Source organism: Nonomuraea sp. NPDC003727, assembly GCF_053586935.1.
Window position 1 is genome coordinate 591,838 of record NZ_JBSFNE010000002.1, and the last position, 56,298, is coordinate 648,135.

Sequence of the window (56,298 nt, forward strand, 5' to 3'; positions counted from 1 at the left end):
GTGCTCATTCCCTGAACCGGTGAGCTGGAACGCTCGGCGGTCTTCGCGGCCCTCCACTCTGATCCGTGCGACGAGGCCCAAAGTAGCTGTGGGTAACCAAAGTCACCTTTGGTGGCGAGGGCCGTTGGTGTTCCACGTCTTCGCCGCGCCGGCCGAGTTCATCCGCGAGCTCATCGTCGCCGGCACCCTGTACAGCCACATCCCCGAACTGCAGGAGCCGCAGGCCCCGCCGAGCGGCGCCGCGGTGATCTTCTCACTCCACCGCGCCAAGAATGGCGCCCCGCTGCCCGGCGCGAGCGCGCCGGGCCAGCTCGGGCCCTTCGGCCCGTACGGAGACGATGCCGAGCACGATGTCGAGTCCGACTTTGCAACGTCACTCACAGCTACTCGGTGGGCTGGAGCGGGGCGGGGCTGGACGGGGTGGTGGGTGGTTCGTCGTTCTCCAGCGCTCGATACCGGGTGGAGCGGCCGACGCCGAGGTGCTTGGCGATGGCGGTGATGGATTCGCCACGGGCCTGCCGGGCGCGGGCGGCGGCCAGCTTGTCCTCATCCAGCGCCGGGGGCGGCCTCCGGCGCGGGCGGCGGCCAGGCCGTCCAGGGTGCGCTCGCTGATCAGCTCGCGTTCCATCTCGGCGGCCAGGCCGGCGAGCATGAACAGCATCCGGTCGCCGATCGTCTGCCCGCTGGGCCGGTGCAGGCTGGCGCAGATGCCGGACAGGATCTGAAGGTTGATGCCGCGCGGGGCGAGGGTGTCTTCGAGGAAGATCAGCAGTTCCTTGACCGAGCGGGCGATGCGGTCGGGCTTGTAGATGACCAGGGTGTCGCCGGGGTGCATCCGTTCGACGGTGGCGGGCGGGCGAATATTACGCTCCGTTGCGATTCTCGACTCTGGGTGCCGGAGATATTACGATGCGTGATCGCCGCTGCGCCCCGCCTGTCCCCTGGGGCAAGGGCATGGCTGTGGGTGCTCATCGCCGCACTCGCCTGGACCATGCAGGTCCTCGGCACCAGCACCTACACCGAGGCGCTCACCGCCGACCGCGAGGTGGTCGCCACCGATCGAGGTGCACCCGCCGAGGAGGTCTCCCGGAGGGCCGAACCGCTCCTCCGCCGCTCCGCCCACCACCCCGTGCCGAGCCGTCGCGCCCGGACCACCCTCCCGCCCGCCCCGCGCCCGTGCGCGCGAGCGGCCGGGCTCCAGACGCTCCTCTGCGTGTGGCGTACGTGACAGGGCCCTGTGCCCGCCGTACTTCCACCCTGATCGGAGCCCGACATGAAGGATTTGTACGTCGTTCTGGAGACATGGACCCATCACTGCCCGCAATGCCGTAAGGAGTGGCGCTACACCTACGAGGCGTGGCACGGCGACAACGGGTGCGGGAGATGCGCCGTCACGTGGCGCCACCGCGGCCAACTCGTGCCCACGCCGTGGTCGGGGCCCGCGTGCCCCGACTGCTCGACACCGGCGAGAGCGACCGTGCCTCACTGAGCCCGCGTGCCGCCGTCGTTCTCCCCGAACGGCGGCGGCACCCCGCCCCCGACCCGCGCACGAGCACCTGACCGTCCCTTCCGATCGACGCCGCGACCCGCGCACGAGCGCCTGACCGTCCCTTCCAACTGCCGCCGCGACCCGCGCATGAGCACCTGACCGTCCCTCCGATCACCACCGTGACGCGCGCACGAGCACCTCACCATCCCCTCCGATCACCACCATGACCCCGCGCACGAGCTTCCCCCTTCCCCTCCGATCACCACCGCGCGCGACCCCCAGATCTCCCCCCAACCACCACTGCGCGCATGACCGCCTGCCCTCTCCTCGAACCGGCGCGGCGCGTCCCACCGTCGGCGGCCGGGCGAGCGGAAAATGTCGGTGCGGGGGTCTAGGGTTTCGGGTTCAGGCTCGCCGTGACGGCGGGGACCGAAGTCCTGCTGGGCGCGCGCCCTCGGCGGACGGGACCATGCGGGGACGGAGGTGCCAGGCCGGCTTGCCGTACGGGAGAAACCCCTCCTGAGCGGGAAAGACGCAGCCGGCGAGCGCACCCGCCCCGCGGGTCCGGCACAATTGGGCGGCGGACCATCGAAAGGCGAATCAGTGCTCTCTATTCACCAGCGCATCGCGGAAGAGCTGGGCGTACGCGAGGGGCAGGTGCAAGCGGCGGTCGACTTGCTCGACGGCGGCGCCACCGTGCCGTTCATCGCGCGTTACCGCAAGGAGGTCACCGGCGCGCTCGACGACGCGCAGCTGCGCACGCTGGAGGAGCGGCTGCGCTACCTGCGTGAGCTCGAGGAGCGGCGCGCGGCGATCCTGGAGTCGATCGAGACGCAGGGCAAGCTCACCGACGAGCTGAGGGAGCAGATCCTCGCGGCCGACACCAAGGCCCGTCTCGAGGACATCTACCTCCCCTACAAGCCGAAGCGCCGCACCAAGGCCATGATCGCCCGAGAGCTCGGGCTGGAGCCGCTGGCCGACGCGCTGCTGGGCGACCCGACGCTCGACCCGCTCGCCACCGCCGAGCCGTACGTCGTGGAGGGGCTGGCCGACTCGGCCGCCGCCCTGGAGGGCGCCCGCGCCATCCTGATCGAGCGTTTCGCCGAGGACGCCGACCTGATCGGCACGCTGCGCGAGCGCATGTGGTCGCACGGCAGGGCGGTCTCGACCGTGCGCGAGGGCAAGGAGGAGGCGGGGGCCAAGTTCTCCGACTACTTCGGCTTCAGCGAGCCGTTCACCAAGCTGCCCTCTCACCGGATCCTCGCGATGTTCCGCGGCGAGAAGGAGGAGATCCTCTCGGTGACGCTCGAGCCCGAGGAGGGGCCCGAGTACGAGATGCGCATCGCCGCCCGCTTCGGTGTCTCCGACCAGGGCAGGCCGGCCGACAAGTGGCTCGCCGACACGGTTCGCTGGGCGTGGCGCACGCGCATCCTCGTCCATCTCGGCCTCGACCTGCGCATGCGGTTGTGGCAGGCGGCCGAGGACGAGGCGGTGCGGGTGTTCGCCGCCAACCTGCGCGACCTGCTGCTGGCCGCGCCCGCCGGCACGCGCGCCACGATGGGTCTCGACCCTGGCCTGCGCACCGGCGTCAAGGTCGCCGTGGTCGACGCCACGGGCAAGGTCGTCGAAACCGCGACCATCTACCCGCACGAGCCCAAGCGCCAGTGGGACCAGTCGCTCGCCGTGCTCGGAGCGCTCGCCCAGAAGCACGGCGTCGAGCTGATCGCGATCGGCAACGGCACCGCCTCCCGCGAGACCGACAAGCTCGCCGGCGAGCTGGTCAAGCACATGCCGGGGCTGACCAAGATCGTGGTGTCGGAGGCCGGAGCGTCGGTCTACTCCGCCTCCGCCTACGCCTCGCAGGAGCTTCCCGGCCTCGATGTCTCGCTGCGCGGCGCCGTCTCCATCGCCCGCCGCCTGCAGGACCCGCTGGCCGAGCTGGTCAAGATCGACCCGAAGTCCATCGGCGTCGGCCAGTACCAGCACGACCTGGCCGAGACCAAGCTGTCGCGCTCGCTCGACGCGGTGGTCGAAGACTGCGTCAACGCGGTCGGCGTCGACGTCAACACCGCCTCCGCGCCGCTGCTGACCCGCGTGTCCGGCATCGGGGCGACGCTGGCCGACAACATCGTCCAGCACCGCGACACCCACGGGCCGTTCAGGTCGCGCAGCGCGCTGAAGGAGGTGGCGCGCCTCGGGCCCAAGGCGTTCGAGCAGTGCGCGGGCTTCCTGCGCATCCCCGGCGGCGACGACCCGCTCGACGCCTCCAGCGTGCACCCCGAGGCCTACCCCGTGGTGCGGCGCATCCTGAGCGCGGTCGGCGCCGACCTCAAGTCGCTCATCGGCAACACCGCGACGCTGCGCTCCCTCAAGCCCGCCGAGTTCGTCGACGACACCTTCGGCCTGCCGACGGTCACCGACATCCTGGGCGAGCTGGAGAAGCCGGGTCGTGACCCGCGTCCGGCGTTCAAGACGGCGACGTTCAAGGAGGGCGTGGAGAAGCTCTCCGACCTCGCGTCCGGGATGATCCTCGAAGGGGTCGTCACGAACGTCGCGGCGTTCGGGGCGTTCGTCGACATCGGCGTGCACCAGGACGGGCTGGTCCACGTGTCGGCGATGTCGCGCACGTTCGTCAAGGATCCGCGCGACGTGGTGAAGCCCGGCGACATCGTCAAGGTGAAGGTGCTCGAGGTCGACATCCCGCGCAAGCGCATCTCGCTCACGCTCCGGTTGGAGGACGAGACCGCGGCGGGCGCCAGGCAGGGGCGTGGACGCTCGGCCGAGGGCCGCGGCGCAGACGGCCAGCCGGGCGGCGGACGCTCCGGAGAAGGGCGCGGCGGCGGCCGTTCGGGTGGCCGCGGGGAAGGCCGCGCCGACGGCGGCCGCGGTGGCAACACGCGTGACGGCGGCCGAGGGAATGGCGGCGGCAACGGGCGTGACGGTGGCCGTGGCCGTGACGGCGGCAACGGGCGTGAGGGTGGCAACGGGCGTGAGGGTGGCCGCCAGGGCGGGCAGCGCCGTCCCGCGCCGACCGGGGCCCTCGCCGAGGCCCTGCGCAAGGCCGGCCTGGCGGGCGACGACTACTGATCGCTCGCGGGGTGCGGGGTCCCGGTGGCCCCGCACCCCGCGCGGTTCAGCGCCGAGCGGACGGGCGCCTGCCGCACCCCTCAGACTGGGTACGGTCATGGGGTGGGTGCCATGGACGAGACCAGTGACCTCTACCGCGACGCCGTACGGCAGGCTCGCGACCTGCTCCGGTGGCGGTCGCCGTTGCGAGCCGAACTGTGGGCGAGCAGGCTGGCCGCCAGCTGGCGGGACGACGAGCAGGCGGCCCGATCGTTCCTGGCGCGCGTCGCCCGGGACGACACCCCCGAGGCGCGCCTCATCCTGACCGCCCTCGCCTCCCTCTCCCAACTCCCGGAGGCCGACGAGCCGCCCACCGCCCACGGCGCGGACACCGGCGAGCCCACCGTCCCCGGAGAGGACGCCGGCCAGCCCACCACCCACCGTGGAGACGCCGGTGTAACTCCCACCGCCCACGGCGAACCCACCGTCCCCGGAGAGGACGCCGGCCAGCCCACCACCCACCGTGGAGATGCCGGTGTAACTCCCACCGCCCACGGCGCGGACACCGGCGAACCCGCTGTCCACCGTGGGGACACCGATGCGACGCCCGGCGCCTACGCGTCGACGCGCGATGTCGCCGCGGCCGGGGTTCCGCGCTGGATGGAGCTCATGGGGCGGGCCCGACCCGAATCCGCGTGGTACGGCACCGCCGACCCCTACGGCGAGCAGGCCCTGGCGGTCATCTCCTTCGTCTATCCCAACGAGAAGGAGCCCCACCTGGCCGTCGTCGCCATCGACCAGGCCAACGGCGGCTTCGCGGTCGACGCGGTCATCGAGGAGCCGAAGTTCCTGGAGGACCTCGACGTCCGCCCCGCCGATCCGGTGCGGGTGGCGGGCCGGATCATCGACGCGTTCGACCTCACCGACGCGGTGCTGGGCGCCCCGGTCGCCGAGACGCTCCCGCCGGCCCGCGCGATCGTCCTGGCCCGCGCCCACGCCACCGAGAACCCCGTCCTCGGCACGAAGAGCCCCGCGGACAGCGTGGAGAGCCCAGCACCCGCCCACGCCGCCGAGGTCCCTGCAGTCAGCGCGGAGCGCGCCTCGGAGGGTGTCAGGGGTGGGCGGCGGTCGCCGGATGACACCGTGGACCGCTTCGACGATCTCCCGGACGTGCCGGGCGCGAATGAGGCGTTCGCCACTCTTGTGGAGTTCTTGGGTGATCGTCCGTCGTGGTGGAGCCCGGCGCGCGTCACTCAGTTCCTGACCTCGTGGCTGCCGAGGGAAGCGATCATGAGCGAGGCCGCCGTCGCCGCGATGCCCCAGGTTCTACTGGCTTGGACACGTCACCTGGGAGATCATCCCGAGGTGGTCGAGCGGGTCGAGACCGACTCTCGCGACCTGCCGTTGCTCATGGCCGACGGGTTGCGCTTCAGTCTCGGCAAGCGGTTGAGGCTCGCCGAGAGGGAGCACCGGGGGACGGACCGCTGACCACTGCGGCTATGCTGCGCAGTGACCTTTTCTGCGGCCCATTGAGGGAGAGCAACAGCATGTACAAGGAGTTCGCGGCCGAGGCTGTCGTCTGGGTGGTCCCGATCGTGGTCCTCATCGGCCTCGCCCTCATGATCACCGCCTGATCTCCGGGCGTTCATGATCTCAGCCCGCGAGACGGCCCTTCCCGCAGGAGCCGTCCGTGGGCTTTCGCGCGTTCCCCCACTGCCGAGCACGCGGGGGTTCCTGGCCGGTCAGCGGCAGGAGAAGTGACGGACGGAGGTGCGCGCGAGACGTACCAGCGCCCGACCGCGCCATGAGATCAGCACACCGCGGCCGCCGCTGTCGATACCTGATCAGGAAGCCCAGGCCGGCAACGGGCCGCCCTCGCGCAGCCTCCGCAACGCCTGCCGCTCCAGCTGCCTGATCCGTTCCCTGGTAAGTCCGAGCCGGTCGGCGATCTCCTGGTAGGTGAGCACCTTGCCGCCCGCCAGGCCGTACCGGCGTCTGATGATGAACGCCTCGCGCACCGGCAGTTCCCGCACCTGCCCGCGGATCTCGGCCGCCAGCGCACGCAGTTCCATCAGCTCGGCCACCTGCGGGGCGTCGTCGTCGGCGATCAGGTCGCCGAGGCTGGCCTCGCCGTTCTCGCCGACGGGCGTGTCGAGGCTGATCGTCTCCCGCGCGATCCTGCGCAGGCCCTTGATCTGCTCGACGGTACGGCCGGCCGCCGTGGCCAGTTCGGCCTCGCCGGGTTCCCTGCCCAGGTCGGCGGCCAGCCGCAGGGTGATGCGTGACAGGCGGGTGACCTCCTCGGCCATGTGGGCGGGCAGCCGCACGGTTCTGCTCTTGTCGTTGATGCCGCGCTCGATCGCCTGCCTGATCCACCACATGCCGTAGGTGGAGAACTTGTATCCGCGCTTGTAGTCGAACTTCTCCACCGCTCGGATCAACCCCAGGTTGCCTTCCTGGATGACGTCGAGCAGGGGGAGCCCGCGATGGGCGTAGCGTCTGGCGGCGGCGACGACCAGGCGCAGGTTGGCCCTGATCAGCCGGTCTCTGGCCTGTCCGCCGTCCCGCACGAGCGCCGGCAGTTCGGGCCGGTCGTCGCCGTGGGCCAGGAGGTGCGCGGCGTAGAGTCCCGCCTCCACCCGACGGGCGAGGTCGACCTCGTCCTCGGCGGTGAGCAGCGGGATCCCGCCGATCTCCTTGAGGTAGTCGCCTAACAGGTCCGCCATGCCGCCCGACTACCCGGCGAACGGCGGAGAATGCCCAGATTCGGAGAGTTCGGCGATGGCGAGTTCGGCGGTGGGCCTGATGTCGAAGAACTTGTCGAGCGCGGTGATCGCGAACAGGTGCTTGCAGCGCCCGTTGAGCCCGGACAGGAGCAGCCGCCCGCCGGAGGCGGTGACCGCCTTGTGGAGGTAGACCAGCACGGACAGCCCCGAGGAGTCGCAGACCTCGACGGCCTGCATGTCGATGACGATCATCGGAGGCTGGCTGAGATCGAGTGCCTTGGTGACCCGATCACGGACCTCCGCCGCCGATCCGAAGTCGAAGTCGCCTGTCAGCCTCGCGATGACACACGGACCTTGTAGTCCGAGGCTGATTGACAAGGCCTGCTCCGCAGTCACCCAGCTCCACCTACCCGTGTAGCACGCTTCGATCCCGCTACCATACCGAAGATCGTGGGCAACGCCTCGCCCACCCGGCGGGGGCGAGTGGGGCGAGCCGCGGAGAGCGGGTCAGGAGAAGTAGCGCGCGGGGGTGCCGACCAGCATCTGGTCGATCTGCTCCTGGGTCACGCCGCGCGAGCGCAGCGCGGGCAGCACGTCGTCGTGGATGTGGTCGTAGCGCCAGTTCGGCGCCACCAGCGGCACGCCTTCGTCCCAGTCGCCGGCGAAGTAGTCCATGAAGCAGGCGGCGTCGTGACTGAGCACCATGCGGTCGGCGTAACCCTGCTCGCACAGCGCGGCGATGGTGGCCACGCGCTGCTCGGTCGGGTTGTAGATGTCGAGCCCGAACCTGTCCATGCCCAGGATGGCCCCCGTGTCGGCGAGCCTGCGCAGGTAGTCGAGGTCGTTGCTGTCCCCCGCGTGCCCGACGACCACCTTGCGAAGGTCGACGCCCTCCTTGGCGAACAGGTCGAGCGCGAGCAGTCCCGACCGGGTGGCCGCGTCGGTGTGGACGGTGATGGGCGCGCCGGTGCGCACGTGTGCCTGGGCGGCGGCGCGGCACATGCGCTCGACCCCCTCGGTCAGGCCCCGCCTGTCGACCACGCACTTGACGAACGCGGCCCTGACCCCGGTGTCGGCGATGCCCTCGGTGAGGTCGCGGACCATGTCGTCGATCATCGGGTCCGGCATGTCCATGAGCAGCCCCGGCCCGCGGTGCTCGTAGGGGTGCGGCGGCAGGTCGTGGAAGTAGAGGCCGGTGGCGACGATGATGGTGAGTTCGGGCACCTCCGCGGCGATGCGCTGGATGCGCGGGATGTAGCGGCCGAGCCCCCACACGGTCGGGTCGGCGATCGTCCGGACGCCCTTGGCCGCCACCGCCTTCAGCTTGCCGATCGCGTCGGCCACCCTGAACTCCTCGTCCCACCAGCCGCCCGCACCGTAGTTGTCCTTGTGCTCGGTCGACAGGGCGAAGATGTGCTCGTGCATCAGGGTCTGGCCGAGCTCGGCGACGTCGACCTGGCCGCGGACGGTGGGAACGGTGGGCATGCGGAGCCTCCCATACCGACTGGTGCGTCCGCGCCAACGTACGTCAAAGGATCCGGGGGAACAACGCCGTCATCATGTCAGCCCGGCCAGCTTGTACAGCACCAGCGAACCGGCCACGGCCACGTTGAGGCTGGTGCCCCTGCCGACCATGGGGATCTCGACCACGGCGTCCATGAGGTCGAGCGCCTCCTCGGGGACTCCGTCCGACTCGTGGCCGAGGACCACCACCGTAGGCCGCCGCGCGGCCGGCAGGTCGGCCAGGCGGATCGCCCGGTCCGCCAACTCGACGGCGATCACGTCGTCTCCGTCGCTCTTCCTTTCCGTCAGCCAGCGCATCGGCCGTACCCAGTGGACGCAGGTACGGCTGCGCAGCGTGTTGCCTTTGGCGAGGGCGTCGGGCACCCACGGCAGCCGCGGTACGGCCATGCACGCGCCGACGGCGTCGCAGGTGCGCAGGAGGGTTCCGAGGTTGACACCGTGCAGGGGCCACAGCGGCGCGACGGTGAGATGGCCGAAACAGCGGGGACGCTTGTTCATGCGAAGGCGCTTCAGCGGTGCGCCCGGACCATCGACGGGGATTCCACCCCTATCGTGCCCTGCGGGCCCGGCAGCGCGCCAGGTGACCCCGGCAGCGCACCAGATCGTCCCGGCAGCGCGCCAGGTGGCCCCGGCAGCGCACCAGATCGTCCCGGCAGCGCGCCAGGTGGCCCCGGCAGCGCGCCAGGAGGTGCCGGCTCACGGGCGGCGGCGCAGCACCCACCACAGGCCGCCCGCCGCGAACACCGCCAGCCCGGCCGCCACCGACGCGGCCGGCAGGGTGACCGCCAGCACCACGCACAGCGCCAGCCCCACCACCGGCACCGCCCGCGGCGGCGCGCCCTCGTCGCGGGTCAGGGTGAGCGCCGCCGCGTTGGCCACCGCGTAGTAGACGAGCACCCCGAACGACGAGAACCCGATGGCTCCCCGCAGGTCGACCGCCAGCACCAGCACGATCACCGCCGCGGCCACCGCGAGCTCCGCCCGGTACGGCACCTGCCGCACGGGATGCACGGCGTCGAGGAATCCGGGCAGGTCACGCTCCCTCGCCATCGCGAAGGTGGTCCGCGACACCCCGAGGATCAGCGCGAGCAGCGCGCCGAGGGCCGCCACCGCCGCGCCGGCCCTGACCACCGGCGCGAGCCATCCGGCGCCCGCCCCGATCACGGTGTCGACCAGCGGGGCGTGGGACGTACCGAGCCTGGCAGGACCGAGCACGCGCAACGTGGCCAGCGCGACAAGCGTGTAGACGACGAGGGTGATGCCGAGGGCGATCGGGACGGCCCTGGGAATGGTCCGCTCGGGATCGCGCACCTCCTCGCCCAGCGTGGCGATGCGGGCGTAGCCGGCGAAGGCGAAGAACAGCAGCCCGGCGGCCTGCAGCACCTCCCAGGGGGCCACGGGGGCCTCCGGGACGGCATGCCACGGGGTCGACGGCGCTTTGCCGCCGGTCAGGCCGGCGACCACCACGGCCGCCAGCACGGCGAGGACCAGCGCCACCATGATCCGTGCCGCCATGGCCGAGCGCTGGACGCCGAGGAGGTTGAGCACCGTCAACGCCACCACCGCGCCGACCGCCAGCGGGACGGCCAGGCCGGGGGCGACGTACGCGCCGAAGGTCAGCGCCATCGCCGCGCACGACGCCGTCTTGCCGACCACGAAGCCCCACCCGGCCAGGTATCCCCAGAACGGGCCGAGCCGCCGCCTGCCGTACACGTAGGTGCCGCCGGACTCGGGGTGGCGGGCGGCGAGCCTGGCCGAGGAGGTCGCGTTGCAGTAGGCGACGACGGCGGCGAGCGCGAGCGCGAGCAGCAGCAGGGGGCCCGCGGCGGAGGCGGCGGGCGCGAAGGCGGCGAAGACCCCCGCGCCGATCATGGCGCTGAGCCCCACGACGACCGCGTCGCCGGTGCCCAGCCGCCGCGCCAGTCCTGACGTCATCCGCCGTCCCTTCCGCAGAGCCCGCGACAGCACCCGAGATCCGGGCGGGAACCACTGTGCCTCATCGCGTCTCACCGCCCCGGAGGCGGGACGGGGTCAGGCCGTGGTCCCCGGCGGCTCCGCCGACGGCACGCCGGACTTCGGGGACTCCTTCGACGGCACACCGCTCTCCTGGGACTCCGCCGACGGCACGCCGCTCTCCGCGCCCTCCGGGGACGGCACGATCAGCACGGGCCGTCCGGCGTGGTGCAGCACCCGGTCGGAGGTGCTGCCCAGCAGCAGCGACCGCACCCCGCCCAGCCCCCTGGTCCCGGTCACGATCAACGTGGCGTCCAGTTCCTGCGCCACGTCCACGATCGTCGACCACACCGCCGGCGAGTCGGGCTCGCAGCGCGCGGTGGCCTCCAGCCCCGCCTGTCTGGCCAGCTGCGCCCCCTGCTCGGCCAGTTCCCTGGTGGCCTCCTGGATCGCCGCGTCCTCGGCCGTGGTGTCGATCGGCACCATCATCCCCGCCGAACCCCTCATCGAGGCGAGCGCCAGCCGTTCCCACACGCTGAGCACGACGGCCCGCTGCCCCTTCAGCAGGCTGCCCGCGTAGGCGATGGCCGCCTTGGCGTCGTCCGAACCGTCATAGGCCACCAGAATGGTCATGTCCGTCTCCTCCCCATGTGGATCTCCACTCCTCCTATCCCGCGCTCCCCCTTTCACGCGCACGGCGGGCGTTCGTTTCAGGCGTGGTCGGGGGGTAGGCGACCTCCATGACCGTGACACAGTTCCGCGACCTCCCCCTCGCCGACCGCGACAGAGAATGGGACGCCGACGAGGCCGACAAGCGCGTCCGCGCCTGGGCGAAGGCCGAGGACGAGCCGAACGCGCAGTACCGCCAGGCCTTCGTCTGGTACGACGGGGACAACGCCGACGAGTTCGGCGCCTACAAGCTGCCCGTCGCGGACGTCATCGGTGGCTCGCTGAAGGCCGTCCCCAGGGCGGTCATGGCGGCCGGCGCCGTCGTCCAGGGTGCCAGGGGCGGGGTGAAGATACCGAAGGGCGAGGTGGACCGGGTCAAGTCACACCTCGCCAAGTACTACGCCTCGATGGGGGAGACGCCCCCGTGGGAGCGCTGACCACCTACGCGGCCAGCGACCGCGACGTCTGGACGGGAGCCGGCGCCGCCGGAGCGGCGTGCTGGACGGACACCAGCCGGTGAGCGCGGTGGCCGGTCGCGTGCGGCAGCCGTACCAGGTGGAGGCTCAGGAGCAGCAGCAGGCCGACCTCGGAGACCACCACGAGCCGCTGGGTGAGCCCGGCGGGGATCTCGGCGTTGCTCAGCGGGATCCCGAGCGTCCTGACCACGTAGGGGATGACGACCAGCACCAGCGCGGCCAGCGCGACGCCGCTGAGCGCCTTCATCGCCCGCGGGTAGCACACCTTGGCCCTGGCCAGCAGCAGGCCCGCCGCCGGCATCACGAGGAAGGCGACGAATCCCGCGTAGCGGTGGATCCCGCCGGACAGGGACAGCGGCAGTCCCGGCCGGTCGGTCGGGAAGACACCGATGAGGAACATGCACACGCCCCATGCCGCCACCAGGGCCACGACCCTGCGGTCGGCGCCCGACCTGCGCAGCGCGGCGGCGACGAAGGCCGCCCCCACGGCGAACAGCGTCAGCGACGCGGGGAGCAGCCACCCGATCGGGTGGAAGGCGTACTCGCTGATCAAGGTGTGCATCGGGTCGAGCCCGGCCTCGGTCTGCAGCGTGAGCATCGCGCCGGCGCCCGTGCCGAGCGCCGCGAATCCACCGATGAGCAATCCCTTCATGCCCTTTACGCTCGCGGAACACGGCTCCGCCGAGTATCGGAGATCGGCCCCACGCGGCCCCTGAACCGACCCTTACGACCGAGGGAGGATCATCCCCCGCATCACCCCGATGACCTGGTGCGAGGCGACCCTGGGTAGGGTCCGCCCCCTCAGGGTGGGTACAGCCGGCCACCGGCGGTTTGACTTCGAGCGCACTCGAAGGGCGACCCTGGAGTCATGACGGCGCCGCCTCCCGGATCGCCGAGCTGACCCAGGACCTCGAGGTCCTGGACTACAAGATCAACCTCTACCAGGAGATGACATGACCTCCAGGATCGGGCTCGGCTGCATGGGCATGTCCGAGTTCTACGGCACGGCCGACGACGACGAGTCGATCGCCGTCATCCACCGCGCCCTCGACCTTGACGTGAACTTTCTCGACACCGCCGACATGTACGGCATGGGGCACAACGAGGAGCTCGTCGGCCGAGCCATCAAGGGCCGCCGCGACGAGGTGTTCCTCGGCACCAAGTTCGGCGTCAGGCGCGAGGGCGGCACGCGCAGCATCGACAACACCCCCGCCTACATCCGCCAGGCCTGCGACGCGTCGCTGCGGCGTCTCGGAGTCGACCACATCGACCTCTACTACATGCACCGCCGTCACCCGGACGTCCCGATCGAGGAGTCGGTCGGCGCCATGGCGGAGCTGGTCGAGCAGGGCAAGGTGCGCCGTCTGGGCCTGTCGGAGGTGACGGCCGACACCCTGCGCAGGGCGCACGCCACGCACCCGATCCACGCCCTGCAGAGCGAGTACTCCCTGTTCACCAGGGGCATCGAGGCGGAGATCCTGCCCACCGCGCGCGAGCTGGGCGTCAAGCTGGTGGCCTACTCCCCCATCAGCCGCGGCCTGCTGAGCGGCGCGCTGCCGCCCGCCGACCAGCTCGCCGCCGACGACTTCCGCAGGGTCAACCCCCGGACCTCGGGCGAGGCCGCCGCGCACAACGCGCGGCTGGTCGAGCGCGTCGCCGCGGTCGCCGCCGAGGTGGGCTGCACGCCCGCGCAGCTCTCGCTCGCCTGGCTGCTGGCCCAGGGCGAGGACGTCATCCCCATCCCCGGCACCAAGCGGCTGAGGTATCTGGAGGAGAACGCCGCGGCGGCGGCCGTCACGCTCACCGCCGGCCAGATCGACGCGCTGTCCGGTCTGGCGGAGGCCGTCGAGGGCGCCCGTTATGCCGATATGTCATCGGTAGAGAACTAATGTCCGTCTAGCGGGTGATGTCGGCCCCTGGAGCAGCGCCTTACAGTCGGGACCCATGAGGCTCGACTGGGCGATCGCCGCCATTGTGGCCGTGTTCTCGCTGGCCGAGGAGATCGGCGGCCGTACCGGCGAGCCCGACCGCACCCACCCGGCGCTGTGGATCGGGCTCGCCCTCGCGAGCGCGGTCCTGGTGGCCGTACGGCGCCGCATCCCGTTCACCGCGCTGGCCGTCTACAGCGTGGCCGGCGGCCTGGCCATCCCGCTGTCACAGGAGATGCTCGGCGCCTGGCAGTTCTACGTGGAGCTGGTGCTGCTCTTCACCGTGATGGCGGAGGTCCCGCGCGCGAACTGGCGCGCGCCCGCGGCGCTCGCGCTGGCGCTCGGCTTCCTCAGCCTCATGGTCTTCGCCGACACCGCGCCCGTCGGTCCAGGCGATGTGGCCATCGCCCTGGTGATGACCGGCGTGGCGGCGGGGGCGGGCGTGGCGGTCCAGCGTTACCGGGAGGTCGCCGCCCAGGCACAGGAGCGCGGGGCCCTGCTGGCCAGGGAGGCGGTCAACGAGGAGCGCAACAGGATCGCCCGCGAGCTGCACGACATCGTCGCCCACAGCGTCAGCGTCATGGTGATGCAGTCGGGTGCGGTACGCCGTCGCCTGCTCGAGGAGCAGGCGCGCGAGCGGGAGGCGCTGACGGCCGTCGAGGAGGCCGGTCGCGAGGCCGTCCACGAGCTGCGACGCATGCTGGACGTGCTGCGGTCGGGCCCCGAGAGCGCGGTCAACGTCCCGCAGCCCAGCCTCGCCCGGCTGGAGGAGCTGGTGGAGCAGGTTCGCGTGGCGGGCCTCGACGTGAAGCTCGACGTGCGCGGCGCGCCGGTGCCGCTGTCGGCGGGGCTCGAGCTGTCGGCCTACCGGATCATCCAGGAGGCGCTGACCAACACGCTCAAGCACGCCGGACCGACCAGGGTGCTGGTCGCGGTCGCGCACCGGCGCGGGGAGCTGGCCCTCGAGGTCACCGACGAGGGGCCGGCGCCGGGCCACGAGCCGCCCGAGCGGCGCGGGCTCGGTCAGGGGCTCATCGGCATGCGGGAGCGGGTGGCGCTGTTCGACGGGCGGCTGGAGGCTCGTCCGGTGCCCGGCGGCGGGTTCACCGTCCGGGCCACGCTGCCCGCCTGATCAGGCTCGTCGCCGCCACTAGCCCGGCTGTGACGGCCGCGATCAGCGGCACGGCGACGGGGGTGGCCGCGGCCAGGAGCACCAGGACCGCGGCCAGGAGGAAGGCGGCGCTGTCGGCGCGGCCGTAGCGGTGCGGGCGGATGTGCAGCGCCCACACCGCGATCAGGAAGATCGCGACGGGGACGGCCATCGCCAGGCCGGCCTGCGTACGGGTCAGCGCGCTCTCGCCGGTGACGAAGGCGACCATCACCTCGATGCCCCCGCCGACGGCCCCCACCGAGGCGAAGATCACGTAGTGGCCGTAGCCCCAGCGGAGCGCCGCCTTGCTGGAGGTGAGGATCTCGTGGGTCTCGGGCTCGAAGTAGATCCACCACAGCGAGAAGACGATCACCAGCGCGGCGGCGGCCACCACGATCAGCGACGGCTTGGCGCCCTCGTGGGACAGCGCGTTCTGCACCGAGACGGTGGCACCCAGGACGTTCTCGCCCATCATGATGATCGTGAACAGGCCGTAGCGCTCGGCGATGTGGTGCGGGTGCCAGGAGGTGCGGGTCCCCCGCTCGCCCCACACCGGTACGGCCAGCTCGATCACCACACCGAGCGCGAACACCGGCAGCACCAGCGTCGCGGGCGTCACGAACAGGACGGCCCAGTAGACCATCGCCAGGCTGATGCCGAGCGCGTAGCGCCGCGCCGCCCGCCGGTGCGGAAGGTCGCCGGCGGCCGCGCGCAGCCACTGGCAGGCCATGGCCGCCCGCATGATCAGATAGCCGAACCAGACGATCCGGTAGTCGTGCCGCTCGAAGGCCGCCGGTACACCGGCCGCCAGCACCAGCACGCCCGACATCTGCACCAGCGTCATGACGCGGTAGACCCAGTCGTCGGTGTCGTAGGCGGAGGCGAACCAGGTGAAGTTCATCCACGCCCACCAGATGGCGAAGAACGCCGTCAGGTAGCCGGTGAGCGCCTCGCCCAGGTGCCCGGCCGACAGCGCGTGCGCCAGCTCGCTGACCGCGAAGGAGACCGCGACGACGAAGAACAGGTCGAAGAACAGCTCCAGCGGGGTGGCGACGCGGTGCGGCTCGTCGGTCGCGCGTCCTCGCATGGAGCGCAGCAGGATCATGCCGCCGCCCTACCAGGTCACCCCGGCCGGTCGAAATAGGCGCGTACCACGGTCGCGCCCTCGCGCGTGTGGATGCGGACCAGGTCGCTGAGCAGGTTGACGATCAGCAGGCCGCGCGAGCCGGGGGTGCTGGGATCCACGGGCCGCCGGCCGGCGAGCGGGTCGGTGATGTGCCCCGCGTCGCTGACCTCGCAGACCATGCGGCCCTCTTCGTGCCACAGCCGCAGCACGCCCGCGCCGCCCCCGTGGTCGAGACTGTTGGCGCCCAGCTCGGAGACCGTCAGCTGGACGTCGTCGAGGCGGGTGCCGGTCAGGCCGGCCGCCGTCGCCCACTCGTTGGCCAGGTGCCGTACCTGGCCCAGGTTGGTGCTGTCGAAGCTGAGCGCGACGGCGGCGGGCGGCTCGTAGAGCGGCACGTTGTAGCCCTCGATCACGCGCATGGGGGCGTAGGCGGTGCTCGCCCGCTCCCCTTCGGCGTCCTGGAGCAGGGGGTGGGTGAGCGCGGCGTCGTCGAGGATCTCGGGCTCGAGCCGCTTGGCGTCGTAGGGGCAGACGATGGTGGCGCGGCGCCCCTGGAAGGCCAGATTGATCAGCGCCTCGTGCTGGGCGCAGGCGGGGTACTCGGTGCCGGTGCGGCCCGCCCAGATGGGCTCGCCGACGATCCGTACGTGCCGGTCCGGATAGTGGTCGGCGAACTCGCGCAGCACCCCGGGAATGATCCGGCCCGGATTGCGCCCCACGACGGTCATGTCCAGCATGCGCACCCGCTGCGCCTCGTCGCCCAGCTCGTCCCTGATCAGCTCGAGGTTGGGGCCAGGTACGGAGACCGCGACCGGCTCACCGGCCGCCAGCCCAGCGCGGATGAACGGTACGGTGCCCGAGAGGTACTCCCGGTCGTCCTCGTAGAAGAACGCCGGGTGCACGAACGCCATACCTGTGACGTTACCGCGAGAGGGTGAGTTACACCTGATCATCGGGTAATACAGTGGTACGTCCCACTGGAAGGATTCCACTAGGTGAAGAAGCTCCAGCTGGTCCCCCGGCCGCGGCCCCCACGCCGCCCCCTCCCCCTCGACCTGCGCACTCCCTCCGGCAGGCCCCTCCCCTTCTGACCCCCGAGCGATCCGATGACCGATCGACGGATACGCGCGCCCGACGCCGGTCGCGAGCGGGTCGCGCGTGGCGGTCGCGGTCAGCGCGGCCGGCACGAGCGCGAGGGGGAATGACCGCCATGTCACGGCGTCCAGCCGTGGCGTAAGTCGGTGTGACGGGTGATGTAAGCGCGATGTAAGTGAATATCAAGTCTGCCCCCATAATGTCCCTTCTGCTGGTCATCCAACGAAGGGCACAGAATGCGTTTCCTCAAGCGGGCCATCACCGTTTCCGCGGCCACGCTGACCCTCGCGGGGCTCACCGCCTGCGGCGCCGTGGGCACCGCCGTGGACTGCACCACGGCGTCGAACGAGGCCACCAAGATCATGAACGAGTGGTCCGGCAGCCTCGCCAAGGCCGTCACCGACCCGGCCGCCATGGAGAAGGCGTCCACCGAGGCCGCCGACAAGACCAAGGCGCTCGCGGCCAAGTACGACGGCGAACTCGCGTCGGCCCTCAACGACCTGGCCTCCAGCTTCGACAGCATCAAGGGGCTCCAGGACGCCTCGAAGCTCACCGAGTTCACCACCAAGATCAACGGCTTCAGCACCAAGATCCAGAGCGCCTGCTCCTGATGAAGCTCCCGGCCGCCGCACCGCCTGCGGGGGGCAGTGCGGCGCGGCGGCCGCGGTCCGGCGCCCTGCTTGTCTACCCTTGTCCGCTGTGCTGTCCCTTGTGCGCCTGACGACCCCTCCCCGCCTGTGGCTGTCCCTGCTCTGCGCGGCCGCGGCCGCCGCCTACTCCCTGCTCGGACTGGTCAGGCTCGCCACCTTCCACGCCACCACGTTCGACCTGGTCATCGTGGACCAGGCGGTGCGCGGCTACTCCCGTCTCGGCCCGCCGTACATCCCCGCGGTGGGCAGCTTCCACGGCCGCGGCCTCGACTACCTGCAGCTCGCCGACCACTTCTCGCCGATCTACGCGCTGCTGGCGCCGCTGTACTGGATCCATGACGGCCCGGCCACGCTGATCATCGCTCAGGCCGTCCTGTTCGCCGCCGCCATCCCCTTCCTGTGGACGTTCACCCGCAGGGTACTCGGGACGGTTCCCGCCTACCTCGTCGCCTTCGCCTACGCCGTGTCGTGGCCGATCGCCCAGGCCGCCGCGTTCGACGCGCACGAGGTGATGTTCGTCCCGCTGCTGACCGCGATCATGATCGAGCGCTATCACGCGGGCCGGCCGCTGCCCGCGTTCCTGGCGCTGCTGGCCCTCCTGCTGGTCAAGGAGGACATGGGCCTGGTCGCCATCGGCGCCGGCCTGTGCCTGGTGGTGCTCGGCGACCGGCTGCGCGGCCTGCTGTGCGTCACGGTCGGCCTGGCCTGGACCGTGCTGGTGCGCGGCGTGCTGATCCGGCTGGTCGGCGGCGACACCGGCGACTTCTGGGCCTACGGGCACCTGGGGCCCGACGTGCCGAGCGCCCTGCTGCACATGCTGGGCGACCCGCTCGGCACGCTGGCGCTGCCGTTCAGCGAGGAGGCCAAGGTCGACACGCTCCTCCTGCTGGCCTGGCCGACGCTCATGCTGTGCCTGCTGTCGCCGATCTCGCTCATGGCGCTGCCACACATCCTCGAACGCATGCTGTCCGACAGGTCGCCGTGGTGGCAGGCCGACTTCCAGTACAGCGCCTTCACCGTGATCATCCTCTTCTGCGCCGGCGTCGACGGGCTCTCCCGGCTGCTGCGCTGGATCAAGGGCCCGGACGCGCTGAAACTCGCGTGGTCGGTCGGCGTCGCCGCCGTCGCCCTCACCCTGGTCCCCCGCTTCGCCCTGGACCAGCTCGCCCGCCCGGCCTTCTACCGCGCCGACCCCGAACACGTGCGGGCCGCCGCCGAGGCCGTCTCCCGGGTGCCGTCGGGCGTGGTCGTCGAGGCCGCCAACTCGCTCGGCCCCGCCCTGACCTCGCGGGCCACCGTCCTGCTGTGGGACCACCAGCCCCGCTGGGCGCCGTGGGTGGTGGCCGACGTGGCCCGCTGGGAGTATCCCCACGGCTCCCCCGCCGCCCAGGCCGAGCGCGTCGCGCTGCTGCTGTCGTCGGGCTACGAGAAGGTCTTCGAGCGCAACGGCTTCGTCGTGCTGCGCAAGACGGACGGCACTCAGCCGATGGCCGACGAGTAGCAGCGCTCGAAGCCCTCCAGGATCAGCGGCCACGATCCGGCCGTGGGCGGCGTGGAGCGGTTGTGCTCGGCGATGGACTCGCGCAGTGCGGTGTCGGTCGACAGGCGGACCACGGCCGACACCAGGTCGTCGAAGGAGCGGCCGAGCAGCCCTTCCTTGCCGTGCTTGACGAAGTCGGCCACGCCGCTCTGGCTGCGCGCCACCACGGGCAGGCCCGCCGCCCGCGCCTCCAGGGCGGCGATCCCGAACGACTCGCGGGGCGCGGGGGCGATGAACAGGTCGGCCGAGGCGAGTACCTTGGCGATCTGCGCGCGGGTGTGACGGCCGGGCAGCGAGACCCAGGTGTTCATGCGGTTCGCGGCGAGGAAACGCTCCATGGAGCCGCGCGCCGGGCCCTCGCCGATGACCGTGGCCCGCATCGGGACGTGGGCGGGCACCCTGGCGCGCGCCTCCCGCAGCAGCCTCAGCAGGCGGACGGGCTGCTTGCGGGGCGCGAACCTGCCGACCGCCACGATGTGCACCTCGCCGTCCTGCGGCGGGCCGCCGCCCACGGGGCGCCAGCCCGAGACGTCGAGCCCGTTGGAGACGACGTGGACGGGCGTGCCCCGCCCCGCCACCGCGCGGATCGGGGCGGCCGCCGCGTTGCTGACGGTGGTGGCGACCAGCCCCCACCGATGCCACTCGAAGACGAACCTGAGCGCGGTGTAGAGGGCGCGGGTGGCCGGGTCCCACATGCTGTGCACCGTCACCACGACGGGCAGGCCCGCCCTGACGGCCGCGCGCACCCCCATCCACGCGAACGGCGAGACGGCGCCGGCGTGCACGTGCACCACGTCCGGCCGGCTCGCCGTCATGAGCCTGGTGAGCTTGCCCACACCTCGAGGGTGCACGGGCAGGTCGAACGGCATCCTCGCGACGATCCTGTGGACGCCGGGAAGCGCCTCCCCCCTGGTCGCGGTGGCCACCTCGACGGTGTCGCCGGCCTCGCGCTGCATCCTGACGAGGTCCGCGACCTGCACCTCGATGCCCCCGAGCCGTGGAAGGTAACAGTCGCTGACGTGAAGGATCCGCACCCGTCCCACACTAATCTGACCTTGTGCCACCACGTACCGCTGTGTTCTTCCACGCACACCCCGACGACGAGGCCCTGCTGACAGCAGGCACGATGGCGATGCTCGCGGCCGAGGGCCACCGGGTGGTGCTGGTCGTGGCCACCGCCGGAGAGCGCGGCCTGGCCGACACCGAGAAGGGCGAAGCGCTCGGCGAGAGGCGGATCAAGGAGCTGTACGAGTCCGCCGCGGTGCTCGGCTGCGCCCGCGTGGTGTGCCTCGGCTACGGCGACTCGGGGCTGAGCCCCACGGGCGGCATCGCCGAGGAACGCCCCGACAACGCCTTCATCGACGCCGACTCCGAGGCGGCCGCCGAGGCACTGGCCGCCGTGCTGGAGGAGGAGAAGGCCGACCTGCTGTCGATCTACGACCCGGCGGGCGGCTACGGCCATCCCGACCACGTGCAGGTGCACCGGGTGGGCAGGCGGGCCGCGCAGATCGCGGGCACGCCCATCGTGCTGGAGGCCACCGTCAACAGGGACCCGCTCCTTCGGGCGCTGCGGCTGGCCGGCAAGGTCTACACCTTCCCTCCCGAGTTCGACCTCAGGACCTTCGAGAGCGCCTACACCGCGGGCGACCAGATCACCCACCGGGTCAACGTCAGGAAGTTCGCCCGGCAGAAGAGGGCCAGCATGACCGCCCACGCCTCGCAGGCCAGCGGCGGCGACAGCGACAGGACGCTGGCCGTCCTGCTGAAGATCCCCGGGCCGCTCTACCGGCTGGTCTTCGGCACCGAGTGGTTCGTCCGCCGCGACCTGCCTCCGGGCACCCGGCTCAAGCACCCCTTCGACGAGGCACCGTGAGAGACGAAGCATCGTGAGAATCGCCCGTTTCCTCCTTCAGGACGACGCTCAGCACCCGCGAGCCGGGGCAGGGTGGTATCGATGAAGAACTCATGGCTCCGGATCACCCTGTCGGTCGTCTCGCTGGGGCTGGCGGCGACGCTCGTCGTCTACCTGCCGCAGATCGTCCAAACGCTCACCGGCAAGAAGGTCTCGTGGGCGGAGATCGGCGCGATCTTCGCGGCGATGCACCCCGGTGTGATCGCGCTGATGGCCGCGGTGTGGCTGGCGAGCCTGTTCGCCTACACCTTCGTGCTGACGAACTCGCTGCCCGGCCTGAACAACCTGCAGGGCCTCACGCTCAACGCCGCGGGCAGCGCGGTCAGCAACCTGCTGCCCTTCGGCGGGGCCGCGGGGGTGGCGCTGACCTTCGCCATGGCCAGGAGCTGGGGTTTCGGCAACCGGGCCATCGTGGTGATGACGCTGGTCAGCGGCATCTGGAACACCATGTTCAGGTTCCTGCTGCCCGCCGTCGGCATCATCGCGCTGCTGATCGCGGGCGAGGCGCCCAACCCGACCGTGGCCAACGCCGGGTGGATCGGCGCCCTGTCGATCCTCTCCCTCGTCGCGGTCGTGGCGGCCGCGCTGTACTGGGATCGCGCCGCCGCGCTGCTCGGCCGCGCCCTCGACGCGCTGGTACGGCCGACCCATCTCAAGTTCTCGGCGTCCGCCGCGCTGGAGCGGCTCCGCAGGGACACCGCGGGCGTCGTCAGGACCCGGTGGGCGCGCCTGTCAGCCGGCATGACCGCCTTCCTGGTGCTGCAGTGGCTGATCATGATCTGCTGTATGCAGGCCACCGGCGCGTATCCTGGTCTTGCACAATCGATCGCAGTCTTCGCGCTGTCCCGGGTTCTCACCGCGGTCCTGGTCACACCCAGTGGCGCGGGGCTCATGGAGGGGGGTGTCGTGTTGCTGCTGACGACCGCCTTCGGCGTGGACGTCGCCGCCGCCACGGCCACCGCGCTGCTGTTCGGTTTCTGGACGTACACTGTCGAAATCCCTTTCGGCGGGCTGGCTCTCGGCGCATGGGCACTGCTGGGCAGGAACCGCAGGACTCGTCAGGAGAGCCGACACACGAACATGGAAACGCAGCCGTGACCATCGCGAACATGACAAAGACCTTGTGCGTGATTCGGAAGCACACATAGCGTGGCGGCTGACATGGTGGCGTTCCGGGTTCTGGGGCCAGTCGAGGCGTACGAAAGCACCAGCGACGACGAACTCGACCTCGGCGGGTTGCGGCAGCGGGCCGTACTCGCCCGCCTTCTCGTGGCCAGAGGGCAGGTCGTGCCTGTTGACACCCTGCTCTACGACCTGTGGGACGACGACGCGGCCAAGGGCGCGCAGTCGGGCCTGCAGGTCTACATCTCCCGCCTGCGCAGGGTGCTCGAGCCGGGCAGGCCGCGCGGCGGGCCCAACAGGCTGCTGGTGACCGTCGCCTCGGGCTACGCGCTGCGGGTGGCGCCCGAGCAGGTCGACGCGCTGCGCTTCGAGCAGCTGGTCAGGGCGGCGGGCGAGTACCTCGACACCGACGACCCGCAGTCGGCCAGGGCCAGCCTCGGCAAGGCGCTCGGGCTGTGGCGCGGCACGCCGTACTCCGACTTCGCCGACCAGCCGTGGGCGGAGGCCGAGGTCAACAGGCTAGCCGAGCTGCGGCTGGTGGCGCGCGAGCGCTACGCCGACACGGGCCTGCGCCTGGGCATGCACGCCGAGACGGTGCCCGACCTGGAGGCGATGACCGGCGAGAACCCGCTGCGCGAGGAGGGCTGGCGGCTGCTCGCCCTCGGCCTCTACCGGTGCGGCCGGCAGGGTGACGCGCTGGCGGCGCTGCGCAGGGCGCGCGGCATCCTCGCCGACGAGCTGGGCATCGACCCGGGTCCCGCGCTGCGCAAGCTGGAGTCCGACATCCTGGCCCAGGCGCCCGACCTCGAACTGGCCGCCGTGCCGCGGCCCGCCAGGCAACCGGCGCCGGTCGCCGACACGTGGCCGCCGCGGGCGACCACGGCGGTCGAGCCGCCCCCGCTGGAGCCCGAGCCGTTCATCGGCCGTGACGCCGAGCTGTCCAGGCTGACCGGCGCGGCCGCCAGGACCGGGCGCTTCGAGGTGGCGATCGTCGCCGGCGACGCGGGCGCGGGCAAGACGACGCTGCTGCGCCAGCTGGAGAGCAAGCTCAAGGGCGACGGCTGGACCACCGCGTCGGGCGCCTGTCCCGACTCCAGCGCGACCCCGCCCGGCTGGGCGTGGGTGGAGATCCTGCGCAGCCTGGTCGAGGAGAACGGCGCCGGCGAGTACGGCCAGCTCCTCGCGCCGCTGCTCGACGACAGCGAGAGCGACCCCGACGAGGACGAGGCGTCGGGCGGGTTCCGGCTGCACCGCGCGGTCGGCGGCTACATCGCGGGCGTGGCTCGCCGCTCGCCCGTGCTGCTCACGGTGGAGGACCTCCACTGGGCCGACGACCAGACGCTCGCGCTGCTCAGGGCGCTGCCGAGCCTGCTGGCCACCAGCAGGGTGCTGCTGGTGGTGACCTGCCGCGACAGCGAGCTCGACGACCGGCAGTCCGACGTGCTGGCCGCGCTGGCCCGGCTGGGGCCGGTCAGGGTGAGCCTGTCGGGTCTCGACCCGAAGGCGGTGGCCGAGCTGGTGCGGGCCACCTGCATACGCGAGGTCGACGAGGACGCCGTCGAGTCGATCGTCGAGCGCACCAGGGGCAACCCGTTCTTCGTGCGTGAGACCGTGCGGCTGCTCGACGCCGAGGCGGTCGGCGAGCGCGCGACCGCCGCCGAGGTGGCCTCCCAGGTTCCCTCGGGCGTGCGCGACGTGCTGCGGCGGCGCATCTCGCGGCTGCCGGAGCGGGCTCAGCAGATCCTGCTGCAGGCCGCGGTGATCGGCCGCGACGTGGACGTCGACGTGCTCGTGGAGGTGTCGGGCGACGAGGACGCGGTCGTCGACGCCGTCGAGGCGGCGCTGTTGGCCGGCCTGGTCACCGAGCCGGGCCCCGGGATGCTGCGCTTCGACCACGACCTGGTGCGCGACACCGTCTACTCCGACGCCTCCCGGCTGCGCCGCACCAGGCTGCACGCCGCCGTCGCCAACGTCATCGAGCAGCGCAGGCCCGCCGAGGTGGCGGCGCTGGCGCACCACTTCTTCGTCGCCGACGTCGCCGACAAGGCCGTCCACTACGCGGGGCTGGCCGCCGAGCAGGCGGAGCGGCGCTACGCCCACCGCGAGGCCGCGACGCTGTGGGAGCAGGCCATCGCCGCCTTCGACCGCACCGGCAGTCGCGACACGGCCGAGCGGCTCAAGCTGATGCTCGCCCAGATCAAGGCGCTGGCGCTGTGCGGCGACATGACGGCGGCCAGGCTGAAGCGGCGTGAGGCGATGGACCTGGCGCTGCCGCTGAACAACCCGGTGCTGACGGCCAAGGTGGCCGCGGCGCTGGCCGTACCGCACAAGGGCATGGCCCGCGACTTCACCCGGACGGCGTGGGAGATCGTCGACGTCACCGAGCGGGCGCTGATCGAGCTGCCGGAGGGCGAGCAGACGCTGCGCGCCAGCCTGCTGACCACCCTCGCGCTGGAGCTCGAGGGATCGTCGGCGCCCGAGCGCGGCCGGCAGGCGTCGCTGGAGGCCCTGGAGCTGGCCAGGCAGAGCGGCGACCCGACCCTGCTGGCCGCGGCGCTGAGCGGCCGGCTGCGCCAGTCCTACGACATCCCCGCGGTCGACACCCGCGAGAGCATCGGCCGCGAGCTGCTGGAGGTCGCCCAGCGCTCGGGGCAGATGGCGGTGCAGGCGCTGGCCCACCTGGTGCTGCTGGAGTGCGCCGCGGCGCGCGGCGAGTTCTCGGTCTCCGACGAGCACGCGCGGGCCGCCGAACGGCTGGCCAAGCAGTACGACCTGTCCGCTCCGGCCGCGGTCGTGGCCTGGTACGAAGGGCAGCGGCTGATGATCGCCGGCGACTACGCCGGCGCCGAGCGGGCCTACCGCGAGGCGGCCAGGATGACGGCGCGGGCCGGCATGCTGGAGGGCCGCCAGGACCTGCCGCTGATCACCACGTTCTGCCTGCACCTGGTCGACGGCAGGGCCGCGGAGACGGTCGACCTCCTCGGCGAGGCCCACCAGCGCGGCGCCAAGTGGACCCTCGACGCCTACGCGCTGGCCCTGGCTTCGGCGGGCCATCTCAAGGACGCCAAGGCGGTGGCCGCGACCAAGCCGCCGGTGCGGCCCGACTTCCTGTACGAGCTGGCCATGACCTGGCGGGCGCTGGCGGGCATGCTGCTCGACGACCGCGAGCGGATGGTCGACTGCTACGACAAGCTGAAGCCGTTCGCCGACCGCATCGCGGGCGCCGGCACGGGCGTGGTGGCCCTGTGGCCGGTGGCGCTGACCCTCGGCGACCTGGCGGTCAGGCTCGACCATCCCGCCGCGGCCCGCGACCACTACCACAAGGCCCTGGAGGTGGCCAGGAGGGTCGGGGTGCAGCGGTGGGTGGAGGCGGCGCAGCGGGCCGTCAGCAACTCACCAGGATCCGATCCGACCTGATCGGCCGTTCCGTGCCGGCGACGCGCAGCTCGATGCGGTACCAGCCCGGGTTGTCCTGGACGCTGAGCTGCCACTTGACGGTCCTGCGCGCGCCGGCGAAGCCGGCGTGCTCGGCCTGGTAGGTCCTCCACGACCTGGTGGCCGCGCTCCATCTGGTCAGCCGCCAGTGGTACATGAGGGTGCGGCCCGCCTCGGGGTTGATCACCACGGAGCGGGCCAGGAAGTCCCTGTCGCAGGCGGCGCCCCTGCCGCTGAGCGGGCTGACGGTGATGGTGCCCGCCTCGGGATCGGCCTGCTCGACGATCGGCAGGACGGTGGCCGAGAGGGCCACGGTGGTCGTGGGTCGCGGCGTGGAGTTCGCGATGCCGTAGGCCGATGCGCCGGCGTAGGCGGCGGTGAAGGCGAGCGCGCCCACCAGGAGTCTGGCCGCCGTGGAGGATCCGGTTCCCAGGACCGCCTTGCTTCGCGTCCCCATGATCGCACCTCTTCTCGTTCAACCCTTTTGTACGGGAGAAGGGTTGAGATCGACTTGATGGCGGCTTGCAGGTGTCAGGGCGCTCCCCCTCGGCAGGTCCAGGGCGCGAGCCCGGGTAGCGTGGGAGGCGGGTGGCGCGGGTCGGCCAGATGACCTAAGGTTAGGCTGGCCTAAGAAATCTTTCGGGTGGTGGTGTCTGGTTATGCGGCAGATTGCGATCGCCATCCCCGACCCGACCCGCGCCTCGCTGTTCGGCTTGCCGTACTGGCTGATCGTGGTGGTCGGGGCGGTCGCGCTGTTCGGCGCGTTCCAGGCCTACTACTGGATCGGATTCAAGCTCGGCGACAAGCTGTACGAGTCGAGGTTCGGCGCGAAGCTTCCCCGCGAGCGCATCCGCGCCGTCGAGAGGGTCGTCGAGAAGTGGGGGGCGCTCGCCGTCTACGCATGCTTCTGGGTCCCCGTCCTGCGCCACACCCTGCCCTGGGTGGCGGGGGTGTTGCGCATCTCCTATCCCTGGTACGTCGTGGCCAGCGCGCTGGGCTGCCTGACCTGGGTGCCGGTGACCTCGTTCGCGCTCTACTCGGTGATCTGGGGCTGGCTGGAGCTGGCCACGCACTCCCCCCTCGCCGCCGCCGTCGCCGCGGTGATCGTGGTGAGCGCCGTCACGGCCTTCGTCATGTGGCGCAGGCGCCGCAGGAGCGAGAAGGCCCTCGCCGCCTGACGAGGGCCGGGCGCTCAGACCGCGGCGAGCGTCGTGTCGTCCACCGTCGCGTCGGGGGCGTTCTTGCGGACCGACTCGATGCCGTTGATGCAGGCCGCCTTGGTGGTGTACCCCTCGCTGACCGCGATGGTCTGGCCGTTGCCCGCGACCAGCTTGAAGCGGAACTCCCCGCGCCCGTCCTTGGTGATGACGAACTTGCCTGCCATGGCGATCTCCCCCGATATGACGGTTCTAGGGGTCAATTACCCGCGTCTCCGACCGCGTTTTCCCGCCATAGGGTCAAGTTCCGCATATCAACCGGTGATCACCTGTCACGATGTCTGTCATGCGTATAGGGGGTATTCGACTACTGACCGCCGCCGCGGCGCTCACCCTGCTCGTGGGGTTCTCCCCGCCGACTCAGGCGGCGACACGTGCGGCCGGCGCGCCGCAGGTGAAGGCGCGGATCGGCTACGTCGTGGACTCGGCGGGGACCGTCCACGTCGCCAAGCGGGAGACCCGCAGGGTGCCCGTCGCCAGCCTGGTCAAGGTCATGACCGCCTACGTCGTCCTGCGCGAGGGCGACCTGGGCGACGTGGTCACCATCACCAAGGCCGACGTACGGCACGCCGCCGACAACGGCGCCACCAGCGCGAGGCTGCGCACCGGCGAGAAGGTGACGGTCAGGGACCTGCTCTACGGGTTGATGCTGCCCTCGGGGGCCGACGCCGCCAACGCGCTCGCCCGCACCTACGGCCCCGGCACGGCCGCCTTCGTCGCCAAGATGAACGCCGCCGCCCGCGGCCTGGGCCTGGCCGACACCCTCTACACCAACGCCGACGGCCTGCCGGCGCCCAGGAACGGCGGCTACTCCACCGCCGTCGACCAGGCCAGGCTCGCGAAGGTCGCGCTGGAAAACGCGACGTTCAGGACCGTCGTGTCCCAGAAGACCTACAAGCTCGCCAAGACCGCCGTCCACCGCGCCCACACCTGGACGAACACCAACAAGCTGCTGGGTGAGAGCGAGGGTGTGATCGGCGTGAAGACCGGCTACACCGCCAAGGCCGGCTTCTGCCTGCTGTTCGCCGCCGAACGCCAGGGCCGGCGCGTCATCGGCGTGCTCCTGGGCGACCAGGACTCCCGCCGCTTCGCCACGGCGGCCTCGCTGCTCGACTACGCGAGCGAGCAGATCGCCACCACGAGCCCCTGACGGATGACGGCGCGGCGGCGGCACCGAGCGGGTCGCCGCCGCGCCGGGACCTCCACGGGCGATCGTCATGCCGAGCGACCGCCGCGACGGCACCCGGCGCCATAATCTGGAGACAGCTCAAGCGCACGCCATCGGGATCCTGGAGACGCGGCCGGAGGAAGACGTGCCATTGGGAGCGCGCAAGCAGTCGTCGAGGAGCTCGGGATGGAGCGCTCCCCGCAGGCAGTGGCCGGACCGGGTGGCCGCTGTCGTGATCTCACCCTTCAGCGTCATCTGGATCTCACGGGGCCCGTCACGGCGGGTGCGGCTGGGGCGCTTCCTCGTCGTCCTCTACATCACCAACGTGATGTGGAAGGTCTGGGAGATCTACCAGAGCAACCCGGCGGGGTTCATGCCGTACGTGCGGGGAGAGAAGGACGTGCTGCCGCTCCTCTATCTCCCGCCGCCGCTGGTCACGAAGTCAAACTTATCGCCCTGGATCGACCGGCCGCTGCTGGCGATCATGCTCGTGGTCCTCTTCTGGGCGGTCGGTCCGCACAACGTGCTGAAGGTGGCCCTCTATCTGCTGATCGTGCTCGGCATCGCGATGGCCGCGCCGATCAGCCGCGTGTCGGTCAACGCCGCCGTCGAGTCGGCGATGGCGTGGTGGCTCCAGACCGCGTGGCCGTGGCTCGCGCAGGCCGCCGTGAGTTCCTGGACGGCGCTCGCCCTCGGCCTGCTGCTGGCGGCCGCCTGCCTGGTGGGCTTCACCGCCACCTGCCTCGCGGTCGTCCACCTGGCCAGGGAGCTGATCGCGGACGAGATGCACCCGCGGGACGTGGCGCGGTGTTTCGGCGTCGTCGTCGCGGGCGCGATCGCCGCCGGTGTCATCGTCGAGCTGGCCGCCTGGTCGGTGCACCTCATGCGGCACGTCTACGCCTTTCCCGACTGGCTGCCCTTCCTCTGGACCGTCTTCCTGGCGGGCCTGGCCGCCACCACCGCCGTGACCGCGGACATGGTCGCCGGCCAGGGGCCCGGCGACGGCGACCGTTCCGCCGGCGCCGCGACCCCCGCCCGGCGTCGCCGCGCATGAGCCCGTGGCCGGGTGTCCGCCTTCCTGATCTCTTTCGACCGCGCTAGCCGGAAACGCCGGCCCGGCCGTTCTCGAGGTGACCCATCAGCCGGCGGTGAAAGGACGGGTCCTCGGCGACGGTCAGCCGCAGGTCGTACCAGCCTGACGTGGTGTCCCAGGAGATGACCGTCCGCTCTCCCGGCGCGACCGCCGCGTCCCGCCGACCGGCGTCGTAGGCGAGCGCTTCGAGGGTGAACGTCAGCGGGGCAGGGCCCGGGTTGCGGATCGTCATCGTGAGCCGGTGCCCGTCACCGCGGGAGGACACCGCCACGTCGGCGGCCGGGCCCGCGCCCGACCCGGCGAACTCGCGCCGGAAGCCGTTCGGGCCGGTGAGAAGCAGCCGGTAGGCGCCGCTCTCGACGGGGACGGTGAGGGACAGCGTGCCGAGCACGTCGCAGTGGCGCGGGAACCGGAACTCCCCGGCGTACGGGTAGAGGGCGAAATGGCTGCCCCGCTCGCCGGCGTCGGTCATGGTGACGATCAGCTCGTCCCCCGCCAGGACGGCGGACGCCTCCGGCCGGTAGGGCAGTGGCCGGGCAGGCCGGGTGCCGGGCTCCTGCGTGGCGAGCCGTCCCACGGTGGGCGGCGTGGCAGGCCAGCGCACCCGGAACGGTGGCACGACGACTCCCGCACCCGCCTGCGGCGCTTCCCCGGCCGCGCCGGCTTCCGGCAGGACGGCCTGCGGCGCCCCCGCGCCGGTGCCCGCGTCCGGTGTGGGGGGCGCGGGCGGGCCGAAGTCGAAGGCCGAGGTGAGGTCGCCGGCGACGCGACGTCGCCACGAGGTGATGTTGGGCTCCGCGACGCCGAGCCAGCGTTCCACGAAACGGATCGTGGACGTGTGGTCGAACACCTCCGAGCAGACGTGCCCGCCGATCGTCCACGGTGACACGACCGTCATCGGCACCCGGTAGCCGAGCCCGATCGGAAGCCCGTCGACGAACTCGTCCTCGGTGCCCTCGGGGGGCAACGGTGGCGGCACGTGGTCGAAGAAGCCGTCGTTCTCGTCGAAGGTGAGGAAGAGCGCGGTCCGCTCCCACACCGAGGGATGCGAGGCGAGCGCGTCCAGGATGTCGTGGACGAGGTCGGCGCTGTGGGCCGGGCTGGACGGGTCCGGGTGCTCGGAGTACGCCTCCGGCGCGACGATGTAGGAGACCTGCGGGAGCCGTCCCTCGGCCACGTCCGCGCGGAAGGAGGCGGCGAGCCGACCCGGCTCGACCCTGGACAGCCCCCGCTCGTAGGCGTCGAGGTCGGCAGGGGACAGCTCCGCGACCCCCTTCCGCAACGCCCCGAGCATCTCCTCCCGATCAGTCGCGGGGAGCCGGAGCAGGGAGGTGTAGAAGGAGTGCAGGCTCCGGTGGGGTGTGTGCGCCAGGGCCCTGCGCGCGACCTCCTTGAAGGAGACGAAGTAGTCCAGCGAGTTGCACTGGTAGTTGTCCCACTCCTGGTAGACCCGCCAGGTACGGCCCGCCGCCGTCAGCCTCTCCGGGTAGGACATGTGCGTGTAGCCGGGATGGGTGTCCTCCTCGCAGGCGTCGTTGCCGGTGGTGCGCCGCCCTGACGGCTCGATCCCCGCGGTGCCTGACCAGTGGTAGAGCCGGTTGGGGTTCGTCGGCCCGAACATCGAGCAGTGGTAGGCGTCGCACAGGGTGAAGGCGTCGGCCAACTCGAACTGGAACGGCAGATCGCCGCGGTCGAAGTGGACCATCGCGCCGGGCCCCTTGCCCGCGATCCAGCCGTCCTGCCAGCCGCCGCCCCGCGTCCGCTGCCCCGTGTCCCACTCGTGGTCGACGCCCTGCACGTACTGGAGGTCGCCCTCGGTCAGGTCCCGGCCGCCGGTCCCGGCGCGCACCGGGAAGGGCAGCACGCCGGACTGGTCGAACACCGGCCGGCCGTCCGGCAGCGTGATGGCGTTACGGTCACCGAACCCGCGCACTCCACGCAGTGTGCCGAAATAGTGGTCGAAGGAGCGGTTCTCCTGCATGAAGAACACGACGTGCTGGAGGGATCCGAGCCCGCCGGGCGGCACCGGCCGGGCCAGCGCCGCCCGCAGGGAGGGGGGAAGAGCGGACAAGGGACAGCGGCCTTTCAGAGTTTGCGGCAGTACAGGGCGTCCGGCGTGCCGTAGCGTCCGACGCTGTAGGAGAATGCGATCCCGGCGGCGTACTCGTCGGAGGCGCACTGCGCCTTGCGGTAGCCGTAAGCGTAGTCGCCGCCCTCACCGGAGGCGGGACGGCTGTCGCCCCGGTCGTCCCACAGCGTCCGTCCTGCCCCGGCGAGCGGGACCCGCCCGGGAGCGCAGAGGACGGCCGAGACCCGGTCGCCGCGCAGGCTGTAGCCGTTCATGAACTGGCCCGCGGGGCACTGGTACTTGGTGAACCCCGACGCCCAGTCGGTCGTGACGTTCTCACTGGTCACCACGGTCGCCGGGCCGGAGGCCCACAGGTCCGCCGCTCCGGCGTCGGTGCACAGGCCGCCCTGGCCCTTCTGGCTGACGCCGATCAGGCGCTGGTCGTCAGGGCATGACAGCTTGCGCGCGCCCGTGTCCCAGTCTCCCTGGGCCCGCATCCGCGCCGACTGGTTCGCGTCGTCGTGGATGGCCCGCAGCATGGACCAGGTGCGGACAGGGGCGACCGGCCCGGTGTGTCCTGCGGCGGCGATCAGGCGACGCCAGTGCGCGCCCCGCCAGTCGCCGGTGTCGAGCACGCTGCGCAGCCCGCCGTCGGCCGAGTAGCGGACGAGGCCCCAGGTGTTGCCCTGGTCGTTCTCCTGGAAGCCGACCATCGGCCAGTACGCGAACTCCACGTCGGTGTCGATGAGGAAGTCGACCATGTTGGCGAACCAGGCCTTGTCCTTGTCGGTGGCGGACTTGCCGACGCCGAACTCGCTGATCCACACGGGGGCGGTGAAATGCCGGTCCGGCGTGGTCGCCACGTAGGTGGCGGTGTCGCGCATGACCGCGAACAGGTCGGAGCGGCTCAGATCGCGATAGCGGGGGTCGTGGGTCTCTCCGAGTCCTTCGGCGCCGGTGTGCTGCGGGCCGGTGTAGCCGTAGAAGTGCGCGGCGTAGACCAGTTTGTGCGAGCGGACGAGGGTCTGCGAGAGCGTGCTGACCGGCTTGAGGAGCGGTCTGTCGTGCCAGACCCCGTCGAGCGGGATCCCCGACCAGTTGATCCCTTCGATCATGATGAGCAGATCCGGGTTGGCCTCGGCGAGGATGCGATCACCGGCCCGCTGGGCGGCGGCGGCCCAGTCGTGGTCGTCGCCCGAGCCCCAGTTGGGATTGTCCCAGGTGTCCCGGCGCACCTCGTTGCGCAGGTCGGCGCCGACGACCCGGTTGTTGGCACGGTACCGCCTGGCCATGAACACCCAGTCGTCCAGCCACTTCTGGGTGCTCTGGCTGCTGTTCCACCGCTCGTTGCCGTCGACGCCGCAGCACCAGCGGGTGGTGGTCGTGTGGTTGTTGAGGATGACGGCGAGCCCGTCGGCGGTGAGCGCCTCGACGACCTTGTCGTAGACCTGGAGCGGGGTGAGGCCGCGCAGGTCCGGGTTGGCCGCCACGCCGGCGTCGGTGACGGGTCGCGCGTCGTTGATCATCGCGTTGGAGAACGGCAGGCGGACGCTGTTGACGCCGAGCGCGCGGAAGTCCGCGATCAGCCTGCTCATCGGGACGCGGTCCAGGCCGAGCGGGACCCGGTGGGAGGTCTCCGAGGCGTAGTTGTTGGCGGGGTCCTCGTCGTCGCCGCTGCCGGTCCAGGTGCCGCTGGCGCCGTGCCAGTTGCCGGACCGCAGCTTGAACCGCTTGCCCGTGGCGTCCACGATGTAGCGGCCCCGGGTGCTGAGCGGTCCCTCCCAGGTCGCCGCGAGGGGAGCCGGATCGGCGGCGGACGCGGAGGAGGGGATCACGGCCAGGCCGCTGACAGCGGTGGCGAGGACGGCTAACAGTGCTCTGATTCTCATGAGGCACCTCGGAGGGGAGAGTGACGCGCGAGGACCGCGGCGTCGCGGGGGGTGGAGGGGGCTCGCTCAGTCCTTCATGCCGGTGGCGGCGATGCCCTGGACGATGTGACGTTGCGCGATGAGGAAGACCACGATCAGCGGGAGGATCGTGACGACGGCCCCGGCGAACAGCGCCGGCAGGTTGATCGTCTGCGAGGTGAGGAAGGTGGACAGCGCGATCTGGGCGGTCCACGACTCGGGGTCCTGGCCGATGACGAGGGGCCAGAGGAAGGCGTTCCAGCTCTCCAGGAACGACAGCGCGCCCAATGAGGCGAGCATGGCGCCCGAGTTGGGCAGCGCGACCCGCCAGTACACGCCCAGATGGCCCAGGCCGTCCAGGCGGCCCGCCTCCTCGATCTCCTGGGGGAACTTCAGGTAGAAGTTGCGGAACAGCAGCACCGAGAACGCGTTGAACAGGCCCGGCGCGATGACGCCCCACAGCGTGTCGACCCCGCCCATCGCGCTGACCAGCACGAAGGTCGGCACGAACGTGGCCGAGGTGGGGATCATCAGCGTGACGACGATGAAGGTCATGACCACGCCGCGGCCGGGCACGGGAATGCGGGCCAGGGCGTAGCCGGCCATGGAGCCGAGCATGGTCGAGACCGGCGCGGTGACGATCGCGATGACGAAGGAGTTCCAGAGCGCGTTGCCCATCGGCACCGACGGGTCGTCGAACACGTCCTTGAAGCCCTGCAGGCTGAAGGGGTCGGGCAGCCAGTGCCAGTCCAGGTCGGTGATCTGCGTGCCGGACATCAGGGCGGCGCGCAGCATGAAGTAGAACGGGGCGAGGAACAGCGCGGCTGCGACGCCCAGGGCCAGGTACGCCAGGGCCGTCCCGAGGTTCTTGCGCATGTCAGTCCCTCCGGCCGAACCCGACGAGGCGGCCCTGCAGCAGGGTCACCAGGACGATCAGCAGGGTCAGCAGGAACGCCCCCGCCGAGCCCACGCCGTAGTTCTGGTCCTTGAGCGCGGAGTCGTACAGGAAGACCAGCGGCGGCCGCACCGGGGCGGCGGAGCTGCCGGCGGCGGTGACGAAGATGTTGTAGAACTCGTCGAAGGCCTGGAACGCGGCGATGAGGATGAGCATGAGTATCGCCACCGAGGTGTTGCGCAGCATCGGCAGGGTGACGTGCCGGAACTGGCGCCACCGGGACGCGCCGTCCAGCGCGGCCGCTTCGTACAGGTGGCCCGGGATGGCCTGCAGGCCCGCCAGGAAGAGGATCATGTAGAGCCCCACCTGGAGCCAGAGCCGCAGGGTGACGATCACGATCCAGTACAGGGGCGGATCGCTGCTGGCGATCCAGGGCCGGACGTCCCAGCCGAAGAGCCCGCCGATGGTGTTGGCGACGCCGGACGGCAGGCCGTTGAACAGGCTCATCTTCCAGATCAGGGCGGCGACGACGTAGGAGACGGCGGCCGGGAGGAGGAAGGTCGTGCGGAAGAAGGCCCGGCCACGGCGCAGCCCGTTCAGCAGGACGGCGAGCCCGAGCGAGATGCCGAAGGTCACCGGCACGATGAAGATCGTGAACAGCACGATCCCGGCCATCGAGGACCGGAACGCCTCGTCCTCCAGCAGGAACGCGTAGTTGTCCAGGCCGACCCACGAGCCCAGGTCGACGGAGCCGCGCGCGTCGCTGAAGCTCAGCAGGAAGCTCCAGCCGATGGCGATGTACTTGAACAGGCCGAGGCCGACCAGCATGGGCGCGGTCAGCAGGGCGAACGCCCCGAAGGCCGACCAGTCGGTCCGCCGCGCGCGGCGGACCGGCCGGGCCTCAGCCGGCCGCGAGGCGGTGGCCGCGCGCCCGGTCGTGACGGTGTCGGGCATCGTCAGGCCAGCTGCTTGTCGAGTTCGGCCTGGCACTTGGCGGCGGCCTGGTCGAGCAGCGTCTTGGCGTCGCCGCCGTTCTTGGCGACCTCACGTACGGCCTGCGCGAACGCCGAGTCCATCGCGGTGTTCCACAGGTTCGGGTACGCCCTGCCGGTGTTCGCCAGGATGTCGGCGGCGTCCTTGGCCGGGCCCGAACGGAACTCGGTGGTCTGCGCGGCGACGCTCTTCCGCGCCGGGACGTGGAACCCGTAGCTGACGCACCAGTCCTTCTGCAGGTCCGCCTGCTTGATCCAGAGCCATTCGATGAACTTCTTGGCCTCGTCGACGTGCTTGCCCCTGGCGCCGGCGACGGCGAACCAGCCGCCCACGCGGGAGACGGCCTGGCCGGTGTCGCCGAACTTCGGCCACGCGACGACGCCGAAGTCGTCGCCGAGCGCCTTCTTGATGGCGGGCATGGCCCACAGGCCGCACCACTGCATGGCGGTGGCGCCCTGGATGAACGCGCCCGGGTCGTACCAGTCGGTGGTGAAGTCCTGCAGCAGCGACTTGTCGTCGTGCAGTTGCTTGAGGCCGGCGATCGCGGCGACGCCTTCGGCCGAGTTGAAGGCGACCTTCCTGCCTTCGGGGTCGAGCAGGTCGCCGCCGTTCGACCACAGCAGCAGGTAGGGGGCGTTGCCGAGGCCGTCGGAGCCGACGAACAGACCCTTGCGCTCGCGGCTGGTGAGCTTCTTGGCCGCGGCGGCCAGCTCGGTGAACGTGGTGGGCGGCGTGACCCCGGCCTGCTGCAGGACGCTCTTGCGGTAGTACAGGACCATCGCGTCGTCCATCATCTTCAGGCCGTAGAGCTTGCCGTCGGAGGAGGCGGAGTCCAGCGCCACCTTGGTGTACTCACCCTGCTGGCCCTTGACGATGTCGTCGAGCGGCGCGAACAGGCCGTTCTTCACATCGATGTACTGGAAGTCGCCGATCTCGAACAGGTCGGGCGCCTGCGGGGTGAGCAGCGTCGAGTGCAGCTTCGCCGAGTAGTCACCCGCGATCCAGGTGACCTTGATGGCGACGTCCGGGTTGGCCTTGGTGTACTCCTTGGCGTATCGGATCGCGGCCTGCTGGGTGCCGGCCTCGCCGTAGGCGTGGTACCACTGCTCCAGCATGATCTTGGCTCCGGCCTTGGCGGCGTCGTCCTTGCCGCAGGCCGCCAGCGCCATGCCGCCGACGAAGAGGAGCGACCCGCCCAGGAAGGCGCGGCGGGAGGTGGTGAAGGTGTTCATCGGGGGGGTGGTTCCTTTCTGCAGGGCTGCAGGGGCGGAGGCGCCCTGTCGGCCACGGGGTGGGCCTTCTCTTGGCGGCCGCGGGGTGGGCCCTTCTCCGGGGACCGCGGTGTGGGCCTTTTCTGGGGTACGGCTTCTGGGGTACGGCGCTAGCCGGCGGGGGTGACGAGGGACTGGACGGCGACGGCCGCCGCGCCGCGCGCCCACTCCTCGAACGGCAGCGGGCGGATGATCAGGCTGCACCGCCCCGCGCTGCCGTAGGCCTGGGCCGCGAACGCCTCGCGGATCGACTCCTCGAGCAGGTCGTAGGCGTCGAGCCCTTCGCCGGAGACCACGAGACGTTCGGGGCCGAAGAGGTTGGCCACCACGGCCAGCCCGAGCCCGATGGCCTGGCCGACGGTGCCGAAGACCTTGCGGAGCACCTGGTCGCCGGAGCGGGCCCGCTCGACCGCCTGGCTGATCGTGAGATCCTCGACGCCGGTGGCCCGGCGGGCTTCGGTGATCAGGGCCTGGGTGGAGGCCAGCGCCTCCAGGCAGCCCATCGCGCCGCAGTGGCACTGCGGCCCCTCGATCCCGATCGGCACGTGACCGATCTCGCCGGACACGCCGAACGCGCCGGAGATGAGACCGCCGTTGGCGACGAACGCGCTGCCGATTCCGGTGCCGACGGTGACCAGGGCGAAGGAGGAGGCGCCGATGCCCTCGCCGAACCACTGCTCGGCGACCGCGAGGGCCTTGACGTCGTTCTCCAGGGTCGTGGTGAGCCCGGTGGCCTCCTCGAGGAGGGCGGCGAGCGGGACGTCCCGCCAGCCGAGGAACGGTGAGTAGCGGACGGTGCCGGTGTCGCGGTCGGCGTCGCCGGGGATGGCGACGCCGAGCCTGTGGGCCCGCTGCCGGAAGTCGGGGTGCTGGTCCAGCAGCTCCGTGACGAGCGCGGCGATGGCCGCGACGACGTCGGCGGGTTCCATGGGGGCGCCCGGGGCGTCGGTCCGCACGTCGAAGCCGGGGACGGGGTGGTGACGGGCGGCCACGACCCGGGCGCCGAGGTCGGTGACCACGCCGATGAGATCGTCACCGGTGATCTTGATGCCGACGAAGTACTCGCGTTCCGGCACGATCGCCAGAGGGCTGGCGGGCCTGCCCGCTCCGGGGGCGGTCCGCTCGACGGGCGCCAGTTCCTTCAGATAGCCCGCGTCGATCAGCGGCCGCGCGGTCTTGGTCACCGCGGCCGGTGACAGACCGGCCAGCCGGGCGAGGTCCACCCTGCTCACCGGGCCGAGGGTGAGGACCATGGTGAAGATCGCTGCGGCGGTGGGGCCGGTGATGGGCGTCCCGGGGTCCTGGCTTCTCGGCATGCCGGTCACCGTAGAGTCAACTAATTAATGTCGTCAAGAATTTAATTCCGAGCGTTCACGCCCTACACTTCCCGCATCGTCGCCGATCGTGCGAGGAACGCCCCGTCATGCCCGAGTACGCCGCCCGGGTTACGGTTGTTGCCCACCTGGACGGATGGAGGTGCCGCGCATGAGCCCGTGGCAGGCGATCGCCGCGGCGGCCACCACGTTCAGCGAGTCCACCCCCGCCTCCATCGCGGCCGGGCTCATCGGGATGCACACCTGCTCGTCGGCCTCCCGCAGCCAGCGCGAGGACAGCCCGTCCCCCTCCGACCCGAGCAGCAGCGCCACCCGATCACGCATCTCGACAGCATCTATAGGTGTGACCTTCTGATCAGGAGTCAACGCCAGCGTCTGGTAGCCCGCCGCGCGGATCTCCTCCAGCCCTTCGTACCAGTTGTCCATGCGGGCGTAGGGGATGGCGAAGACGGCGCCCATCGACACCTTGACCGACCTTCTATAGAGAGGGTCAGCACAGCGCGGCGAGAGGATGATCGCGTCAACCCCGAGAGCGGCCGCGCACCGGAAGATCGCCCCGACGTTTCCGTGGTCGACCAGATCCTCCAGGACCACGATCCGCGACGCGCCCGTGAGCGTCTCGGCCACCGGCGCCACGGGCAGCCGCTCCATCGAGGCCAGCGCTCCCCTGTGCACCTGGAAGCCGGCCACACCCTGCATGACCTCCTCGGAGACCACGTAGACGGTCGCGCCGCCGAGCACGTCGGCCAGCGACTCGAGCCAGCGTTCGGTGGTGAGGACGGAGCGCACGGGATAGCCCGCGCCGATCGCCCTCCTGATCACCTTCTCCCCTTCGGCGACGAACAGGCCCTGCTCGGCCTCCAGGCTCTTGCGCAGTTCCACGTCGCGCAGGCCGGTGAAGTCGGACAGGCGGGGGTCGTGGGCGTCGGATACGTACTCAGGCACCGTCGAATACTGCCATGAGCCGCCTGAGCTGCCAGATCCCGGCATAGACGATGAGCACCAGGCACGACCCGACGAGCGTTCCCGCGCCGAGTCTGGTGACCAGGGAGGCCAGCCCGCCGTCCGGCGGGTTCAGCAGGGGCCAGCAGACCGCGCCCGCCACGGACCCGGCCACGCCCGCCCACAGCACCGCCCGCCGTACCCGCTCGGGCAGGACCAGCCCCTCGGGCGGGGGCACGTCGGCCATCCGCGACAGGCCGCGCCACGCCCACCAGGTCACGAAGGCCAGGCCGACGGCCGAGGAGATGTACTGCAGCAGCCGGAAGACGGTGACCACGCCCAGCACCTCGTGGTCGAGCCACGTCCACCCCCAGATCGCCGAGCTGTAGGAGTGGGTGAAGGAGTCCCAGAACACGTGGGTCGCCGCCCCGGCCGCCGCGCCCGCCACGAGGGGCAGGATCCGCGGGGCGGGGCGCAGCGAGGCGGCCCTGCCCACCAGGTCCGGCGGCAGCAGCGCGACGAGCGGCAGCCGGAACAGGCCCGCGAAGGCGGCCACCAGCACGCACACCACGAGCGGGTCGACCGTGACGACCCAGGCCGGGGAGTGCCAGAGCGAGTAGTCGGGAAGGAAGGGCAGGAAGATCGGCAGGTCGGGCACCATCGCGCCGAGCGCGAGCGCCCACGGATCGAGCCACCGCACCCTGAACAGCGGGACGACGGCGGCGACATGGCTCGGTGTGAACGGCACGGACACTCCCCTGTGATGTTTGACCGAGCTTTGCACAGAAACTCCACCATAACGGAGGGTAGTGAGTAGTGTACGGAGCGCTGTCATTGACCGCGTGATAGGGAGATCATGGTGCCTGACTGTCTGGTTTCCGCACCGGCCCCGTCAGCCGCCTGGCTCCGCGACGCGGCGCGGGCCCGCGTCCTGTCGGTCGTCACGCTGGTGTGGCTCGGCCTGGAGAGCACGCTCGGCCTGGCGGCCGGGCTGTCCGCACACTCCGTCGCGCTGATCGGATGGGGGCTGTCCTCCCTCGTCGAGGCGCTGGCCAGCCTGATCGTGGTGTGGCGTTTCACCGGCTCGCGGACGCTGTCGCCCCATGCGGAGGAGCGGGCCAGGCGCGCGGTGGCGGTGAGCTTCTGGCTGCTGGCGCCGTACCTGGTCGCGCACGTGTTGTACGACCTCGACGCGGGCCACCGCGCGGCGCCGACGGTGCTCGGCGTCGTGGTCACGTCGGTGAGCCTGGTGAGCATGCCCGTGCTGGGGCTGGCCAAGCGACGGCTGGGCGCCCGGCTACGTTCGCCGGCCACCCGCGGGGAGGGCGCCCAGAACCTCATCTGCGCGGCGATGGCCGCCGGTGTCCTGGCGGGTCTGTGGCTCAACACCTTCGGCGTCTGGTGGGCCGATCCCGCGGTGGCGACGGCTCTCGCGGTGGTCGCGGTGCGCGAGGGAACGCGCGCGTGGCGTGGTCACGACTGCTGCCACTGACCGGCACGCTGGGTAATCGATGCACCACATCACTGGTTTTGCCACACTAAGCGCACCGAGTATCGTTCGGTCAGCGCCGCGGAGTTTCTCCCGGTATGGTGACCCGAACTTATCGACACCAAAGAGGGCAACGTGGGGCGACACCGTACAGACGAGCTCGATGACGGCTACACCTCCCCGCGCCGGCGCCCCAGCAGAGGGCGCGGCAGAGTACTGGTCCCCCTGGCGGGTGCCGTGGCGCTCGCCGTCCTGCTGGGTGTCGCCGCCTTCGTCCTGTTCACCAGGGAGCGCGGCTGCTCGGGCGATCCGCTCGCGCTGCGCGTCGTGGCCACCCCTGACATCGCGCCCGCACTGAACAAGATCGCCGGTTCGTTCAACGAGACGGGCAAGGCCGTGGACGGCAAGTGCGTCGGCGTGACCGTCGTCAAGGAGTCGGCCGCCAAGTCGGCCAACAGCTTCGCCAACGGCAAGCTCGACGCCGACATGTGGATCGCCGACTCCAGCCTGCTGGTCGACATGCTGCGCGAGGCAGAGTCGGGCGTCACGCTGCCCGCGCCCACCGGATCGGTCGCCAGTTCCCCCATCGTGCTGGTCGCCGCCAAGAGCGCCGCCGCCAACCTGACCAAGAGCCTGAAGCCGAGCTGGCAGAGCCTCATCAGCGTGACGAACGTGGCCAACGCCGACGGCGTCGCCAAGAAGATCCGTGTCCTGGCGCTCGATCCGGCCAAGAACTCGGCCGGGCTGGGCGCGCTCGTGGCCGCCGCGGGCGCGGCGAAGAAGGCGGGGCTGGGCGACGAGCAACTCGTCGGCGCGCTGAAGAAGCTGTCGGAGCAGATCGCCGCCGACCCGAGCGCGCTGCTAGCCAGCCTGACCGTCAAGTCGGGCAGCAGGGTGCCGATCGGCGTCGCCTCCGAGCAGAGCATCTGGGCGCACAACAACAAGAAGTCCGCCTCACCCGTCGTCCCGCTCTATCCCGAGGACGGCACGCTGAGCCTCGACTATCCCGTCGTCGTCACCGCGAAGGACGCCGCCACGCAGAAGGCCGCCGCCGCCTTCACCCAGCAGCTCGCCACGGACCCCGCCAAGAAGACCCTGCGCGACCACGGCTTCCGCACGCCCGACGGCAAGGGCGGCGGCGCGCTGGCCGCCGACAAGGGCTTCGAGCAGGCCGCTCCCCAGGCGCTGCCCTCGCCCGACACCAGGAACGTGGCGAGCATGCGGCAGACCTGGTCGCGCCTCAACCTGGGCACCAGGATGCTGGCGCTGCTCGACGTCTCCGGCACCATGGCGCTGCCCGTCCCGGGCGCGGGCATGACCCGCATGCAGGCGATCACCAAGATCGCCGGCGAGGGTCTCGCGCTGTTCCCCGCCGACAGCGAGATCGGCGTCTGGAGCTTCTCGACGCTGCTCGACGGCCAGAAGGACTACAAGGAGCTGGTGTCGGTCGGACCGTTGAGCGAGATGGTCGACGGCGTGCCCCGCAAGCAGATCCTCGGCCAGCAGCTGGCCACCGTGCAGGCCAAGGCCACCGGCGACACCGGCCTCAACGACACGCTGATGGCCGCCTACCAGGAGATGAAGGACACCTACGAGCGCGACAAGATCAACACGATCCTGATCCTGACCGACGGCGCAGGCAACGACGACCCGACGGGCAAGGTCACCAACGCGCAGATGGTGGAGTTCCTGGAGAAGGAGTACGACCCCAAGCGCCCGGTCAACCTGCTGATCATCGCCTTCGGGCCGGACGCGCCCAAGGGCAGGAAGCAGATGGACGCGCTGGCCGCGGCCAGCGGCGGCGAGGCCTACATCGCGGAGAACATCCTCGATGTCCGCAAGTTCTTCGTGCAGGGCATGAAGCGGCGCCTGTGCGCGCCCGACTGCCGCTGACACAGGCACCGATACCCGGTCGTTATGCCAGGGCAACCCCCCTCCAGGAGGGGACGTCCTACCCGCGTGGGGCTGTGAGAAGGAGCTCGCCCGCGGGGAGGAAGATCCGTGCCCGGATGGCCTACTGTCGACCGCGCCGACGATCATCGGCTGGTGATGGCGCTGCGCCGGGCCGACCCCGACGCTCCCGCCCACCTCTACGACGCCTACGCCGAGCGGCTCCACGACTACGCCTGCTCGCTGACCGGCGACCGCACCGCCGCCGCCGACGCCGTGCACGACGCGCTGGTGACCGCGCAGGGCCGTACCGACCAGCTGAAGGAGAGCGGCAGGCTGCGGGCATGGCTGTACGCCCTGACCCGCTTCCAGAGCGTGGCCAAGACCCCCCGGACGCCTGGCACCCCGCCCCTCGTGCTCGACGACCCCGAGGACCCCGAGCTGGCCGAGCTGGTGCACGAGGCGCTCGGCGAGCTGAGCAGGGGCGAGCGTGAGGTCCTCGAGCTCTCGTTGCGGCACGGGCTGACCCCTTCGGAGGTGGGGGCGGTGCTCGGGCTGACCTCCAGGCAGGCCGCGACCAGGCTGGGCAGGGCGCGCGACCATCTGGAGAACGCGGCCGCGGCGGTCGTGCTGGCCAGGACGGGACGCGCCCACTGCCCCGACCTGTCGGCGATGGTCGACTCGTGGGAGGGGCCGCTCACGCCGATCCTGCGCCGCCGCCTGTCGGGGCACATCGGCGGCTGCGAGGTCTGCACCGAGGGCAGGCACCGGCACGTCTCGGCGGGCAGGCTCCTCGACATGGTGCCCATCGCCTTCCCGCCGATCTCGCTGCGCCGCAGGGTGATCGAGACCTGCACCAGCCCGGAGCGCGACCAGACCCGCACGTTGATCACCGAGCGCGGCGACAGCTTCGACAGGACGGGTTTCCCCGTGATGGCCGAGCGCCGCTCCCGCCGCAGGCCGCGCCGCCTGGCGCCGGTCCTGACCGTCGGGGCGTGCGTGCTGGCCGCCACCGGGGCGATGATCGTGATGAACGGCCAGGCCGAGCCCGCCGCCCTGCGCATCGCGCCCACCACCGCCCTTTCCGCCGATCCCTCCGCCGCTCCCGCCGCCGACGAGCCGGCGCCTGCCGACCCCTCGGCGGAGCCGCTGGCCGAACCCGAAGCGCTGGGCGACGGCGAGGAGACGGTCGAGCCGACGCCCTCGGCGGGCCGTACGGAGGAGCGGGCGCCCCGGTCGCGGACGGCGGCCAGGCCGGTGCGAACCCCCGCCGCCCTGCCGTCGGCCCGGCGCCCGGCTCCGTCGGTCACCCGCACCAGGCCGCCCGCGCCCGCGGCCAGGCTGTCGGTCACCTGCCCGGGAACGGTCGCGGGAGCGGGCACGGTACGGCTGGCCGCGCGCGACGCCGCCGTCACCTGGACCGCGGGCGCGTCGGACGGGCTCGACGTCTTCCCCTCCGGCGGGTCGATCAAGGCGGGCCGGTCGGTGTCGATCTGGGTGACGGTCAACGATCCCGGCTCCGGCGGCGCGGGAACCGTCACGATCAGGTCCAACGGCGGCGGTGGTTCCTGCGCCGTCTCCTGGAGCGGGCAGGACGGCCATGTCCCCGAGCCGACCGACGATCCGCCCTCTTCTGTACCGTCCGAAACACCGGACCCAGGTGTGGCGCACAGCACGGCGACGCATGAGGCGCAAGGTGATTAAGAGCTCAATTTGGCGACAATGACCAACAAACCCGACTTCGCGCGCGGATGATCTCCCGCGATAGGGCAAGCTAGTGGGCCTGGGGGCCACGCAGTGTGGGACGCTCTTGACAGTGTGTTGAACAACACATTGGAATCTTGGCATGTCCGGTAAACCTGGAGCTGCCGTCAGACGTCGGCATTGACGAGCCCGAGACATGGTTGATCCCATGAACTATGTGATCAGTCACGTCTACGCCAGCTAGCAACCGGGAGTGGGGAGATGATCAGCAAGTGGAGGGCGCTCACGTGGGTGCTCGCGGCCGCGTGCATCGCGGGGGCGGTGATCGCGCTCGCCGATATCCAGACGCCATTGCGTCCACTTCTGATCTCTTTGTTCCTCTTGGTCGTTCCTGGTGCTGCGGTAGTCGGACTGTTGCGTGATCGTGACCCTCTTGCCGCACTATCAGTAGGAGCCGCGGCGAGTCTCGTCCTTAACGTTCTCCTTGCCCAAGCCATGCTTCTGTTCGACGCATGGTCCCCACGGGCCGGCGTTGCGACAGTCGCCGTGCTCGCTGGGTTCATGTACGTACTGCGCGTGTTGTATCGGGGGAAGAACATGCAAAGCGATCTGGGGGCGAGGTCACGGTGAGAATCTCGATCGTTCGCCCCGGCGAACTCGGCGACCCCGAGCGGGTTCGATGGCGGGAGCTGCAGAAGGCGGACCCCTCGCTGGACAACCCCTTCCTGTCGATCGAGTTCGCGCTCGCCATGGATCGCCTGCGTGACTACGTGAGAGTGGCCGTCATCCACGACGGCGACTCGATCGCCGGTTTCTTCCCCTACGAACGGCACAGCTTCGGCATCGGCAAGCCGCTCGGCGGCTTCCTCACCACGTGTCATGGCCTGATCTCGGCCCCCGGGCTGAAGATGGACACGAAGGCCCTCCTGCGGGCCGCCAAGCTGAGCGTCTTCGACTTCGACCACATGGTCGCCGGTCAGCCGACGTTCGCGCCGTACGAGACCGATGTCCGGCCCGCTCCGATCATGGACTTCTCCGACGGCTTCGACGCCTGGATCGAGCAGGTCAAGAGCAACTCGCCGAAGAACCTGAAGACCGTGCGCTACAAGGAGCGCAAGCTCGGCAGGGAGCAGGGCGAGCTGCGCTTCGAGTACGGCACGGCCGATCCCGAGGTGCTGCGCGTGCTTCTGAACTGGAAGTCCGACCAGTACCGCAGGACCGGCAGGGTCGACAGGTTCGCCCAGCCGTGGATCGTGGAGCTCATCGACCTGATGCACGCCGAGCGTTCCGCCGACTTCTCCGGTGTCCTCACCATGCTCTACGCCGGTGACACTCCGGTGGCAGGCCATTTCGGACTGCGCACGGCGACCACCCTGGTCGGCTGGTTCCCCGCCTACGACACCGAGTTCGCCCGCTACTCCCCCGGCATCGTGCACCACCTGCAGATGGCCGAGCACGCGGCGCGAGCCGGACTGCTCGCCGTGGACATGGGCAAGGGCGGCAAGGAGTACAAGGACTGGCTGAAGAGCGGAGTCCTCTACGTCTCCGAGGGACGGGTGTCCCGCCCGTCCGCGGCCGCCGCCGTCCACTGGATCGGCAGGACTCCCGTGAACAAGGCGCGAACAATCGTGCTGGACCGACCGTCTCTCTATAAGGTGGCCGATCGCGTACTGAAGGGATTCGGGCGGGTGCGCACGACTCTGCAGTCCGATTCGTCATCGGAACGAGTGGCCAAGGAACCCACGGGAGCGCGCTGAGCGCTCTCGTCCCTCGGCAGTACAGCACCACCAGCACGAGCACCAGCACCATTTGCACCATCAGCACCACTGGCACCACCAGCAGCACCATTGGCACCCTCACTCCACTTGGACCCTTCATGCACCGTTCGTCACTTCTGCCATTCCTGACGATCCGTGTGATCGCGGATGGCCCCGGGTCCGTACGGCAGCGACAGGTCCCGGAAGGAACTAGCGCACCATGAGTCCCGACATCATCAAGACCAACGGCCACAAGGTCCAGGGCGCGGCCCTGCGATCGATGCCGCCGATCGAGCGGTTCACACCGCTCACGCCTCACCTGGCCATCTCCCCGACCGTCAGCGTGGTGGTGCCCGCGATGAACGAGGCGGAGAACCTGCCGCACGTCTTCGCCACCATCCCGCAGTGGATCGACGAGATCGTGCTCGTCGACGGCAACTCCGTCGACGACACCGTGGCCGTGGCCCGCAGGCTCAGGCCGAACGTCAAGATCGTCACCCAGACCGGCAAGGGCAAGGGCGACGCCCTGGCGGCCGGGTTCGCCGCGTGCACCAGCGACATCATCGTGATGATCGACGCCGACGGCTCCACCGACGGCCACGAGATCATCTCGTTCGTGGGCGCGCTCGTCACCGGGGCCGACTTCGTCAAGGGCTCGCGCTACATCTCCGGCGGCGGCAGCGACGACCTGACCTTCAGCCGCTACTTCGGCAACAAGGTGCTGACCACGCTGGTCAACGTCTTCTACCGGACCAAGTACACCGACCTGTGCTACGGCTACAACGCCTTCTGGACCCGTCACCTGCCGGTGCTCGACCTCGACTGCGACGGCTTCGAGGTGGAGACGCTGATGAACGTGCGCGCCGCCAAGGCGGGCCTGCGCGTGCACGAGGTGCCCAGTCATGAGCGCTGCCGGATCCACGGTGAGAGCAACCTGCACGCCGTCCGCGACGGCATCAGGGTGCTGAAGACCATCCTGCGCGAGCGGCGCCGCCGTCCCGCGCGGCCCGTGCCCGAGCCCGCCACTCGCCCGGCGGCTGATCGGGGCGTCGCGTAAAGGTCCGTCATGAAAAGTTCGGTCGTCATCTGCGTCTACACCGAGGACCGCTGGGAGGACATCAGGGAAGCGGTGGAGTCCGTCGAACGCCAGCGGCGTCCCGCGCATGAGCTGATCCTGGTCGTCGACTACAACCCGGATCTGCTGCTCAAGCTGAAGCGGGCCTATCCACGCGCCATCGTGGTGGAGAACGCCCACGACAAGGGGTTGTCGGGCGGCAAGAACACCGGGGCCGACGTGGCGACCGGCGACATCGTCGCCTATCTCGACGACGACGCCGTGGCCGACGCGGGGTGGTTGGAGGCTTTGGAGGAGGGCTTCCAGGACCCCGCGGTGGTCGGCGTGGGAGGCAGGACCGACCCGCTCTGGCAGACCGGCAGGCGCCCCGGCTGGTTCCCCCACGAGTTCGACTGGACCGTGGGGTGCAGCTACCGGGGCATGCCCGCCGTACGGTCGCCCATCCGCAACGTCATGGGCGGCAACGCCGCGTTCAGGCGTCAGGCCGTCGGCGAGGTCGGCGGCTTCCACAGCGGCATCGGCCGCAGCGTGCAGGGCCGCAAGAGCCGCCCGCTGGGCTGCGAGGAGACCGAGTTCTGCATCAGGCTCGCCCAGCGCAGACCCGGTTCCGTCATGCTGTACGAGCCCGCCGCGGTGATCGGCCACAAGGTGCCGGCCCAGCGGGCCACCTTCGCCTACTTCCGTTCCCGCTGCTACGCCGAGGGCCTGTCCAAGGCCCTGGTCACGCAGAGCGTCGGCACGCAGGACGGGCTGAAGAGCGAGCGCGCGCACGCGCTGAAGGCGCTGCCGCTTGGCGCGCTGCGCGGCCTGGGCGACGCGGTGCGCGGTGACGCGTCCGGGCTCGGCAGGGCCTTCGCGATCGTGATCGGGCTGGCCTGGACGACCTGGGGTTACGTGGTCGGCTCGGCCCGGCTGAAGGCGGTGCGCGCATGATCAGGGTGCCGATCCTGATGTACCACTCGATCACCGAGCGGCCCAACCAGGACACCAGGCCGCACGCGGTGCGCACCTCCGACTTCGCCGAGCAGGTTGACTACCTGTCGACGCGGGGCTTCACCCCGCTGACGGTGGCCGACCTGGTCGCCGCCGTCCACAAGAACAACGGCCGGTCGCTGCCCGACAAGCCGGTCGTGCTCACCTTCGACGACGGCTACGCCGACTTCCACGCCAACGCACTGCCGATCCTCGAGCAGTACGACTTCCCCGCCACGGTCTTCCTGACCAGCGGCTGGGTCGCCGACGCGGGCAAGGACGCCGCGGGCCGCCCGCTCGACGACATGCTCACCTGGGGCCAGGCGCGCGAGATCGCGCAGTCCGGCATCGAGATCGGCGGCCACAGCCACAGCCACCCCCAGCTCGACCAGCTGCCCGACGCCGAGCTGCGGCAGGAGCTGCGCAGGAACAAGGGGCTGCTCGAAGACAGGATCGGCGCGCCGGTCGCCACGATGGCCTACCCCTACGGCTACTCCAGCGCCAGGGTGCGCCGCGAGGTGCGCAGGGCGGGCTACTGGGCGGCCTGCGCGGTCAACAACGCGCTGGCCGCCGACCGCCACGACCTGCTGGCCATCCCGCGGCTCACCGTGGGCAGGCAGACGTCGATGAGCATGTTCAGGCGCGCCGTCGAGGGCTCCGCGGTGCCGTTGATCTACCTGCGGGAAAGGGTGCTCACCAAGGGCTACGCCGTGGTGCGGCGGACCAGATACGGGCTGCAGCGGGTACGCGGGAATGTCTGAGCGAACGGTCCTGCACAAGCTCCTGCAGGACCTGCGCAACCCGCTGTTCCGCAACGGCTACGCGCTCATGGCCAACACGGCGATCACCGCCACCCTCGGCATGGGCTACTGGCTGCTGGCCACCCGCTTCTACACCCCCGAGGAGTTCGGCAGGGGCCAGGCGCTCATCACCGCGATGCGGCTGTTCGCCTCGCTGACCGCGCTCGGCTTCGTGGGCGCGCTGGCCAGGTACATCCCCGTCGCGGGCCGCGGCACCGGCGCCGTCATCCTGCGCGGGTACGGCATGGCGGCCGCCACGGGCGGCGCCGCCGCCGTCGGCTTCCTGCTGACGCTGCCGGTGTGGGGCGACATCTACGCGGTGCTCGGCACTCCCGCCATGAGCCTGTTCTTCCTCGGCTCGGTGCTGGTGTGGTCGGTGTTCACCCTGCAGGACGTGGCGCTCACCGGGCTGCGCCAGGCCACCTGGGTGCCGGTGAACAACCTGGTCTTCGGCGTGGTCAAGATGGCCCTGCTGGCGGTTCTGGCGAGCCGGCTGCCCGACGGCGGCATCTTCGTCTCCTGGATGATCCCGACGGCGATCGCGCTCGTCCCGATCAACTTCCTGATCTTCGGCATCCAGGTGCCGCGGCACATCCGCGCGACGGCCGAGCAGAACGCCGATCCGCCGCGGCTGCGCGAGATGGGCAGGTTCCTGGCCGGCGACTTCCCCGGCACGCTGTCGATGCTGGCGATCGTCTACCTGGTGCCCGTGCTGGTCGCGGCCAGGCTGGGCGAGGCCGCCTTCGGACGCTTCTCCATGGCGCACACGCTGGGCTGCATGATCGAGCTGCTGGCGATGAACATGGCGGTCTCGCTGACGGTGGAGGGCTCGTTCGACCGTTCGAGCCTGGCGGCCAACGCCAGGAGGTCGCTGAAGCGCGCCCTGATGATCATCGGACCGATCATCGGCGTGGCGCTGGTCGCCGCCCCGCTCATCCTGACCATCTTCGGCTCGGAGTTCGCCGTCGAGGGCACCACGCTGCTGCGGCTGATGGCGCTGGCGGTCCTGCCGAGGGTGCTCATCGAGGTCTACCTGAGCTCGTTGCGCGCGCTCGGGCAGGCGCGGAAGCTGGCGGTGGTGCAGATCGGGCTGGCGGTGCTCGTGCTCGCCTCGATCATGGTGCTCTTCCCGGTCGCAGGCGTGAACGCCGTGGGATACGGTCTTCTCTTCAGCGAGATTTTGGTAGCGTTGTTGATCTTCAGAAGTCTCCGTAAAATTCTCAGACATGGCGATACCGGGCAACCACGCGTCACGCAAGCGTCGCCCGAGGTCGCATGATGGTCAACGTGAGGCAACCGGCGGGCGAGGCGATGGCAAGGGACACGACCGGCACGTCCGCGGCTTCTGACGCCGCGGAGGTGGAGGAGAGCGACGTGTCGGAGGAGCCCGGCTTCGACCCCGACGCCACCGGCGTGATCCCCCGGATCACGATCCCCCTGGACGAGCCCGCCACTCCCGAGGCCGGTGCCCGTGAGCCGGGCGCCCAGGACGAGGACGCCGCCCCGCCACCCGGCGACCCGGAGACCGACGACCCGGAGACCGACGATCCGGAGATCGCCGATCCGGAGACCGCCGAGGACGAGGCCACCCAGGAGAGCGCCCTCCCGCGGACGGCGCAGGCCTCCGACGACGAGACCACCGGGGAGACCGCCCTGCCGCAGGCGGCGCAGGACGACGACGAGGACGACGTCACCCTGGAGACCGCCCTGCCCGGGCGGGACGAGGGCGACGGCGACGAGACCAATCCCGTCATCCGGCCGCCCGAGCCGGAGCCGGAGCTCGACGACGTCACCGAGGTCACCCAGGTCGTACGCCTGCCCTCGCCTGCGCCCCGGACCGGCGCGCAGCCCGAGGAGGCCGCTGACGAGCAGGAGGACGGCACCGAGGCCACGACCGTCGCCAAGCGCGTCCCCGTCGCCGAGTTCGCGCACGTCGGCCGCGCCCCCGAAGCCCCCGAAGCCCCCGAAGCCCCCGAAGCCCCTGAAGCCCCTGAAGCCCCCGGAGTCCCCGAAGCTCCAGACGCGCCCAGGACGCCTGCCGTACCGCAGCGGAAGCCCGCCGCCCCGGGGTGGGGCGCGCGGCTGGCGGCGCTGGCGCAGAGCGCGCCCCGCTGGCTGCCGGTCGTGCTGGTCATCGAGGGCCTGCTCATGTACGTCCTGGCGCTGCGGGTCTCGCCGGGGCCGCTGCGGGGCGTCGACCCCGCCGACATCAGCGGACTCGGGCTGATCTCCGCGATGCCGTTGAGCGCGTTCTTCGCGATCATCCTCATGATCGTCTCGTTCTTCATGACGGTCACGCAGAGCACCGACCGCAAGTTCCTGCTGCTGTTCCAGATCGCCGCGATCACGTTCGCCCTGCACGGAGCGGGGGCGATCGTGGCCGAGGCGCCACGCTTCCCCACCGCGTACGTGCACGCCGGCTTCGTCGACTTCATCTCCAGGACCGGCGAGACGGCCATCTCCCTCGACGCCCGGATGGCCTGGCCCGGCTTCTTCGCGCTCTTCGCGTTCGTCGGCAAGGCGGCGGGCATCACCGACTTCACGACGATCCTCAACTGGACGCCGCTGCTGTCGAACCTGCTCTACCTGCTGCCCTTCGTGCTGATCCTGCGCCAGGTGGTGGCGACCACGCGGGCCAGGTGGTTCGCGGCGCTGCTGTTCATCCTCGTGCAGTGGATCGGCCAGGACTACTTCTCGCCCCAGGGCTTCACCTTCGCCCTCTATCTGGCCTTCGTGGCGATCCTGCTGCGCTGGTTCGGCAAGGTGGAGACGCGCGCCAGGCCGCTGCCGGCCAAGGGCCGCATCCGCAGGCTGCTGGCCAAGCTCGACACGATGCTGCCCGGCGAGCTGGCCTACACCGGCACCTTCAGGGCCGACAAGCTGCTGATGCTGCTCATGCTGATCGCGCTGTTCTTCGCCGCGACGGCCTCGCACCAGATCACCCCGTTCATGATGCTGGGCGTGCTGACCGCCTTCCTGCTGGTCAAGCGGACCTCGCTGACGTGGGCGCTGCCGTTCTTCTTCGGCCTGGTGGTGCTGGCGTGGATCAGCTACCAGACGGTCGGGTTCTGGCAGGGCAACATGGACGCCATCTTCGGCGGCATCGGCCGGCTGCTGGAGAACCTGCAGCGCGGCACCGGTGACCGGATCGCGGGTAGCGACCCCATCCACGCCTTGGTCCTCAAGACGCGTCTCGGCATCTGCGCGGTCGTGCTGCTGCTGGCGGCGGCGGGTCTGTTCAGGCGGCTGCGCCGGGGCGTGTTCGACAGGGCGGCGCTCGTCCTGCTGTGCGTGCCGGTGCTGGCCATGGGCCTGCAGAGCTACGGCGGCGAGATGGGCCTGCGGGTCTACATGTTCATGCTGCCCGGCGCCTGCCTGCTGGCCGCCTACGCCTTCTTCCCCAACCTGCCCGCCGACGGCGAGGACGCCTCCGACGAGACGGTGCCCTTCCGCAAGCGCAACGTCAGGTTCCACCCGCGGACCACCAGGATCGTCTCGATCGTGCTGGCCGCGTGCGTGGCGGTCGCCCTGTCGATGGCCTTCCTCATCGCCCGCTACGGCAACGAGAAGTTCGAGCGGGTGACCGCGGGCGAGGTCGCCGCGATGCGCTACGTCTACGAGCACGACCAGCCGAGCGCCAGGGTGCTCTACCTGACGCCCAAGCTCGGCCCCGAGGTCACGCCGATCCTGCCGTGGGGCGAGAAGGACTTCGAGAAGGTCGACTTCACCCAGCAGGCGCTGGTCCACAAGGACCCGACCGACATCAAGGGCGTGGTCGACAAGCTCAAGAGCAGCGAGCGCAACACCTTCCTGGCCGTCACCCGGGGGCAGGCCGCCTACCTGCAGCTGAACGAGGGCTACCCGGACGACTGGTACCAGCGGTTCGTGGCCGCGCTCGACGGCTCCAAGGAGATCAAGAAGGTTTACTCCAACGAGAGCGCCGCGCTCTACACGTGGAAGAAGTTCGTCAAGGGCACCGAGATCCCGTCGCCCCGTTACGCCAGCGGCGGTCCCGGCGATCCTGGCTCTCCTTGGAGCGTCGTCGGCGTGCTGGCCCTGGCCGTCACCTGGCTGGCCCTGTTCTCCTACGAGGTGATCCGCCTGCACGGCAGGGACAAGGCGCCGCGAGCCCGCCGCAGGCTGCTGTGGGTGGCGGTGCCGGCGTTCGTGATCGCGCTCGCCGTGATCGTGGAGCGATTCCTCTACATCGGTCTAAATATGTTCCACTAAATTCTGAAAAGTCACAGCAAACCCTTAGGTTGCGAGATGATGTCCCCTTGATGTGGACATCATCTCGCGCGTCCGGAGACCGGATCGCCGCCGTCGACGCGCTGCGTGGCTTCGCGCTGCTCGGCATCCTTGCCGTCAACATCGCCTTCCTCGGCTCCGGCTACCGGATGGCGGGCCTGCCGGAACCAGGGTTCGACGGCCCCCTCGACTGGGGGGTGCGCTGGTTCGTCACCATGTTCCTGGAGAACAAGTTCTACCTGCTGTTCTCCTTCCTGTTCGGCTACAGCCTCACCCTGCAACTCGACTCGGCCGCCAGGCGCGGCGCGGCGTTCTCGCCGATGTTCCTGCGCCGGCTGGCCGGGCTGTTCCTGTTAGGCCTCGCGCACGGCGTGCTGCTGTTCCCCGGTGACATCCTGGCCACCTACGCCGTGGTCGGGCTCGCGCTGCTGGCGTTACGGACGCTCCCGGCGCGGACCGCGCTGATCGCGGCCGTCACGCTGACGTCGTTGCTCGCCGTCGCCTTCGTCCTCGCCGCCGTGGCGGCCGGCCTCGGCTTCCATGTGCCGGGCACGGGTTCGGGCGGAGTGGCCGAGGCGCTCAGGACCGACATGCTGCTGCGCGGCGGACCCGCAATGATCATCGCCGAGCACCTGCACGAGCTGTCGATGATCGCCGTACTGCGCGTGCTGTTCCAGGGGCCCGCCGTCCTGGCCGCGTGCCTGGTCGGGCTCGCCCTCGGCAAGCAGGGCGCGTTGCGCGCGCCGAACCCGGCGACGCTGCGCACGCTCCAGCGCTACGGCTTCACGGTGGGGATCGCCGGCCAGGCCATCCACGCCTACTCGACCTGGGGCGGCTCGAGCGGGGTGCTGCGCCTGCTCGGCCAGGCGGTCGACCTCGTCACCGCGCCCCTGCTGGCCGCCGCCTACGCGGCCACGCTGCTGCGCCTGCTGCCGCACCTGCCGCGCCTGGGCCGGCTGCTGGCCGCTCCCGGCCGGATGGCGCTGACCAACTACCTCGGGCAGTCGGCCATCTGCTCGCTGATCTTCACCGGGTACGGCCTGGCGCTCGTCGACAGGGTCAGCCCGCCCGCCGAGATGCTCGTCGCGCTCGCCGTCTTCGCCTTCCAGGCGGCCGCCAGCCACTGGTGGCTGCACCGCCATCGCTACGGCCCCGTGGAGTGGCTCCTGCGCGCGCTCACCTACTGGAAGATTCCCGCGAAAAAAGTGCAACCGACCTGAGGGGGCCGGTGTTTCAGGGGATGTATCGACATTCACTGAAAGGTTCACTCATGGATCTGCAGCTCTCCGGCCGCGTGGCCGTCGTCACCGGGGCCTCCAAGGGCATCGGCCTCGCCACCGTCGCCACCCTCCTGCAGGAGGGGGCGAAGGTCGTGGCCGTCTCCCGCAAGAGCAACCCCGAGCTCGACGCGCTGGCCGGACCCAACCTGACGCACGCCGCCATCGACCTGATGGACCCCGACGGGCCCGCCGCCGCGGTGCAGCGTGCCGTCGAGGTCTACGGCGGGCTCGACATCCTGGTGAACAACGCCGGCGGCCCGCCGCCCGGCGTGAAGCTCCCCCGTTTCAGCTTCCTGGCGCCGACGGACGCCGACTGGCGGGAGATGTTCGAGTTCAACCTGTTCGCGGTCGTGCGGGCCGTACGGGCGGCGATCCCGCACCTGCTGGAGCGCGGCGGCGGCGCGATCGTGAACGTCACCACCGGCGCGGTGCGGCAGCCCGGCGCGATGAACGTCGACTACCAGGCGGCCAAGGCGGGCCTGCTGAACGTGTCGAAGGCGCTGTCGGAGGAGTACGCGCCGCAGGGCATCAGGGTCAACACCGTGGCCCCCGGCCCGGTCAGGACCGCGTGGTGGACGGAGGAGGGCGGCGCCGCCGACATCCTCGCCGGAGTCACGGGCGCCGACCGTGACAGCGTGATGGACACGGTGGCGCCGCAGATGATGAACCTGGCGACGGGCCGGCTCGTCGAGCCGCAGGAGGTCGCCGACGTGATCGCCCTGCTGGCCTCACCCCGCTCGGCCAGCACGACGGGCGCGGAGTTCGTCGTCGACGGCGGGTTCCTCAAGGCCGTCTAGCCGGTGCTGCCGCGCTGGCTCCACTTGATCTCGTAGGGCCCGAAGGTGAACTGCTGCCCGTCCACCGTCGCCGTCAGCTGCGCATCGGTGGTGTTGACCATCACCATCTGCTGCGGCTGGGCGAGCACGCGCACCTTCGGGTCGCTCGAGGTCACCTGCTCGAGCCGCACGTCCGCGGGGAACCACTTGACGAACCCGCTCAGCAGGCCCGCCATCGGCATCTCCTCGCCGGTGCCGGGCACCCACAGGCAGGCGTGGCACGCGCCGGCGTCCTTCTTGTGCGGGTTCCAGTAGAGCGCGGTGGTCACGCCGCTCTTGGCGAACTCCATCATCGCGGTGGCCTGCACCGCGGCGGTCCGCTCCTCGGTCCAGCCGGTGTTCTCCGGCTCCATGTAGTACTCGGCCCACCAGACGGGCAGGTCGGGGGCCTGCTGCCGCAACCACGCGGTGATCGCGGTGAACTTGGCCGTCGCGCTGAACTCGTCGGGGGTGGGCGGCTGGTCCCTGGTCATGGTGGCACCGTCGATGACGACGAAGTCGGCGCCCTTCTTGTTCTTGATCCAGTACTCGATGGCGCCGAGCACCCGCCGGTCGACGGTGCCCCACGGGCCGGTGACGGGCGACTCGCCCGCCGTCGGCGCGTGATGGTCGATCGGCACGTACGGCCCGCCGACCTTGATCTCGGGGTTGACCTGCTTCAGCGCGTCGTAGACCTTGTTGTAGAGGTCGGTGTAGGACTCGGCGTCCCAGGTGTTGGTGGTCTGGTTCCAGAAGCCCTTGAACTCGTTCCAGACCATGAAGTGCTTGACGGTCGGGTAGCGCTCGGCGACGGTCGCGGCCAGCTTGGCGTAGTCGTCGAAGTGCTCGCGCCGGGGGGCGGTGGTGGCGTTCTTCGTCCAGTCGGTACGGCCCGGCGTGCCGCCCCTCATCCAGTCGGGGGCGCAGCACAGCGTGATGATCGGGATGCCCCGCGTCTCGGAGATCAGCTTCATCCGCCGGTCGAGGTCGCGAAAGTCGTACCGGCCGGGGCTAGGTTCCGGGTTGCCCGCTCCCCAGCCCATGACGTGCTGGTTCTGCAGCATCGGCTCGCGGCCGAGCACGTTGGCCGCGCCGTTCTTGCCCTCGTCGGTGTCCTGGTCGGCGCTGTACTGGGTGTGGGTGACGCCCCAGCGCGGCCAGCCCTCCGTGACGGGCGGCGCCGCCAGGGTGGGCGCCGCCTGCGACGGCGGGATGGTGGCCGGTTCGCCCGAGGCGCCCCTGGTCCTGGTTCCCGCGTAGATCATGATGCCGGCGACGAGGATCACCGCGACGACTCCGGCGGCCAGGGCGATCGGCCACGGGGAGCGCCGTTGCGCGTGACGGCCGTTCGTCGGTATCACCGGGGTCCTCCTGAAGCGTTCCAACATGACGGAGCCGGGTCGATGTGCCCGGCTTTCCACCAAAGGTAACCGGCTCGGTTACAGAACGCTTGAATGTTGCTCTACCGATTAGCTGGGAGTCGGCGGCCGCTGCCCTCCGGCGGGCCCCGGCACGCCAG

General features: G+C 70.9%; 51 protein-coding genes and 1 pseudogene (2 of these 52 cut by a window edge). 28 read left to right on the forward strand and 24 right to left on the reverse strand.

The window, feature by feature from the left end; translation table 11 throughout:
* Nucleotides 1–15 carry the end of an alpha/beta hydrolase family protein gene (locus ACWDLG_RS08050; protein WP_449917251.1) on the forward strand. 1,395 nt of this gene lie to the left of the window's left edge, so only the last 15 of its 1,410 coding nucleotides appear in the window; its start codon lies off the left edge, out of view; its stop codon occupies nt 13–15.
* Between the two features lie 368 nt (nt 16–383).
* On the opposite strand, the gene ACWDLG_RS08055 is transcribed toward ACWDLG_RS08050, so the two are convergent.
* The gene (locus tag ACWDLG_RS08055) at nt 384–554 is read right to left on the reverse strand and encodes a helix-turn-helix domain-containing protein (RefSeq protein ID WP_449917581.1); all 171 of its coding nucleotides are present in this window, start codon (nt 552–554) and stop codon (nt 384–386) included.
* Nucleotides 554–835 (reverse strand): annotated as a pseudogene (locus tag ACWDLG_RS08060) (recombinase family protein); the annotation flags it as partial. The gene ACWDLG_RS08055 and the pseudogene ACWDLG_RS08060, both read right to left, overlap by 1 nt.
* Before the next feature lie 78 nt (nt 836–913).
* On the opposite strand from ACWDLG_RS08060, the gene ACWDLG_RS08065 reads away from it, so the two are divergent.
* From ACWDLG_RS08065 to ACWDLG_RS08075, 3 genes are all read left to right on the forward strand, one after another.
* Nucleotides 914–1,228, forward strand: coding sequence for a hypothetical protein (locus ACWDLG_RS08065; protein ID WP_449917254.1), 315 nt, complete (start codon nt 914–916; stop codon nt 1,226–1,228).
* Nucleotides 1,229–2,092: 864 nt separating this feature from the next.
* Nucleotides 2,093–4,576, forward strand: coding sequence for a Tex family protein (locus tag ACWDLG_RS08070; protein WP_449917257.1), 2,484 nt, complete (start codon nt 2,093–2,095; stop codon nt 4,574–4,576).
* A 111-nt stretch (nt 4,577–4,687) separates the two neighbouring features.
* Entirely contained in the window at nt 4,688–6,043 is a 1,356-nt protein-coding gene (locus ACWDLG_RS08075) for a hypothetical protein (protein ID WP_449917259.1), read from the forward strand.
* Between the two features lie 356 nt (nt 6,044–6,399).
* Here ACWDLG_RS08075 and ACWDLG_RS08080 read toward each other — a convergent pair whose 3' ends face one another.
* From ACWDLG_RS08080 to ACWDLG_RS08105, 6 genes are all read right to left on the reverse strand, one after another.
* Complete coding sequence (locus ACWDLG_RS08080; RefSeq protein ID WP_449917263.1) at nt 6,400–7,281, reverse strand: sigma-70 family RNA polymerase sigma factor; 882 nt, start codon at nt 7,279–7,281, stop codon at nt 6,400–6,402.
* Between the two features lie 9 nt (nt 7,282–7,290).
* Nucleotides 7,291–7,677, reverse strand: coding sequence for an STAS domain-containing protein (locus tag ACWDLG_RS08085; RefSeq protein WP_354913536.1), 387 nt, complete (start codon nt 7,675–7,677; stop codon nt 7,291–7,293).
* Between the two features lie 111 nt (nt 7,678–7,788).
* A complete protein-coding gene (locus ACWDLG_RS08090; RefSeq protein ID WP_449917267.1) occupies nt 7,789–8,766 on the reverse strand; it encodes a phosphotriesterase family protein in 978 nt (325 codons plus the stop codon).
* A gap of 72 nt (nt 8,767–8,838) precedes the next feature.
* On the reverse strand, nt 8,839–9,303 hold the full coding sequence (locus ACWDLG_RS08095) for a TrmH family RNA methyltransferase (RefSeq protein WP_449917269.1): 465 nt from the start codon (nt 9,301–9,303) through the stop codon (nt 8,839–8,841).
* 198 nt (nt 9,304–9,501) lie between these two features.
* On the reverse strand, nt 9,502–10,740 hold the full coding sequence (locus ACWDLG_RS08100) for an APC family permease (RefSeq protein WP_449917272.1): 1,239 nt from the start codon (nt 10,738–10,740) through the stop codon (nt 9,502–9,504).
* Nucleotides 10,741–10,836: 96 nt separating this feature from the next.
* On the reverse strand, nt 10,837–11,391 hold the full coding sequence (locus ACWDLG_RS08105; RefSeq protein WP_449917274.1) for a universal stress protein: 555 nt from the start codon (nt 11,389–11,391) through the stop codon (nt 10,837–10,839).
* A 107-nt stretch (nt 11,392–11,498) separates the two neighbouring features.
* Here ACWDLG_RS08105 and ACWDLG_RS08110 point away from each other — a divergent pair, with 107 nt between their 5' ends.
* The gene (locus ACWDLG_RS08110) at nt 11,499–11,864 is read left to right on the forward strand and encodes a hypothetical protein (protein WP_354913545.1); all 366 of its coding nucleotides are present in this window, start codon (nt 11,499–11,501) and stop codon (nt 11,862–11,864) included.
* 4 nt (nt 11,865–11,868) lie between these two features.
* On the opposite strand, the gene ACWDLG_RS08115 is transcribed toward ACWDLG_RS08110, so the two are convergent.
* Nucleotides 11,869–12,555: a DUF998 domain-containing protein gene (locus ACWDLG_RS08115; protein ID WP_354913547.1), complete on the reverse strand. Its 687-nt coding sequence runs from the start codon at nt 12,553–12,555 to the stop codon at nt 11,869–11,871.
* Nucleotides 12,556–12,734: 179 nt separating this feature from the next.
* Here ACWDLG_RS08115 and ACWDLG_RS08120 point away from each other — a divergent pair, with 179 nt between their 5' ends.
* From ACWDLG_RS08120 to ACWDLG_RS08130, 3 genes are read left to right on the forward strand one after another with little or no spacing between them, the layout of a single operon-like run.
* Nucleotides 12,735–12,860: a hypothetical protein gene (locus ACWDLG_RS08120; RefSeq protein WP_449917277.1), complete on the forward strand. Its 126-nt coding sequence runs from the start codon at nt 12,735–12,737 to the stop codon at nt 12,858–12,860.
* Nucleotides 12,857–13,792 (forward strand): aldo/keto reductase, encoded by a 936-nt coding sequence (locus tag ACWDLG_RS08125; RefSeq protein WP_449917278.1) that lies wholly within the window; start codon nt 12,857–12,859, stop codon nt 13,790–13,792. Before ACWDLG_RS08120 ends, ACWDLG_RS08125 begins: the two co-directional genes overlap by 4 nt.
* Before the next feature lie 55 nt (nt 13,793–13,847).
* Nucleotides 13,848–14,963, forward strand: coding sequence for a sensor histidine kinase (locus tag ACWDLG_RS08130; RefSeq protein WP_449917280.1), 1,116 nt, complete (start codon nt 13,848–13,850; stop codon nt 14,961–14,963).
* Here ACWDLG_RS08130 and ACWDLG_RS08135 read toward each other — a convergent pair.
* Both ACWDLG_RS08135 and ACWDLG_RS08140 read right to left on the reverse strand, forming a co-directional pair.
* Entirely contained in the window at nt 14,935–16,086 is a 1,152-nt protein-coding gene (locus ACWDLG_RS08135) for a low temperature requirement protein A (RefSeq protein WP_449917283.1), read from the reverse strand. The two genes, ACWDLG_RS08130 and ACWDLG_RS08135, sit on opposite strands and share 29 nt — an antisense overlap.
* A 17-nt stretch (nt 16,087–16,103) precedes the next feature.
* Nucleotides 16,104–17,018, reverse strand: a complete 915-nt coding sequence (locus ACWDLG_RS08140; RefSeq protein WP_449917285.1) for an anti-sigma factor RsbA family regulatory protein — start codon at nt 17,016–17,018, stop codon at nt 16,104–16,106.
* Between the two features lie 420 nt (nt 17,019–17,438).
* On the opposite strand from ACWDLG_RS08140, the gene ACWDLG_RS08145 reads away from it, so the two are divergent.
* Both ACWDLG_RS08145 and ACWDLG_RS08150 read left to right on the forward strand, forming a co-directional pair.
* Nucleotides 17,439–17,813, forward strand: coding sequence for a hypothetical protein (locus tag ACWDLG_RS08145; RefSeq protein ID WP_354913559.1), 375 nt, complete (start codon nt 17,439–17,441; stop codon nt 17,811–17,813).
* Between the two features lie 88 nt (nt 17,814–17,901).
* The gene (locus ACWDLG_RS08150; protein WP_449917287.1) at nt 17,902–19,353 is read left to right on the forward strand and encodes a DUF2079 domain-containing protein; all 1,452 of its coding nucleotides are present in this window, start codon (nt 17,902–17,904) and stop codon (nt 19,351–19,353) included.
* Here ACWDLG_RS08150 and ACWDLG_RS08155 read toward each other — a convergent pair.
* Nucleotides 19,332–20,426, reverse strand: coding sequence for a glycosyltransferase family 4 protein (locus ACWDLG_RS08155; RefSeq protein ID WP_449917290.1), 1,095 nt, complete (start codon nt 20,424–20,426; stop codon nt 19,332–19,334). The two genes, ACWDLG_RS08150 and ACWDLG_RS08155, sit on opposite strands and share 22 nt — an antisense overlap.
* A gap of 23 nt (nt 20,427–20,449) precedes the next feature.
* Here ACWDLG_RS08155 and ACWDLG_RS08160 point away from each other — a divergent pair, with 23 nt between their 5' ends.
* From ACWDLG_RS08160 to ACWDLG_RS08170, 3 genes are all read left to right on the forward strand, one after another.
* Nucleotides 20,450–21,265, forward strand: coding sequence for a PIG-L deacetylase family protein (locus tag ACWDLG_RS08160; protein ID WP_449917292.1), 816 nt, complete (start codon nt 20,450–20,452; stop codon nt 21,263–21,265).
* Between the two features lie 81 nt (nt 21,266–21,346).
* A complete protein-coding gene (locus ACWDLG_RS08165; RefSeq protein ID WP_354913567.1) occupies nt 21,347–22,402 on the forward strand; it encodes a lysylphosphatidylglycerol synthase domain-containing protein in 1,056 nt (351 codons plus the stop codon).
* A gap of 51 nt (nt 22,403–22,453) precedes the next feature.
* On the forward strand, nt 22,454–25,843 hold the full coding sequence (locus tag ACWDLG_RS08170; RefSeq protein ID WP_449917296.1) for a BTAD domain-containing putative transcriptional regulator: 3,390 nt from the start codon (nt 22,454–22,456) through the stop codon (nt 25,841–25,843).
* On the opposite strand, the gene ACWDLG_RS08175 is transcribed toward ACWDLG_RS08170, so the two are convergent.
* A complete protein-coding gene (locus tag ACWDLG_RS08175; protein WP_449917299.1) occupies nt 25,812–26,318 on the reverse strand; it encodes a hypothetical protein in 507 nt (168 codons plus the stop codon). The genes ACWDLG_RS08170 and ACWDLG_RS08175 overlap by 32 nt on opposite strands.
* Nucleotides 26,319–26,520: 202 nt before the next feature.
* Here ACWDLG_RS08175 and ACWDLG_RS08180 point away from each other — a divergent pair, with 202 nt between their 5' ends.
* Nucleotides 26,521–27,039, forward strand: a complete 519-nt coding sequence (locus ACWDLG_RS08180) for a DedA family protein (protein ID WP_354913573.1) — start codon at nt 26,521–26,523, stop codon at nt 27,037–27,039.
* Between the two features lie 14 nt (nt 27,040–27,053).
* Here the strand turns inward: ACWDLG_RS08180 and ACWDLG_RS08185 are convergent, their stop codons facing one another.
* Nucleotides 27,054–27,245: a YegP family protein gene (locus ACWDLG_RS08185; protein WP_449917302.1), complete on the reverse strand. Its 192-nt coding sequence runs from the start codon at nt 27,243–27,245 to the stop codon at nt 27,054–27,056.
* 119 nt (nt 27,246–27,364) lie between these two features.
* Here ACWDLG_RS08185 and ACWDLG_RS08190 point away from each other — a divergent pair, with 119 nt between their 5' ends.
* Complete coding sequence (locus ACWDLG_RS08190) at nt 27,365–28,228, forward strand: D-alanyl-D-alanine carboxypeptidase family protein (protein WP_354913577.1); 864 nt, start codon at nt 27,365–27,367, stop codon at nt 28,226–28,228.
* 67 nt (nt 28,229–28,295) lie between these two features.
* Complete coding sequence (locus ACWDLG_RS08195) at nt 28,296–29,300, forward strand: hypothetical protein (RefSeq protein WP_449917305.1); 1,005 nt, start codon at nt 28,296–28,298, stop codon at nt 29,298–29,300.
* A gap of 43 nt (nt 29,301–29,343) precedes the next feature.
* On the opposite strand, the gene ACWDLG_RS08200 is transcribed toward ACWDLG_RS08195, so the two are convergent.
* From ACWDLG_RS08200 to ACWDLG_RS08235, 8 genes are all read right to left on the reverse strand, one after another.
* Nucleotides 29,344–31,410 (reverse strand): phosphocholine-specific phospholipase C, encoded by a 2,067-nt coding sequence (locus tag ACWDLG_RS08200; RefSeq protein ID WP_449917307.1) that lies wholly within the window; start codon nt 31,408–31,410, stop codon nt 29,344–29,346.
* A gap of 14 nt (nt 31,411–31,424) precedes the next feature.
* Nucleotides 31,425–33,296, reverse strand: coding sequence for a glycoside hydrolase family 5 protein (locus ACWDLG_RS08205; protein ID WP_449917309.1), 1,872 nt, complete (start codon nt 33,294–33,296; stop codon nt 31,425–31,427).
* A 66-nt stretch (nt 33,297–33,362) separates the two neighbouring features.
* Nucleotides 33,363–34,190: a carbohydrate ABC transporter permease gene (locus ACWDLG_RS08210; protein WP_449917312.1), complete on the reverse strand. Its 828-nt coding sequence runs from the start codon at nt 34,188–34,190 to the stop codon at nt 33,363–33,365.
* Between the two features lies 1 nt (nt 34,191).
* On the reverse strand, nt 34,192–35,163 hold the full coding sequence (locus ACWDLG_RS08215; protein WP_449917314.1) for a carbohydrate ABC transporter permease: 972 nt from the start codon (nt 35,161–35,163) through the stop codon (nt 34,192–34,194).
* Between the two features lie 2 nt (nt 35,164–35,165).
* Nucleotides 35,166–36,434, reverse strand: a complete 1,269-nt coding sequence (locus ACWDLG_RS08220) for an ABC transporter substrate-binding protein (RefSeq protein WP_449917317.1) — start codon at nt 36,432–36,434, stop codon at nt 35,166–35,168.
* Nucleotides 36,435–36,583: 149 nt separating this feature from the next.
* Nucleotides 36,584–37,789 (reverse strand): ROK family protein, encoded by a 1,206-nt coding sequence (locus ACWDLG_RS08225; protein ID WP_449917320.1) that lies wholly within the window; start codon nt 37,787–37,789, stop codon nt 36,584–36,586.
* 129 nt (nt 37,790–37,918) lie between these two features.
* A complete protein-coding gene (locus ACWDLG_RS08230; RefSeq protein WP_449917322.1) occupies nt 37,919–38,752 on the reverse strand; it encodes a TrmH family RNA methyltransferase in 834 nt (277 codons plus the stop codon).
* Entirely contained in the window at nt 38,745–39,497 is a 753-nt protein-coding gene (locus tag ACWDLG_RS08235; protein WP_449917324.1) for a DUF4184 family protein, read from the reverse strand. The genes ACWDLG_RS08230 and ACWDLG_RS08235 overlap by 8 nt, the downstream gene beginning before the upstream one ends.
* Nucleotides 39,498–39,605: 108 nt before the next feature.
* On the opposite strand from ACWDLG_RS08235, the gene ACWDLG_RS08240 reads away from it, so the two are divergent.
* The 12 genes from ACWDLG_RS08240 (at nt 39,606) to ACWDLG_RS08295 (ending at nt 54,761) form a co-directional block, all read left to right on the forward strand.
* Nucleotides 39,606–40,241 carry a cation transporter gene (locus tag ACWDLG_RS08240; protein WP_354913593.1) on the forward strand — a complete coding sequence of 212 codons (636 nt, stop codon included), beginning with the start codon at nt 39,606–39,608 and terminating at the stop codon, nt 40,239–40,241.
* A gap of 132 nt (nt 40,242–40,373) precedes the next feature.
* Nucleotides 40,374–42,131 (forward strand): substrate-binding domain-containing protein, encoded by a 1,758-nt coding sequence (locus ACWDLG_RS08245; protein WP_449917327.1) that lies wholly within the window; start codon nt 40,374–40,376, stop codon nt 42,129–42,131.
* A 108-nt stretch (nt 42,132–42,239) separates the two neighbouring features.
* Nucleotides 42,240–43,832 carry a sigma-70 family RNA polymerase sigma factor gene (locus ACWDLG_RS08250; RefSeq protein WP_449917329.1) on the forward strand — a complete coding sequence of 531 codons (1,593 nt, stop codon included), beginning with the start codon at nt 42,240–42,242 and terminating at the stop codon, nt 43,830–43,832.
* Between the two features lie 261 nt (nt 43,833–44,093).
* Nucleotides 44,094–44,462: a hypothetical protein gene (locus ACWDLG_RS08255; RefSeq protein ID WP_354913599.1), complete on the forward strand. Its 369-nt coding sequence runs from the start codon at nt 44,094–44,096 to the stop codon at nt 44,460–44,462.
* Nucleotides 44,459–45,589: a GNAT family N-acetyltransferase gene (locus ACWDLG_RS08260; RefSeq protein WP_354913600.1), complete on the forward strand. Its 1,131-nt coding sequence runs from the start codon at nt 44,459–44,461 to the stop codon at nt 45,587–45,589. Before ACWDLG_RS08255 ends, ACWDLG_RS08260 begins: the two co-directional genes overlap by 4 nt.
* Nucleotides 45,590–45,809: 220 nt before the next feature.
* Entirely contained in the window at nt 45,810–46,646 is an 837-nt protein-coding gene (locus ACWDLG_RS08265) for a glycosyltransferase family 2 protein (RefSeq protein WP_354913602.1), read from the forward strand.
* A gap of 9 nt (nt 46,647–46,655) precedes the next feature.
* The gene (locus tag ACWDLG_RS08270) at nt 46,656–47,597 is read left to right on the forward strand and encodes a glycosyltransferase family 2 protein (protein WP_449917332.1); all 942 of its coding nucleotides are present in this window, start codon (nt 46,656–46,658) and stop codon (nt 47,595–47,597) included.
* Nucleotides 47,594–48,397: a polysaccharide deacetylase family protein gene (locus ACWDLG_RS08275; RefSeq protein ID WP_449917334.1), complete on the forward strand. Its 804-nt coding sequence runs from the start codon at nt 47,594–47,596 to the stop codon at nt 48,395–48,397. The genes ACWDLG_RS08270 and ACWDLG_RS08275 overlap by 4 nt, the downstream gene beginning before the upstream one ends.
* The gene (locus tag ACWDLG_RS08280) at nt 48,390–49,715 is read left to right on the forward strand and encodes a lipopolysaccharide biosynthesis protein (RefSeq protein WP_449917336.1); all 1,326 of its coding nucleotides are present in this window, start codon (nt 48,390–48,392) and stop codon (nt 49,713–49,715) included. Before ACWDLG_RS08275 ends, ACWDLG_RS08280 begins: the two co-directional genes overlap by 8 nt.
* Before the next feature lie 8 nt (nt 49,716–49,723).
* A complete protein-coding gene (locus ACWDLG_RS08285) occupies nt 49,724–52,666 on the forward strand; it encodes a hypothetical protein (protein WP_449917339.1) in 2,943 nt (980 codons plus the stop codon).
* A gap of 50 nt (nt 52,667–52,716) precedes the next feature.
* The gene (locus ACWDLG_RS08290) at nt 52,717–53,904 is read left to right on the forward strand and encodes a DUF418 domain-containing protein (protein WP_449917341.1); all 1,188 of its coding nucleotides are present in this window, start codon (nt 52,717–52,719) and stop codon (nt 53,902–53,904) included.
* 50 nt (nt 53,905–53,954) lie between these two features.
* Entirely contained in the window at nt 53,955–54,761 is an 807-nt protein-coding gene (locus ACWDLG_RS08295) for an SDR family NAD(P)-dependent oxidoreductase (RefSeq protein ID WP_354913612.1), read from the forward strand.
* On the opposite strand, the gene ACWDLG_RS08300 is transcribed toward ACWDLG_RS08295, so the two are convergent.
* Together ACWDLG_RS08300 and ACWDLG_RS08305 are read right to left on the reverse strand one after the other, a co-directional pair.
* Nucleotides 54,758–56,140, reverse strand: a complete 1,383-nt coding sequence (locus ACWDLG_RS08300) for a GH39 family glycosyl hydrolase (protein WP_449917344.1) — start codon at nt 56,138–56,140, stop codon at nt 54,758–54,760. The two genes, ACWDLG_RS08295 and ACWDLG_RS08300, sit on opposite strands and share 4 nt — an antisense overlap.
* 108 nt (nt 56,141–56,248) lie before the next feature.
* Nucleotides 56,249–56,298: the final stretch of an SDR family oxidoreductase gene (locus ACWDLG_RS08305; RefSeq protein WP_449917347.1), read on the reverse strand. 703 nt of this gene lie beyond the right edge of the window; the window shows 50 of its 753 coding nt (coding positions 704–753); its start codon lies beyond the right edge, outside the window; its stop codon occupies nt 56,249–56,251.

What these genes read in the sequence shown, in the direction of transcription:
- ACWDLG_RS08075 (WP_449917259.1), top strand. Translation starts at nt 4,688, where the DNA reads ATGGACGAGACCAGTGACCTCTACCGCGACGCCGTACGGCAGGCTCGC.
- ACWDLG_RS08080 (WP_449917263.1), bottom strand. Translation starts at nt 7,281, where the DNA reads ATGGCGGACCTGTTAGGCGACTACCTCAAGGAGATCGGCGGGATCCCG.
- ACWDLG_RS08090 (WP_449917267.1), bottom strand. Translation starts at nt 8,766, where the DNA reads ATGCCCACCGTTCCCACCGTCCGCGGCCAGGTCGACGTCGCCGAGCTC.
- ACWDLG_RS08095 (WP_449917269.1), bottom strand. Translation starts at nt 9,303, where the DNA reads ATGAACAAGCGTCCCCGCTGTTTCGGCCATCTCACCGTCGCGCCGCTG.
- ACWDLG_RS08100 (WP_449917272.1), bottom strand. Translation starts at nt 10,740, where the DNA reads ATGACGTCAGGACTGGCGCGGCGGCTGGGCACCGGCGACGCGGTCGTC.
- ACWDLG_RS08105 (WP_449917274.1), bottom strand. Translation starts at nt 11,391, where the DNA reads ATGACCATTCTGGTGGCCTATGACGGTTCGGACGACGCCAAGGCGGCC.
- ACWDLG_RS08110 (WP_354913545.1), top strand. Translation starts at nt 11,499, where the DNA reads ATGACCGTGACACAGTTCCGCGACCTCCCCCTCGCCGACCGCGACAGA.
- ACWDLG_RS08115 (WP_354913547.1), bottom strand. Translation starts at nt 12,555, where the DNA reads ATGAAGGGATTGCTCATCGGTGGATTCGCGGCGCTCGGCACGGGCGCC.
- ACWDLG_RS08125 (WP_449917278.1), top strand. Translation starts at nt 12,857, where the DNA reads ATGACCTCCAGGATCGGGCTCGGCTGCATGGGCATGTCCGAGTTCTAC.
- ACWDLG_RS08130 (WP_449917280.1), top strand. Translation starts at nt 13,848, where the DNA reads ATGAGGCTCGACTGGGCGATCGCCGCCATTGTGGCCGTGTTCTCGCTG.
- ACWDLG_RS08135 (WP_449917283.1), bottom strand. Translation starts at nt 16,086, where the DNA reads ATGATCCTGCTGCGCTCCATGCGAGGACGCGCGACCGACGAGCCGCAC.
- ACWDLG_RS08140 (WP_449917285.1), bottom strand. Translation starts at nt 17,018, where the DNA reads ATGGCGTTCGTGCACCCGGCGTTCTTCTACGAGGACGACCGGGAGTAC.
- ACWDLG_RS08145 (WP_354913559.1), top strand. Translation starts at nt 17,439, where the DNA reads ATGCGTTTCCTCAAGCGGGCCATCACCGTTTCCGCGGCCACGCTGACC.
- ACWDLG_RS08165 (WP_354913567.1), top strand. Translation starts at nt 21,347, where the DNA reads ATGAAGAACTCATGGCTCCGGATCACCCTGTCGGTCGTCTCGCTGGGG.
- ACWDLG_RS08175 (WP_449917299.1), bottom strand. Translation starts at nt 26,318, where the DNA reads ATGGGGACGCGAAGCAAGGCGGTCCTGGGAACCGGATCCTCCACGGCG.
- ACWDLG_RS08180 (WP_354913573.1), top strand. Translation starts at nt 26,521, where the DNA reads ATGCGGCAGATTGCGATCGCCATCCCCGACCCGACCCGCGCCTCGCTG.
- ACWDLG_RS08185 (WP_449917302.1), bottom strand. Translation starts at nt 27,245, where the DNA reads ATGGCAGGCAAGTTCGTCATCACCAAGGACGGGCGCGGGGAGTTCCGC.
- ACWDLG_RS08190 (WP_354913577.1), top strand. Translation starts at nt 27,365, where the DNA reads ATGCGTATAGGGGGTATTCGACTACTGACCGCCGCCGCGGCGCTCACC.
- ACWDLG_RS08195 (WP_449917305.1), top strand. Translation starts at nt 28,296, where the DNA reads ATGCCGAGCGACCGCCGCGACGGCACCCGGCGCCATAATCTGGAGACA.
- ACWDLG_RS08205 (WP_449917309.1), bottom strand. Translation starts at nt 33,296, where the DNA reads ATGAGAATCAGAGCACTGTTAGCCGTCCTCGCCACCGCTGTCAGCGGC.
- ACWDLG_RS08210 (WP_449917312.1), bottom strand. Translation starts at nt 34,190, where the DNA reads ATGCGCAAGAACCTCGGGACGGCCCTGGCGTACCTGGCCCTGGGCGTC.
- ACWDLG_RS08215 (WP_449917314.1), bottom strand. Translation starts at nt 35,163, where the DNA reads ATGCCCGACACCGTCACGACCGGGCGCGCGGCCACCGCCTCGCGGCCG.
- ACWDLG_RS08220 (WP_449917317.1), bottom strand. Translation starts at nt 36,434, where the DNA reads ATGAACACCTTCACCACCTCCCGCCGCGCCTTCCTGGGCGGGTCGCTC.
- ACWDLG_RS08225 (WP_449917320.1), bottom strand. Translation starts at nt 37,789, where the DNA reads ATGCCGAGAAGCCAGGACCCCGGGACGCCCATCACCGGCCCCACCGCC.
- ACWDLG_RS08240 (WP_354913593.1), top strand. Translation starts at nt 39,606, where the DNA reads ATGGTGCCTGACTGTCTGGTTTCCGCACCGGCCCCGTCAGCCGCCTGG.
- ACWDLG_RS08255 (WP_354913599.1), top strand. Translation starts at nt 44,094, where the DNA reads ATGATCAGCAAGTGGAGGGCGCTCACGTGGGTGCTCGCGGCCGCGTGC.
- ACWDLG_RS08265 (WP_354913602.1), top strand. Translation starts at nt 45,810, where the DNA reads ATGAGTCCCGACATCATCAAGACCAACGGCCACAAGGTCCAGGGCGCG.
- ACWDLG_RS08270 (WP_449917332.1), top strand. Translation starts at nt 46,656, where the DNA reads ATGAAAAGTTCGGTCGTCATCTGCGTCTACACCGAGGACCGCTGGGAG.
- ACWDLG_RS08275 (WP_449917334.1), top strand. Translation starts at nt 47,594, where the DNA reads ATGATCAGGGTGCCGATCCTGATGTACCACTCGATCACCGAGCGGCCC.
- ACWDLG_RS08280 (WP_449917336.1), top strand. Translation starts at nt 48,390, where the DNA reads ATGTCTGAGCGAACGGTCCTGCACAAGCTCCTGCAGGACCTGCGCAAC.
- ACWDLG_RS08290 (WP_449917341.1), top strand. Translation starts at nt 52,717, where the DNA reads ATGTGGACATCATCTCGCGCGTCCGGAGACCGGATCGCCGCCGTCGAC.
- ACWDLG_RS08295 (WP_354913612.1), top strand. Translation starts at nt 53,955, where the DNA reads ATGGATCTGCAGCTCTCCGGCCGCGTGGCCGTCGTCACCGGGGCCTCC.